Genomic DNA, 43360 nt, shown 5'->3' with positions numbered 1-43360 from the left:
TGGTGCTAGAGTATATTATGAAAGTTATAAAAAGAAAAATAAAGAATTAAGAGAGGAAAATACTTTTTTGAAAAAATCAATTAATATTCTGCAAGAGAGTATCGATCTAGCCGAAAGTTGCTTCAAAACATATTTCTTAAAAAATAAAGAGAACCTCTGGAATATATTTAAACAAAAACTGTCTGAAACATTTGGTTCTAAAAAATACGAACGTTATAATATTATTCGTCATGATACAGAGTTAAATGAAAAGCTTGCACAACACGAACGAGGTTACTTAGAGGGCGAAAGACGTGATCCACCCCCTACTTTGCTATTTGGATATGATACTAAAACAGATAATGAGTCTGATTTTCATTGTGAAGAATTGACTATTGAAAATAAAAATTTATAAAAAGGTTAGTTCTCGTATTTTTTCTACGACTAATATCAAACATAGCATGCCTTTTTATTATCCTAGAGATTGTAGACTTACACAAGGGCTCCCCAAAACGTGATATTACATAATCTTTATCATCATTCTTGATTTGAACTTCTCGCCATTTTTTAAGTATTGTAATTGTAAAATCATCTAATATTATACGCAAAAGCTATTTTGTACATTTTATCTATACTCTACTTTGGATTTACTATTTTGGTGAAAGATTGAGTAAGAGATTCTTTAACAAACTCATCTGATAAAACTGTCGCTCTTTCTTTTTGTTTTTAATTTGTCAAAAGTTTATTTGCTTCTTCTCGTATTTGGTTCTCAGTTTGTTTTGAAATAGATTGTGAACCAATCTTATAGCCAATCATAACAATAAAACTTATTACGATTAAACCTCTACTCCAACCAGAAATCGAGCCTTCACTTTGTTAAACATGACTTACTTCTTTATTAGTGAAAGCCACATCATATCAAGATTAGTTTGGAGATTTTATCACTGGAAAAATATGATTAACTACAAATTATGGTATACTAATGATAATAAATTGTTATCGGTAGGAGATGTTTTATGTATTACGGTCGCGATACTGAAATAGAAGAATTAAAACAGCATTTTAAATTTTCTAGTAATGATAAAAATAGTTTATATATTATTAATGGTTTAAGTGGTAGTGGTAAAACCGAGCTAATCAGAGAGGTTTGTCAACAAGTTTACAGCCATGATAAAGAAGCCTTTATTCTCTACATTGATGTTATAAATGATGGGTTTGAAAGTAATAAATTTTTTGAAAATCTACTAAAAGGAGCGTATGTCCCAACACAATTCAGAAGAAATCTATGCTTATCAATACCTCAAAAATATTCGTTTTCAAATTATTTAAGAAAACAAAAACTAACAAATCTAACTCTGAAACATAGTCTTAGGTTAATCAGATCGTTTATTGCGTTCGATACAACTTACAAAAAAGTAATTGATTATCCTTGGGAAGAAGTTATTACTGAAATAAAGGAGGGAATATTTGAAAATGATTTATATTTAAGATATTTCAGTCATGTTTCAAAAAAAATCCGTCTTAATATTATTATTGATAATTATCAATTTTTACCTGAAGATATAAAAATAAAATTTGAAGATGACTTTAATACACTTCAAAGCGGAATCTCTTTAACAATTATAAACCGAACAAATGATAAGTTAAAATCGATTGATAAACTAGATACATTGGACAATTATACTCCTACTGTATTAAATTTATCGTATCTTACTGAGGATGAGTGTAAATTACTAATAAGAAATAAAATTGCTTTACTTGATAATGTCAAATTGAATCAAATCTGGCAGATAACACAAGGTAATTATAAAGATATTGAATTAATTATTAACAGACTTATTGATAATCCAAATTCAGAATTATTTAATATTTCTGATATATATGACAAACTTCCAGATATTCAAAAAAATATACTTATCATATCATCAATTTTTCCTGCTGGTATGAGAAAAGATATAGTTTTTAACTACATTAAATCTATATTAGACGAAAATACTGAAGTAGCTGATTCTCTAAAATCCCTTATTGATGCAGGTTTTGTCTATATTAATGGAGATACAAATGATAAAATCAAAATTTCACACGAATCAATTGTAAATGGTATTTTAAATCACACAAATGCTTCTGATCTTCAATTAGTAACCAACAATCTAAAAATATATTTAGAGCAAACTATCCTATCTATAGGAGTTGGTGGCGAGTTAGCTTATTTAATTCACTGCTTAATAAATATATGTAATATTGAAGAGTTGCGGCAAAATGTAGAATATATCAAACAGTTACTTGAAATCGAATACAGGAAAAATTCATATTTTTACATTGTATCTTTGAGTAAGAAGATACTTCATTTAATAGAATTATTACCCGAAAAATACTTACATTATATGTTGAACTCGTACCAGTGGATTTCTGATTTTAATGGAGGTTTAGCTATTTTAAACAGTCTTCAAAAAGATAATTATTCAAAAGATTTACAGCTATACTATCCTAGATTTCAAATTCAAAAATATGAATTTGAGGAGGCGCTAAAATCGCTGGAAAAGTTAGAAAATTGCTCTGGAACATTACTCTACAAGCTAAATGCTTATGGTCATTTAGGTAAAGATCGAGAGGCAATTAAACTCCTTAATGAGAGCATGGATTCTGTAGAAAAAGACGACTTCTATTATATTATTTTACGAAATTCTGCTCATTATTTCCCAACTAAAGAAGCTACCGAAAATCTCAAACTAGCATTGGACTATTTTCAACGTAATGAATATCAAATACCTGTTGCAACAGTATATAATAATTTAGGTGTTGTTAATATCTGGGACGGAAAATATGATATAGCTTTAGAGAATCTAAATAAGGCCATAAAAATACTAAAAAAATATGATTCAAATGAAATTTTTGAACCATATTGTAATAAATCAATTATTTTTTTGATGAATAAAAATTATCAACAATCTCTGAAGTTTATAAATAAATCACTTCAAGAATGTCCTAAAGCTTTGACCTTAGATATTAGGATGCTCAAGTTAAACAAATTAATTATTGAATTGATTTCTGAAAGAATCTCTTTTACAGAATTTCAAAATTCACTAAGAAACTTTGAGGAAGAAATTCCACTCATAGACGATCCTTGGTATAAATTTCAAATAGTATACAATTTACAACAATTTGATGATATTCCTTTTGTTTGTGAAAAAACTTATATTGATGATTATCAAGACGGACTCACTAAATACTATCTGTTGATTCCTTACAAAAAATATAATTTCTGTATAGGTCTTTCTCCTAATTGGAGATATTAATTTGTTCATGGTACTTGCGAATGAGATCTAAATATATGGAATAATCATATTGTTTATATTTTAATAAATTAGCTACTAGTTTAGCTAATTTTTTAATATCATCATCAGTATAGGATAAATTTGTAATTCCGATTGTTCCTAATCTTATTCCTGAAGTCGTCATTGGTCCGTGTGTATCATTTGGAATTTGATTTCGGTTAACTAATATTTTATGTTGAAAAAGTAGATTCTCTGCATCCTTGCCACTCAAGTTTAGATTCAGTAGATTAACTAAAATTATATGAGTCTTTGAGTTTTTATAAACAACATCAACCCCTTCTTTACTTAATTGTTTTATAAACAATAAAGTATTTTTTATAACCTGTTGTGCATAATCTTGAATATCTATTGATAATAATTTGATTAAACAGATACATTTCGCAAATAATGCATTTTGTGTAGGACCTCCCTGTGTTCTAGGAAAAATTGAATTAGTTATTTTTTCTTCAAATATAGAACGATACATTAGTACTCCTCCTTGAGGCCCACGTAAACATTTATCCATTGTAAAAGTAACGAAATCCACATATGGAAAAATCGACTTATGTAGCTTTGCCATAATATATAAAACACTATGGCAAATATCCGCTAAAATAAGGGTATTGGGGCTAACCTCTTTTATAATTTCATAAATTTGTTGATAATTAAATTCATTTCCATACGATGAAGCACCAATAATAATCAATTTAGGTTTATATTTATCTAATAATTCCTTTAATTCGATATAATCAATATTTAAATCATGATCTAAATGATAATATTTTACAGTACCTTTACCTGTATAAGTGTGTGAAATATGTCCTCCGTCTTTTGGAGATAACGATAAAATATAATCGTCACTTTCTAAAACACAATTATAGACTATTTGGTTAGCCTGAGTTCCTGAATGTGGTTGCACATTAACTCTATAATCACCAGGATTTAAATCAAAAAGTTGAAGACACAATTCTTCTGAATATATTTCAATATTATCCAATGAAGTACAATGAGGAAAAAAGCGTTTTTCAACAGCTCCCTCTGTTGGCAGAGTAGCGAGAGGGAAACTTTGAATCTCTAATACTTCGGTGAATGGATAGCTAATACATGCAGCAAGATTTATTACGCTATTCTGTTCTTGGTTATATGAATCAAGAATTTTATTTAACTTCTGATAGATTTCACCTTCAAATTTATTAATTTTATACACTGACTTCTCCTATCGATAACAATTTATTATCACTATACGAAGCACTAAAATAGGTTTATAATAGCATGATTATTGATAAAGGAGATTTTTATGGATTATAAACTTATTTCTACTTACTTAGATTATTGCAAAACTCATAAGCGTTTGAGTTCACACACGATTCGCGCTTATAAGAACGATCTTATGCAATTTTATAACTCAGACTATGATAATGTCGAATCCTATATAGAACAGTTGACACGATCTAACATAAAAACGAATACATTAAGAAGAAAAATTGCTTGTTTGAAGGTGTTTTATAACTATCTAAAATACCAGAACATAATTGAAGAGAATCCCTTCAATCAATTGCGCTTTCAATTTAGAACTGAAAAAGTATTGCCTAAAACGATTCCGTATGACATTCTGAAAAGCATTTTTATATATTTAGAACGGAAAGTAATTGTATCTAAAACTGACTATCAAAAACAACACGCTGAAAGAAATCTACTAATTATTTCACTTTTACTTTCAACAGGCATCAGAATTTCTGAACTTTGCCACATTCATCTCAAAGACATTAATCTGTCCAATAAGACACTCCATATTATAGGAAAGGGTAAGAAAGAACGTATCCTATTTTTAGGAGATCAAAAAACATTCAATTTATTAGAAACATATATAAATAAAACAAGAAATGAATCCAATGATTTCTTGTTCCCAGGGAAACATTCACTTAGACCATTGTCAGAGCAAAGTGTACGTTTAGTAATAAAGAGAATCGTTGAACAAAATAACTTTTCTAGAACTATTACACCGCATATGTTTAGACATAGCTTTGCGACAATGCTTCTAGATAGTGATGTAGATATTCGATATATTCAACAAATTCTTGGACATAGTTCTATATCAATCACACAAATCTATACTCACGTATCTCATTCAAAACAAAAAGAAATACTTAGTTCTTTTAATCCCGTATCAGTAATTCATTCTGAAATCGAGTAAGAGACATTTCCAAAGTCTACAGTTCACTTCATCTTAAATTAATTTTTGTAGTTCGACTTTAGTTAATAGATTTTATACTCAACAAAAGCAAAAAACATATAACACTTCACTTTGAATCAGCATTTATAGATACTGTCAATAATTATGTGTAAACACTCAAGTAGAGTTGAAGAATGTTAATCAAATAAACTTTCAAGTGTGTCATAACATTGGCCAAACCCTTTATGGATTCGTTGACTTTGCTTGAAATTATAATCTTCAAACAAAGTAACTAGGTAACGTTCCATAGCCTCCTCGTTAGGGAAAAGAACCTTCTTTTTCGTTTGACGTTTGACTTCTTTGTTAAGAGACTCAATGAGATTTGTCGAATAAATGCTGTGTCAAATCTGGTAGGGAAACTGATAAAAAGTTAAAAGATTATCCGTATTCTCCAGACTTTCCTATACTTTGGTTCCCATTCGGCGATAAAGTCCTCTAAAGCTTGCACTGCTATTTCTAAATTTTCAGCATGATAAATCGTTTTAAATTGCTCCAGAATAACCGCTCTATCTGCTCGTTTCACTTTACTAGCTAGATTTCGACTAATATGAATTAAGCAACGTTGTTGTTTAGCTAATGGGTAAGCCTGACTTATAATCTGCTCAAGCCCCTTAAAGCCATCGGTCACTACAAGAGAAACCTGTTGGATTCCTTGGTTTTGAAGCTTGTCTAACAGGGTGGACCAAGAAGCATTGTTTTCATTTGGGGCGATCTCATATCCAAGAACAGCCTTCTGTCCTTCTGGTGTAATGCCAAGTGCGATATGAATACATTCTTTACTAACAGTTCCACGCCTTAATGGAAGATAGGTTCCGTCAAGGAAATAACACAGAGTAACTGGCTTCTAATCTTCGCTCATGAAAAGCAGCGACATTCTCCTGAGTTGCTTTTGAGATATTAGAAATTGTGGCAGGACTATAGTGATGACCATACATTCGCTTAATGATATCACTAATTTCTCGAGTCGTTACACCGGTTTGATAGCGTTGTGATAACCATCTCTTCCAAGTGGTCATCACAACGCCCATAAGCAGGGATCAAAGCTGGACTGAAGTTCCCATTACGATCTCTTGGAATGATTAACTGAACAGTCCCATATTGGGTTTCAAATTTTCGTGAATACGTTCCGTTACGACTGTTGCCTGTAAGATAACCAGCTTTATCATAAGGCTCATACCCTAAAAAGGCCGACAATTCTGCTTGAAGCAGCTCATTCAATAGCTGTTTCAAGAGAAGAACGGAAAAATTCATCAATATCTTGCTTTTGGGCTAGGAAGTTAAGTAGTTCTGTGGTAAACTGAGTCATAGGAATAAATCTCTTTCTAGTAATGTTTCGCAACTCTACTATAACGGATTTATTCCTTTTTGTGTTTACACAACTTATTTTACACTACCATATAATCTCTATCCTTTAATAAAGTATTGATAAAATAATTGTATCTATTTTTACTATCTTCACCTTTTAAACGAGACGCTCTCCTTAAATCATTAATCTCTAAGACAACCGTTCTATAGCTCATATTCATACAAATTTCAAAAAATACTGATTCAATATCTAGAATAAATTCATTTGTATTAGTTATACATTGCGTTTTATTTAAAAAGCTAGTTAATCGCTCTAAGTATTTAAAGCAAATTGGTTTAAATAAATCTAGCCAATGAATACTTACTCTGAGTTTCTCCTGAGGGTTATATTCATCATATAAGATTGTTCCTAACTCTCGCTCAATATAATCTTTTCCCCACTGCTCGTACTGAAGGAATTTTTCTTCCCAATCTTGTAGACTATCTCCAGAGGTAGTCTTTAAAAATTCATCTAACTGCTCATCATCTTCGATATTATTAAATAAACTTAACCATTTTTCAGATACTATAGACATAATGATTTCCTCCTTAATTACTAATAGATTATCAAATTTACTGTTTATTAGAATGAGTAATATGTGCAATTTTTGTAAATCATAACCACCCGTCTAACGGGTGGTTTGATCAAGGGCTATAAGCCCATAATACCAGCCAGTGCCTAAAGACGCTGGCTTTCACTTTGTTCAAGCCTTATTGCTTTTGACTCGTCACAAGCCTCTCGAAGAGGCATTCGCATTACTTACCATTATCCCTAAAGGGATTTTCATATTCTTTTACGCTTAATTTATCCAAATCGATATCATGCTTCTCTTGTTCCTGGATATATTTCTTAATTGTGGCTTCATTAAGTCCTACCGTACTTACATAATATCCTTCTACCCAGAAATGCCGATTTCCAAACTTGTACTTGAGATTGGCGTGTTTATCAAACATCATTAAGGCACTTTTTCCTTTTAAATATCCCATAAAACTAGCTACACTCATTCGTGGTGGTATACTTACTAGCATATGAACACGATCTGGCATTAAGTGACCTTCTATTATTTCAATGCCCTTATATTGGCATAGTCTATGAAAAATCTCTCCCAGACTACTCCTATATTGATTATAGATTATTTTTCGTCTATACTTAGGTGTAAATACAATGTGGTAGAACACATCCATTTTGTATGTGATAAACTGTGAGCTTTTTGCGCCATAGTCTTAACTCCTTTCGTTTTACAATTGGCTTGAACACCTTTATTGTAACTCGTTTGGAGTGTTTTTGTTATGACGGTATAACCTTCGATGCACACCCGCATAGCGGGTGGTTTATTTGTTTCGCACCTTCGGAGCGAAACGGACTTAAAGTCACATAATCATCAAAAGCGCTGAACGCAATCGTTCAACGCTTTTTTGTTTTATATCTAAATGAAGTTTTAGAGCAATAAAAATGCTATCAACACAAATAAATCAATGGAATTTCGTTCAGATATACTGCTTTCCAAAAGTAGTTTAGCCAGTTTAGGCTACCTAACTCCTCATATAGTCATGGTAGGCATTGACAGATGTACGCTTACTTAGTGAAATCAAGTACCTTACGTCCTTGAATTTCACCTTTTTCCATTTGATCAAATACTTCTACCGCTGTATCGACAGGAACGGTTTCAACAACTGGTACTACCAATCCTTGTGCACCGAAGTCAAAAGCTTCTTCTAAGTCTTTACGCGTACCTACAAGAGATCCAATAACACGGATACCATCTAGAACTGTTTTAACAATTGAGATCTCCATGTATTCAGATGGGAGCCCAACGGCAACGACCGTACCACCGGCACGTACACTATCGACAGCCTGGTTGAAAGCAACCTTAGAAACAGCTGTTACAACAGCACTGTGTGTACCACCAGTTTTCTCTTGGATATAGCCTGCTACATCTTCAACTTCTTTACCATTTACCACTAAATCAGCGCCAGATTCTTTAGCCAAATCTAGTTTATCTTGATTGATATCAACTGCTACTACTCGTGCGTTAAAAACTTTCTTAGCATATTGAATAGCCAAATTGCCTAGCCCTCCAGCACCATAAATAGCTACCCATTGACCAGGTTCAACTTTAGCTTCTTTAATGGCTTTATAGGTTGTAACTCCAGCACAAGTAATAGATGAGGCTTGAGCTGGATTGAGTCCTTCTGGAACTTTCACAGCGTAGTCAGCAGTAACCAAAGCATAGTCACTCATACCACCATCAACACTATAACCAGCATTTTTTACAGACCGACAGAGTGTTTCACGTCCAGTTGTACAATATTCACAGTGGCCACACCCTTCGAAGAACCAAGCGATTGATACGCGATCACCTTTTTTAAGTGTTTCAACTCCTTCGCCAACTTCTTCAACAATACCAATTCCTTCATGGCCTAAGATACGACCTGGAACTTGACCAAAGTCGCCATGAGCTACGTGAAGGTCTGTATGGCAAACGCCACAGTATTCAACTTTAACTAGAGCTTGACCATGACCAACTAACGCTGGTTTTTCATGGTCCACAACTTCAATACCTGTGCTTGCTTGATTAACAACAACTGCTCTCATCTTAATTACCTCCATATGATAACTTCTAACACCCTCATTATAGCACTCTTAGCAACAATGTCAACGCTTACATAAAGTGTTTCTCAGTCACTAACAAATTTCTTGAAAGCTCTGGCTAGCAATTAAAGACATACTATTTCTCCCGATGGATGTGATATGATTTAATCATTCCCAAGATATCTATACTGTCTCACAAGTGTCTTGGAATCCGGTAGGCTGACTTCAAAATGGAAATAATGATTGCGTCCGTCTCTAGCATTCTCTTTATTTAATAGAAAATAATTCTTTTGACTGATATCCATCACTCTAAGAATATCATTCGTCAAAAAGGTTAAGGGAATATCCATAGCAGAATAGCGATAAAAGTCTTCTTCAAACTTTAAATAGCTATCAGAAAAATAGTCAATTTGAAGTTTATCATCATAAATTTTTCTCTTCCTCATCTATGTTTTCAACCCCCAAACTAATTTCTAATATATCCTTTGTTCGAATACATTTATATCGCTTGCAAGATTTTATAGTAACTTGATCAAAATCCAAGTCAACCACATAACCACTAATCCTACAGCGCCTACCTTGATCCTTTATCTGGAAATTCCCCAATAATTGACCCAAATAAAGCTGGTTCAATAAAGTAAACTTCTCTAAATCATCCAAATGATTAGTTAGATTTTCTTTAGTCTTATCTTCATGTAGGGAACTTGTATGTTCTGATAAGAAAAAGCCCATCCACTTCATCATTCCCCTATCTTGATGTTCCCTAGCTGATTGAAAGGGAAGGTAACTACGGTCTATCATTTTAAGCCATCTAATCCTCCAGCAGAGTGTCCACCAATCAGCTTGCTTCGAGCAAGACTCCTAGATGCCTCCTGTAAAGCAGTTGCTTTTTGAATGGTCGTAAAGCCAAATTCCTGTCGAATACTATCTATAACTGCCTGAAGTCTTTCTTCTTTATCAATGTCATCTGGATTATCAAATAAAGAAATAATTTGAAGCCTTTCATCTACAAAATTTGCATAAGAGACACTGACACTTCGAACAGCCCCTCCTTGATATTTCTTCCTAAAAAGTTCAATGACATGTCCTATTAGTATCCTTGTATTATTAGCAGGTTCAATCTTCATATGTGCTTGTAGCGAACGCTTGCCATCTAACTTTGAAAACCCAATGCTAATGGAAACTTGACAAGCTTTCTTATGGGCTCGTCTTAACCTAATAGCTACCTGCTCTGCCATCTCTCTTAGAATCAATTCAATATCAGCTTGACGATCATAGTCTCGTGGCAAGATTTGGGAATTCCCTAAGCCATGTGACTTTGGTTTATAAGGTTTATGAACATTACTTTCATCGATACCGTTGGCATGAAAAAAGAGGTCTAAGCCCACAATACCTAACTCCTTTTTAAGAGTATCAGGATTGCTATTAGCAAGTTCTCGAATAGAGAAAATCCCTAACTTGTTTAGGCGCTTCTCCATCCGACTTCCAATCCCCCAGAAATCGGTCATATGGGGTATATTCCAAACCTTAGTCTCAACATCTTCATAGGACCAGTTGGCTCTCATAGTAGCCGTATGTTTGGCCTCATTATCAAGAGCTAACTTGGCCAATAAGGGATTGCTGTTAGACATCCCAACTGTCGAGTAAATACCTGTCTCCCTCCAAATATCTCTTTGAATACGCCCTGAAATCATATCTAACTTATCTTTTCTTGTAACTGTCCTATCGGGAATAAAGTAATTCAGTGACGACGTGAGATCAATGAAACCCTCATCAATGGAATAAGGAAGAATATCTTCAACGCTGGCATAATTCTGGAAAATGTGTTGAATCTGGATATTCTTTTTTATATAGAGGTCCATTCTAGGAGGAACGATAAAGGTAACCTTAGCCCAAGATTCGATGTAATCTACAAAATCTCTATCTGTTGGTAGTCCTTGCTTTTTGGCATTATAATAATGAAACTTACGAGAATGAATGTCAAAAGGTAAGTCATAAGAACGACTAACATTTGACTTGCCAAAAACCTGCTTAAATATGGGGGAAGAGGCCAGTATCAAGCCATTAGCATTTTCAGCCCTACTCATCACACATAAAGAGGTCTTAAGAGGGTGCAGTCCACGTTCAACACACTCCACACTTGCATAGAAAGATTTCATATCTACAAAAGCAATATCACTTTGTGGTTCTCTTAAATAATCAAAATATCCCATGCTATCCCCTTCGTTAGTTTATAAACTAACATTAGTATAAAATATAATTTCTTATATTTCAAGTATTTTCCATAAAAAATAACAACATCCCTTCTAGAATGTTGTTATCCTTCTATTTTTTCCCTTTAACTTGGTCGGTGGCAACATCTTCACCAAACCACTTGTTAGAAATCTTTTGGAATTCTCCTTTTTTATAAAGGGTTCTAAATCCTTGATTAATTTTTTTAATCAGTGTCCTATCTGCCTTACGAGCACCTACAGCAAAGCTTTCACCCTCATAACCAGCAGGCATAACGTTATACTGATCCAGAACTCCTGATTTTTCTAAGTAGTAATTAGCATATACACGGTCAATCAATAGACCATCAATACGTCCACTATCAAGATCAATCAAGGCTTGAGTAAAGGTCGAATATTGGACTGCTTTTTGGTTAGCAACGATATCCTTCAAAATCTTCGGAGAAGCATTAAAAGCATCATAACCGGAAGACCCTGCTTGGGCACCTAAGGTCTTACCTGCCATTCCTGCAACAGAATCAATTCCCGAAGATTTTTTGGTTACCAGTACTTGTTCATTGACCATATAAGGTTCCGTGAAGTCCGCAGACTGCTTACGCTCATCTGTGACCGAGTAACCATTCCAAATGAGGTCAATTGTCCCATTCTTCAGTTCTGTTTCTTTCATATCCCAGTCAATAGCCTGCCATTCGACATCGATGCCATATAATTTAAAAACTGCAGTAGCCAGGTCAATATCAAAACCAATATAGCTACCATCCTTTTCCTCATATCCCATAGGAACAAAGGTGGCATCAAAACCAATTTTGATTTTTTTTTCTTTGGTATAGTTTTGCCACTGGTCTTTCTGAGTTGCAAAATGTGAGCGCGAGCTACAAGCTGATAGCGCAAACAAAGGCAAAATGACAAGACAGCCTAGCAAAATCGTTTTTACTATTTTTTTCATAGAAAATCCTCACTATTTTGGATTGATAGTGACAATCTCATCAGCGATGTGCTGTGCAAACTGCATATCGTGAGTAATAACGATTTGCGTAATCCCAGTCTCACGATTCTGCAAAATCAATTTCTCTACTTCTTGACGCAACTCAGGGTCAAGAGCTGAAGTTGGTTCATCATAGCCGACGATTTTCGGATCGATCATCATAGCACGCGCAAATGCAACACGTTGTTTTTGTCCTCCAGAAAGAGAGTAAGGATAAGCATTTCCATGTGCTCCAAGCCCTAAACGGTCAAGTAGAGTTTGAGCTTTTTTCTGGGCATCTTCCTTAGACATTCCCATCGTCTTAATCGGCGAAAGGGTTAGATTATCTAAGACAGTCAAGTGCGGAAACAGTTGAAAATCCTGGAAGACAAAACCTAGCAAGTTACGACTTTCCATCTGATCCAAGGGAATCTCTTCATTTTCATAAATAATTTGCCCTGAATCAATAGTTTCAAGTCCTGCTAGCATACGCAAAAGAGTTGTCTTACCACCACCAGATGGTCCAACGATAGCTAGGATTTTCCCCTCTTCGACAGTTAGGTTATAGTTATCAAAAATTTTGTGTTGACCAAATTGCTTGGAAATATTTTTTAATTCTAACATAAGGTCTCCTATTTATAATAGTTGAATTTCTTTTCGATGTGTTTAGAAGCTACAGTCACTACACCTACAAGGATAAGATAGATAGCTCCAGCCACAAACATCGGTGCTAAGGTCGCATCACGGTTAGCCGCGGTACGACTTTCCAAAAGAAGGTCTCCAACCCCAAGAACATAAACCAATGATGAATCCTTAACCAAGTTAATAATCTCGTTAAAGATACTTGGCAAGACAATCTTAACCACCTGAGGAAGGATGATATAGCGGATGGTTTGGAAAGAACTAAGTTTAAGCATTTTTGCTGCTTCGTATTGTCCTTTCGGAATAGCCAAAATTCCTCCACGGAAAATCTCTGCAAAATAAGCAGCATAATTAAGCGTAAAAGCAAGAATAGCAGCCGGAAGGCGGTCAAAGACAATCCCTACACTCGGAAGAACATAATAAACGAAGATTAATTGCAAAAGGAGCGGTGTTCCACGCATAATCCAAACGTAAAGGGTTAGTAACCAATTTAAAGGTTTGAATTTAATCTGCATTAAGAAAGCAAGTACAATCCCTAATGGAATCGACAGTACGATAACAATGAAAAATACTTGAAGTGTGACTACCGCACCGTTCAAAAGGGCTGGTAATACTTCCAAAACGTATGACATATAAACTCCTATAATTATTTAGTATTGTTGAATATTATACCAAATTTTTTAAAAAAATGATATAAGATTTTGAAAATAGTAAAAAGGAGTGCGACTAGACCCACTTTTTAAATGAGTTCATAGTCACACTCCTGAGAGACTTAAATAATCGTTCCTAAGAAACAAAACATACTTAAGTCTAGTGTCTCTAAAGCTTATTTTAGATTTTCTTAACAAATTCAGATTTAAGTTTCATAGCACCAAAACCATCAATCTTACAATCAATGTTGTGGTCACCTTCAACCAAACGGATATTTTTTACCCGTGTGCCTTGTTTAATATCTTTTGGCGCGCCTTTTACTTTCAAATCTTTGATAACTGTAACAGTATCACCGTCAGCAAGACGTGTTCCATTGCTATCAAGAACCACAAGTCCTTCTTCTTCTGTAACTTCGTTTGGATCCCACTCATAGGCACATTCAGGACATACAAGCAAGATTCCATCTTCATAAACATACTCTGAGTTACATTTTGGACAATTTGGCAATGACATAATTCTCTCCTAAGATTGTGATATAGATACTATTCTACTTTAGATTTCCTAATTAAGCAAGGATGAAAACGATAAAAATAAACAACATCCCTTACACTGTAAGAGATATTGGTATTTTTATTCAACAGTAACTGATTTAGCCAAGTTACGCGGTTTATCAACGTCGAGTCCACGATGGAGTGTTGCAAAATAAGCAATCAATTGTGTCGGTACAACCATTGAAATTGGTGACAAGTAAGGGTGAACGTTATTAAGAACGATGTCATCATCTTCTTTAGCAACATTTTCCTCAGCAATAGTCAACACTTTAGCACCACGTGCTGCCACCTCTTGAATATTACCACGAGTGTGGCTAGCAAGAACAGCGTCAGACAGGAGGGAAATAACAGGTGTACCATCTTCGATAAGAGCGATTGTACCATGTTTCAACTCACCTGCTGCAAAACCTTCACATTGGATATATGAGATTTCTTTCAATTTAAGACTGGCTTCCATAGCAACATAGTAATCTTGACCACGACCAATATAGAAAGCGTTACGTGTTTCTGAAAGAAGAGCTGATACCTTCTCATCAATCACTTCTTTTTCAGAGAGCGTTGATTCGATAGATTGTGCTACAAGTGACAATTCATGTACCAAGTCGAAAGCTTTAGCTTTTTCATTACCATTAGCCTCACCGACTGCTTTAGCCAAGAAGGCAAGAGCTGCAATCTGAGCAGTGTAAGCTTTAGTAGAAGCTACGGCAATTTCTGGGCCAGCATGAAGAAGCATTGTATGGTCAGCTTCACGAGAAAGTGTAGATCCCGGAACGTTTGTCACTGTCAAACTTGGAATACCCAACTCGTTAGCTTTAACAAGAACCTGACGGCTATCTGCTGTTTCACCTGATTGACTAATAAAGACAAAGAGAGGTTTCTTGCTAAGGAGTGGCATACCATAACCCCACTCAGAAGAAATACCAAGCTCAACTGGAGTATCTGTCAACTCTTCAAGCATCTTCTTAGAGGCAAAACCGGCATGATAAGAAGTTCCTGCTGCGAGGATATAGATGCGGTCAGCTTCTTGAACAGCCTTGATAATATCAGCATCTACAGTCACTTGACCCTTGTCATCTGTGTAAGCTTGGATGAGCTTACGCATCACTGTTGGTTGCTCATCGATTTCTTTGAGCATATAGTAAGGGTATGTTCCTTTACCGATATCAGAAAGGTCAAGCTCAGCAGTATAGCTATCACGTTCTTTAACATTGCCATCATAATCTTGAATTTCGACACTATCAGCTTTCACGATAACCAACTCTTGATCGTGAATTTCCATGTATTGGTTTGTTTCACGAATCATAGCCATAGCATCAGAGCAAATCATGTTATAACCATCACCAAGACCAATTAAAAGTGGTGATTTGTTTTTAGCGACATAAATTGTTGATGCATCTTCAGAATCCATGAGAGCGAAGGCATATGATCCACGGATAATATGAAGAGCTTTTTTGAATGCTTCAAGAGTTGACAAACCATCTTCTTCAACAAATTTTCCAATCAAGTGAACTGCGATTTCAGTATCAGTTTGACCTTTGAAATGATGACCAGAAAGGTATTCTTCCTTAATTTCAAGATAGTTTTCAATAACACCGTTGTGAACCAAAACAAAACGTTCTGTTTTTGAGCGATGTGGGTGAGCATTGTCTTCCGTTGGTTTCCCATGAGTCGCCCAACGAGTATGTCCGATACCTGCAGTGCCTTCTACTCCTGCAGTTTTAGCAGTAAGTTCCGCAATACGGCCAACAGCTTTAACCAATTGACTAGATGTTTTACCAGCTACAAAGATACCGGCTGAATCATAACCACGGTATTCTAGCTTTTCAAGTCCTTGAATCAAGATATCAGTTGCATTTGTGTTACCTACAACACCAACAATTCCACACATATTTTTAATAATAACCTCAGATCAAAGAGGTCATGTCTCCTTCGTTTAAAATTGGTATAGTCAATAAGCTCTTTAAAAAGCTTAACGAGGACAGTATATTCCATATATTTAACATTGTCAAGCATAAAATTGGTATAGTCCCAAAAAGACTTTTTAATCGCTTCTTATCCTAAGGAATAATCCTTAAAGTATGCTATAATAAGGCTATGCGAATTCAACAATTACATTATCTTATCAAAATCGTCGAAACCGGCTCAATGAATGAAGCTGCAAAACAACTTTTCATTACGCAACCAAGTCTTTCAAATGCTGTTCGTGACTTGGAAAGAGAAATGGGAATTGATATCTTTATCCGTAACCCTAAGGGAATCACCTTAACCAAGGATGGAGTTGAATTTCTCTCTTATGCCCGTCAGGTAGTGGAACAAACGAATCTCTTGGAAGAACGCTACAAGAGTCACACAGAAACACGTGAATTGTTTAGTGTTTCTTCTCAACACTACGCGTTTGTCGTCAATGCCTTCGTCTCACTTCTCAAGAGAGCTGATATGACGCGTTACGAGCTCTTCTTACGTGAAACTCGTACCTACGAGATTATCGAAGACGTTAAGAACTTTCGTTCAGAAATCGGTGTTCTCTTCCTTAATGGCTATAACCGAGATGTCTTGACTAAAATGTTTGACGATAACCGACTTACCTATACTAGTCTCTTTAAAGCCAGACCTCATATCTTTGTCAGCAAGTCAAATCCTTTGGCCAAGCATAAAGTGGTCTCATTGGAAGATTTAGAGGACTTCCCTTATCTTAGTTACGATCAGGGGATTCATAATTCCTTCTATTATTCTGAAGAGATTCTCTCACAAATTCCCCATAAAAAGTCGATTGTGGTTTCAGACCGTGCAACACTTTTTAACCTATTAATTGGTTTGGATGGATACACAATTGCCACTGGTATCTTAAATAGTAATTTAAATGGTGACAATATCGTCTCTATTCCACTAGATATTGATGATGAAATTGATATTGTATACTTGAAACATGAAAAGGCTACTCTATCTAAAATGGGAGAAAAATTCTTAGATAACCTTGTTAAGGAGGTCACTTTTGATAACTAATATAAGAGCTACTTAGTCCCCACCACATAAGGTTGGAATTTTTATCGTTCAAAAAAGAGCCCTTTTGTACTGACTCCAAAAAGTTAGACAATTAATTTAAGTAAAGGATTTAGTTCAGTATTGCACAGGACTGAGTCCTTTTAGTTTTGCATCAATGCGTTTGTTGTTGTAGTAATCAATATAGTCTACAATAGCTGGTTTCAAATGCTCCATTAACTTAAACATCCTCTAATAACCATAAAACATCTCAAAAAGAAAGACTCCATCATGCCGTTGTATGGGCTGTTTCCTTTACGTGACATGGAAGGCTGAATCCCCTTACCCACTATAAAAAGCGATGAGAATACGGTGTTGATATAACTACCCCTGTTAGCTACTTGGAATATCAAACTCTGTCGCATCTGTGTAGCATTTTTCCATTGGTTTGGATGCTTCGAACTGGAGTTGAATGAGATTTTCTGCTTTCTTACCAACCTCTCCTTGATATGAATAATACTTACGTTTACAACGAATTCGAGCACTTAAACCAAGAGCCTTCATCAGACGTTGCACTTTCTTATGATTTACCATGAAACCACGATTTCTCAATTCAAGAGCCATTCGACAATAGCCATAATTTCCTTTGCGCTCAGTAAAATAGCTTGAATCACAGCTTTGATAGTTTGACTCTTATCCGTTTGATCCAGCTGTTTTAAGTGGTAATAATAGGTCGAACGAGCAAGCTTAATAATCTTTAGAAGAATCTCTAAAGCAAACTCTGTTACCAATTCTCGAACAATTTCCGTTTTTCTCTTCGCTCTTTCTCGTCCCTCAATCGGAGTTCTCTCAACTTTTTTAGAACAGCGTTCTCCGCTCTCAAGTACTCATTTTCTGCTTGAAGTCGCTCTAGTTCTGTCATCTCTTCAGGTTTCTTCTTTGGCTCACGTCCCATTTTAGGCGGTCTCCCTCTTCTTTTCTCAACAATAGTATACCCATTTTTCTTGTATTGTGCTATCCAATTGTTAAGCAAACCTTGATTTGATAGGCCATAATCCAGACAAACACTTTGTTGGGAACAACCTTCAAGCAGAACTTTATCAATCATTTCTCGTTTTAATTTAGGAGAATAATAACGATTCTTTCCCTTTTTGACGATGTTTATTCCATAACGGCCAATTAATTTCACCATATACTTTAGACCAGAAATGTTCACCCCAAATTGATTTGAAAGTCGTTTAAAGCTTGTTCCTTGCTTTCTCAGTTCATATATTTGAACTTTATCTTCATAAGTCAATTTCATAATAAAAACACCCCAAGTTAGATTTTTTCTGTCTAACTTTTGGGGTGCAGTTCATTTCGGCTCTTTTTATTTATAAGTTTTATAGCTTGCCCAAGCCTCATCTATAGATAAGGTCTCAGCATCTGTGTATGATCTTCTGTAACTATTCCAAACAAGACCGCTACTTGAACCTGTTTCCTGAGTAACCGGAGCTTGATCGTAAATAGTAAGACCATAGTATGCAATAATACTATTTAACTTAGAAGCATACAGACTATCTGTAGCATAGGTTCCTGTGAGTGCCTGAGTAGCATCCGCATAGCTACTTGTATTTGATTTCCAAGTACCAGAATAAGTAGATGACGTCATCAAAGCAGCATAATCTGCTAGGGAATCACTCAGACTTCCATATGAACGAAAGGACTCGTCAATCTCGTAAGTATTTCCTGCACCTCCATCTTCCCAAGTACGCATTGTAACAGATTTCCCATTATAAGAACCCTTAATACCAAAGAAGTTGTAATAAGGAGCTTGACTCAAACCTGACTGACCTGAATTTGATTCTAGAATTGCTTGAGCAATTAGAACAGAAGCATAGATATTGTAGTCTTGACCAATCTGTCTCGCAGTCTCACCGATACTATCAATAAAAGCTGTCGTAGTTTGATTATAGGCAGCTTCAGCTTTAGCATTGACACTATTATCATTTTTTCTGTCTGTTGTAAAAGCCAACACAAAAAAGAGTGAACAGATAAAAGCCCCCACGATAAAAACAAAATACTTCTTTAAATGACGATACATACAGCCCTCCCTTCATAAGGGATCGATTATAATATTTTAATACCATTTTATCAAAAAAACTGACACCCCGCAACCTTCTTACCTAGTTGTTGATGAGAAATAAGGCATAAGTCACCTTTACATCATATTTATAATAAGCTATAATATAGTCGAATTTTAAGGAGGTAACTTAATGAAAATAAAAGAATCTTTACCTGGAATAAGTATTTCAATACTTATATCACTCATAGCTTGCTATCTTGGAAACTTATTTCCTATTATTGGTGGACCGGTCATTGGACTTTTTATCGGACTCTTATTAGCTAGTCTACCTATAAATCAAAAAAAATTTTTAGTAGGGATGCAATTCACATCAAAAAAAGTATTACAATACGCAGTTGTTCTTCTTGGATTTGGATTAAATCTTTCTCAAGTCTTCAACGTTGGCTTAACATCTCTGCCCATTATTTTAGCTACCATTACTACGGCACTGATTACTGCTTATTTCATCCATAAGCTATTTAAATTAGATAGTGAAATCGCAACTTTAGTAGGAGTTGGATCATCTATCTGCGGTGGTTCTGCTATTGCAGCCACTGCACCTGTTATCAAGGCCAAAGATGAATCTATTGCAACAGCAATCTCTGTAATTTTCTTTTTCAACATCTTAGCAGCTCTACTCTTTCCTCACTTGGGATCCTGGTTGGGACTTAGTAATCAAGGCTTTGCCATATTTGCTGGAACAGCTGTTAACGATACTTCTTCTGTAACTGCTACCGCTAGTTCATGGGATAGCTTACATGGAACATCCATCCTAGATCAGGCAACAATTGTCAAATTAACAAGGACACTTGCTATCATTCCTATCACTCTAGGACTCTCTATTTTGCAGTCGAAAAAATATAATACACAGGAAACTTTTTCTCTGACCAAAGCAATTCCAAACTTCATCCTTTGGTTCCTGTTGGCTTCACTCGTTACAACCATAACGATGTCTATGGGTGTCCCATCCGCTATCTTCGATCCTTTAAAAGACCTTTCAAAATTCATGATTATCATGGCCATGTCAGCTATTGGTTTCCAAACAAATCTCAAAAAACTAATCACTAAAGGAGGCTCAGCACTTCTAGTGGGAGGAGTCTGTTGGTTATTAATCAGTCTCGCTTCTCTTCTCATGCAAAAGCTATTAGGACTTTGGTAAAATAAAACTCACAAACTAAACAAGTTTGTGAGTTTTATTTTATTGTATAGTTGTTTTTTACATTCAAAGATATGGGTTTGAATAACCTTATCTCCCTCATTTGTCACTCTCAGATCAATATCGTAGCTATTAGTTTCACCACTTATATCTTGAACCTTATAAATACCATCCTTCTTTACTGAAGAAGGAGATACTTGACCAGAATAATAGTTTACTTCAAGAACTGAAGTTCTCTCTAAAGATAAGGAAATTAAACTATTAAAAAAATAAAAACCATAAAAAAGACCTAGAAGGCTCAGCGAAGCAAGGCTCCAAAACAATACTTAAAAAGCCCCCAATTTCAACCTCTATTTCCTCACTTAGTCATTATTTTCCTTTAACTTAACATCGTTTTTATTAGATTATTTTACACACATTGGAGATTTTGTCAAATTATTTGATATTTAAAACATAAACTAAATTTCTTGACATATCAAAAGCCGTTAGCAATCTAACGGCAATTTTTTATATCTGAGATAACGTATTCAAGACGGCTATAAAGACCAAGCAATAAGTCATAACTTCGATTTTCGTTCTCTTTCAAAACAGTGTAGACTGTTGTACCGTAACTAAATTCAAAGAAGTCATCTAATTCTTTAAGCCAGTCATCAATAACCCCTAAATTTTGATCGATAATAGCAAATAAACTTGGTTGATACCAGATTGTCCCTTCGATATAAAGGTTTTTATCAGATAATTTAGATAGAGATACTTTTAAGTCAGCAAGCTCACGTTTAGCAATATTGGGATCAATCTTGAGATCAAAAAGCAAGCGTGCATCATGATTAAGAATATTGAGTTCTGCTTGAAGCAATTGAATATAGTGTATCGCTACTAAATACTGGTTCATAGGTCTCTCCTGATTATCTGAAAATCATAATATCATTGTACCACTAAAAGGTGAAAAAAAGTAGTAATTATTTAATAATTTTACATGATTTTCTTAGAAATACTTTTTACATTGAAAGTTTTATTTTAAAATAATTACACTAGTCATTTTTCTAATACTTTAAGAAATAAATGGCTTTTTTAAAAAATAAAAATCACTCAAAATGAGTGATTTAATAACCTTAGTGACTGACCATTTCTTGTGCAATTTCAAAGCCACTAAGTTTTCCAGGGTAGTAAGTTGGCCAGTTGTCCATTTCTTTTAGAATTTCTTCTTGACTACTATTACCAAAGAAAATATGAAAATGTGCTGCGCTTGTTGGATCTATTTGATGATCAGAAAATTGGACATACTGGTAAGGATTATCTGCTGCTTGACTATCAGTTGCTGTGAAGAGATAACGGACACCTTTTTTACCAGAAGCATAAGTCAAAATCTTATAACCATCATAACGATAAGTGTGTGTCACGCTACTTCCATCATTCTTTGTGAAAGTCATGGTCATCTTTTTACCATCAATAGCAATTTTAGAAACATCTGTTTGATAGCCCTTAGTGTAGTACTCTTTGTACTCTTGTGCAGTTTTATCCTTATTCAATAGAGATTTGTATTCAAATACTTGATCTAAAGTACCATCTTGAAGATAAGGATAGACCGATTGCCACTTACCAGACCAATCAGAAAGTTCTCTATCTTTAACATCTTTGTCATCAAAGTAACCATTTTGGACTGTTTTCTTGTCATCACTTCCTGTTTCAGGTTGGATAGTTTTACCTTCAACATCTGTTGTTAAACGAAGATTCTTTAGGTTCTCAGTCATAACACTGACATAATCTTCACCTTTTTTCAACTGCTCCTTAGTTAGTGATTCAATTGGATTTAAAACTGCTGTCTTAACTCCTACTTCGTTAGCTAAGGTTTTAGCAACGCTACTTGAAGCATTTTCCTCAAAGTAGATATAGTTAATGTCATATTCTTTGACATACTTAGAAAGGCTAGCGATACGTTTTGCAGATGGATCAGATTCAGCTGAAACACCTGAAATTGGCACTTGGGTCAAACCGTAATCTAAAGCAAGGTAGGCAAAGGCTGCGTGCTGTGTAACAAAACTCTTCTGTTTTGTATGACTCAACGCTTCCGTATACTCCTTATCCAAAGCTTGTAATTTTTTTAGATATTTTTCTGCGTTAGTCGTAAATACTGCTTTTTTATCTGGATGTTGAGCAATCAAACCATCTCTAATAGTTTTCACTAATTTTTGAGAACGTTTTGGTGAGAGCCAAACATGGGGATCGTACTCATGGTGATGTTCTTCACCACCGTGATCATGATCTTCTTCCTCTATACCAGGCAAAAGAACCATTCCTTTACTTGCCTCGATAACCTTAGTATTTTTGGTATTAATGGTTTTCTCAATCTTGGGAACCCATGTTTCCATATTCTCATTTAAGTAGACAAAAGTATCCGCTTTCTCAATATCAGCAACATTCTTAGTAGAAGGCTGAAAATCATGGGCCTCACTACCTGCAGGGATAAGATAAGACACCTTTCCCTCATCTCCAACAACCTGCTTGGTGAATTCATAAACAGGGTAGAAGCTCGTTACAACCTTCAAATCACCATTCCCCTTTGAATCGTGTTGACTAGTCGTATAATAAATACCTGCACTAGCAGCTAGAACAACTGCTGCTAATCCTGCTATGCCAAAAATGCGTTTCTTTTTCATGATATTCCTTTCAAAATACTTAACCGGTTAATAGTTTACTGGTTAAGTATATCACATTAATTTTATTTTGCAAGTCCTAAATAAAAAAATTGAAATATTTTTACGAGAAAGAATTATTTGTTATACTGGAAATATCATTTGGAAAGTAGGTTATACATGTTTCGTAAATTAACGCTATATCTTTTTTTATTGCTTTCAGCTATAGGCCTTACCTATGATACACAATCATACACTTCAGGTGCTTTATCTGGTTCGTCTTATGGGATTATTGGGCTATCCACCCTCATCGCTCTATGTTATATCGTCCCAGGAATAATTTTGATTAAGTACTTAGGTAAGAGATGGCAGGTGAAACCACTTGTTCTCATATTTGCCCTTATTGGAGGAATCTTTATAACAGGATGGATGGCTGGTTATGCTAATACCTTTTCTCATGACTGGGTAACTGCTCACCTTTCTTCAAAGAATTTCTTCTACCGCTTTGAGGATGCTATAATGGCCCCACTAGTTGAGGAGCCTCTCAAACTAGCAGCTTTTCTCTTTGCTATCTATATGGTTCCAACAGAGCGCTTCAAGGCCCTCCTACTTGTCGCTATTACCGCAGGTTTCGGATTTCAGATTAGTGAGGACTTCTCCTACATTCTTTCAGATTTACCTGATGGTTTCTCTTATACCATTTCAGGAATCCTGGGTAGAACTATCGGTGCAGTATCATCTCACTGGCTTTACACGTCCTTCCTTGCTATGGGACTAATCCTGATTTGGCGTGCTTATCAAAAGCGAATCGACCAAAAATATGGCTTCATTGGTCTACTTTATGCTTGTGGTGCCTTTATGACTCATTTTGCGTGGAACTCACCTCTTCGTAACTTAGAAAGTGACTTACCGTGGGCATCAGGCCTTCTTATCTCTCTTAACATTTTCTTTTTTATAACACTTTATCAACTTCTTTCTAAACTTGATAAAGAAAACCAATAAAAACTAAAATACGTCAAAAGCCCTTCCATTTTATGGAAAGGCTTTTTATACGACTTCAGTCACTCATAGAGAAACGATTGGTCATCAAATTACTTGCATCATCTAAGACTTTTGCCAAAAGTTTGTCTGTTTCTAACTGAATTTCGTCACTCATTTTTTGATTTTCTGCTTCAAAATCGATACTTTCATCATTAGCCAAAGCTGTATCGACACGATTAATCATGGCATGGCCAAGAGCCATAGTTGTTTCTACATAGGCATCCAAATCTGCTTCATGCTGTTGGAAATGAGGATCACAAATGGCCGCAATCAAGCGATTACTCCAATAGAAATTGCCTGTATCAACCTTATCAGTTGTTTGACGGAAATAGGCAGGTGTTGTTTCAACCTGAGTCCAAAATGGCACCATTGTCCCAAATGGCATTGATCCATAGGATAACCACTGAATTCCTGTCGTTTCTGCTGGTTTGTTAGGACGCATTTGCAAAAGTGCCGTTTGACTTGTACGATTAATACCGATCGGACGGAATTGGCGTTGACTCATAGCGTCTCCTTGAGGTCCATAAGGATCATAAGGCGTATCTTGGTAATGAAGACTCAAAACGTATTTAACATCTTCAACTGTAATTTTGCGGTATGGTTTTTGGCACCATGGAATAAAGAATGATTTTGGATCATAGTCCTTTTCTGGGTTCAAAAATTTCTGCATAGCCCAGGCGCGCGGTGTATTATAATGACGATCCTTATCTCGTTGGCTACCAAAAGCGTAACGTGGATTAAAGTGTTCGTTAGAGTAGGTTAAATCCAAATGATGCTTATTGATAAAGTCCCGGATATCTGGTGAGGCAAGATAGTCGTCTGAATTTTCAAACTCATAATGATCGATACCAAGTTGGTTTGGGTTTGTAACATAGGCATCGTCTGGAACACGTCTGGCAATCCAATGATGACCACCAATTGTTTCTAACCACCAAATTTCCTCAGTATCTGCAAAAGCAATACCATTTGACTCATATGTGCCATAAGTTTCAAGGAGCTCACCCAAGCGAAGGACGCCTTCACGCGCAGTTTTGATATAAGGCAAGACCAAAGTCAGCATATCCTCTTCTCCAAAGCCATCTTTGACAAAAGGGTCTGCACCGAGAACACGCGCATTAGTGGTGATTGTTTCTGTTGCACTCATGGCGACATTAGCTGAGTTAATACCAGCCTCTCCCCAGATACCGTCTTTACCAAGCGCGTCTGGTACAGAGGTATAACGTAAAGGATTATCTGGCAAATCAATTGAAAACTTGCTAAGCACAGACTGATAATGACGTGGTTGGTCTTCAGGGGTTACTACTAGGAACTCTTTGGGCGTAAAAACGCCTGATTGAGAATCTTCAGTACGTGCAATCATGGTAGAGCCATCATATGAGGCTTTCTTACCTACTAAAATCGTTGTACAAGCCATAAAAGCTTCCTTTCTACTTACAAATCGTCTGCTATCTTATTTATTTTTCTGAGACGATGGTTGACACCACTCTTGGTTAGAGGAGGTTCTATACTATCTGCGATTTGCTGGATAGAGTAATCTGGATTAGCAATACGGAGTTGGGCAATTTGACGCAGTTCAACTGGTAAAACTTCCAAGCCAACCGTATCCATAATCTTGATAATATTATTAATTGTTTTCATGCTAGCACTAATCGTTCTAGCAATATTAGCTGTTTCCGCATTATTAGCACGATTGAGGTCATTTCTCGTCTCCCTCATAATTTTGACCTCTTCAAAAATCTCCTTAGAAGTCATGGCACCAATAACGATGAGAAAATCCATAATATCCTCAGCTTTTTGAAGATAGGTTACAAAACCATTTTTATGGCTCAAAACCTTAGCATCAAGCATAAATTTTTTCATGAGAGAGGCTAGATCTTCTGCGTGGTCCTGATAGACAGAGAAGATTTCCAATTGATAACGGCCTTTCTCAGGATCGCGTACCGTTCCAGTTGCCAAAAAAGCCCCCCGTAAATAGGACCTTCCAGCCTCGTCATCTTCCATTATTGACGTTTCAATGCCTGTTTCAAAGCCGAAGAAAGAATCTGCTAATTGTAAATCAGACAAAATGTCATTGACACTCTCAGCAACAAAGACAGTGTAAACACGATTTTTCTTGAGATTAGTCTTGTTATAATGTCTCAATTCAGAATCGCAATGGTAGCGATTTTCTATCAACTGGTAGATATGACGAGCAATTTTTGCATTCTCTGTCGAAATAGAGAGAGTCAGTCCTTGATTCGTTAAACCAACGGAACCAGACATCTTAATCAATGCTGACAATTCCGCTATATCTTTACTCGAGGCTGCAATTATCTCCTCTTTAACCTTAATCGTGAAACTCATGACTTCTTCCTCACTAAATGCATAAGCTCTTCCACTACCAAATCGCCATGGTGGAAGGCACCTCCGTTCTCAAGTCGCAGAAAATTAGAAGAAACAATTGTTTTTGCTTCACGACGTAAGCCCTCAAAATCATGCTCAACCTGAACAAGGTATTCATCAAATTCATTACTAGCCATGTATTCCTGAGGAACCTTTTCGATGTTAACCAAAACATTATCAATAACATCAGAGCCAAGATGACGATTGAGAACGGCCACATGGTCAGCATCTGAAAATTGCTCCGTTTCTCCATACTGAGTCATAATATTACAAATGTAAGTGACATCAGCCTTGGTCTCTAAAAGCGCTTGACGAATCTCTGGTATAACCAGATTTGGCAAAATCGATGTATAAAGGGAGCCAGGGCCTAGTACAATCATATCACTATTCATAATGGCATCAACAACCTTACGACTTGCCTTCGGCACCTCTTCATTGTAGGTGTTAGTCACATAGACACGCTCAATCATGCCGTCGTATTGAGAAATGCTACTCTCGCCTGCCACCTCATGCCCATCTTGAAAAACGGCATGAAGGGTTAGAGCAGTCTCGCTGGCAGGATAAATTTTACCTGTAACATGGAAAAACTTCGTTAAAAGCTGCATAGCATTATAGGTAGACCCTTGCATTTCTGAAATTCCAGCGATAATCAGGTTTCCAAGTGGGTGACCAGCTAAAGCTCCATCAGTTTGATCAAAACGGTATTGGAAAACGCGTTCATAAAGTTTAGGCATATCACTCATAGCAACCAAAACATTGCGCAAATCCCCTGGAGGAGTTAGTTTCATAATATCACGCAAATCGCCTGAAGAACCGCCATCATCAGCCACAGTTACAACAGCAGTGATATCAACATCTTTATGACGCAAACTACGAAGAATAACTGGAATACCAGTTCCCCCACCTATTACTGTAATTCTTGGTTTTTTCATGAACGATTCACCGTCTCCTTACGTCTATCCTTATCACGATGTGTTTCATTTACCGTCCAATCATTTTTCAAATCTTGAGCTAGACGATGCGCAAAAGCTACACTACGGTGTTGACCACCTGTACATCCAACAGCAATGGTAAGAACAGATTTACCTTCTTTTTGATAGCCTGGAAGAATTGGTTTAATGAGATGACTTAAATTCTTGTAAAAATCCTCTGATTCCTTATGAGTCATAACAAAATCATAAACTTCTCTGTCCAAGCCAGTGAGGTTACGAAGAGTATGATCATAATATGGATTTGGCAAGAAACGGACATCAAATACCAAATCTGCATCCAATGGCAACCCATATTTAAATCCAAAACTCAAAACTTCAATCCGGAAAGAAGATTGGTCTTGCTTAGATGAAAATTGTTCAGAAATTGCCTTACGAAGCTGACGTGGAGTTAGTTCAGTTGTATCCACCACGTTTTGACTCAAACTCTTAAGTGGCGATAAAAGTTCACGCTCTAGCTTAATTCCATCCAAAACACGTCCATCTGCCGCTAGTGGATGACTACGACGTGTCTCTTTATAACGTGAAACTAATTCCCCATCAGTAGCATCTAAGAAAAGAATTTTGAAATTGAGTTCCTCATTGCTTTCCAACTGATCTAAAATATCGTTAATTTCGTCAAAGAACACACGACTACGCATGTCTACAACAAGAGCAATCTTATCTGTCTCTTCACTGTGTTTCAACAGCTCAATAACCTTTGGCACCAGTGAAGGTGGAATATTATCAATGGTAAAATAACCAATGTCCTCAAATGATTGAATTGCTACAGTCTTACCTGCACCACTCATCCCTGTAACAACAACTAAATTAATTATCTTTGTCTTCATGAGTCTCCCTTTCTAGTCTCATTTCTTTCAAAACACGAATATCATCTGATATCTTCTCAACTTGTTGACTAACTGCCATTAGCATTTCTGTCTGCAATTTTTGGATAGTAAGCAAATCTGATTGGTCTTGTTGCACCAAGTGATCAATCTTTTCATGTAAAAGTCGGATTTCTTCCTTTGATTGTTTATTGACGTGATAGTCATTTCGTGCTTGCAATCGATCATAATCCGATGCTCGATTCTGACTCATCATAATCAGAGGTGCCTGAACTGCAGCCAGTGTAGATAAGGCGAGATTCAACAGAATAAATGGGTACTTGTCAAAGGCAATACCAAAGGGTTGAACGACATTCATCCCCATCCAAATCCCCATAAAAGCAATGAATGACAAGATAAAAGTCCAAGATCCACCAAATCTGGCCACTTCATCAGCCACCTTTTGGCCAAAAGTAATTCGACTATCCAATTGTTCCTGGATATCCTGGTCTTCGTATAGCAAACTCTTGGTCACATCATGAACTGTTTCACGCACATGCTCATTTTTCTCATTAGCATTTGAGATAACCTCGTCGAGAAAAACTAACCTATAATCCAAAAGACTGATATTACTTATAAAATCATGCCCTTTTAAATCAGGGTAGTCTTTTCTTAGAAGAACCTGTAAACGACTATTCAGTCGTTCGAAATAAGAACCATCTGTCTCGTCGAACCACTCTTTAGAGATATAATCTTGAACTCTTTTTACCTGCATAGTTTCGCCTTCTTTCTAGGCTTTATTATACCACATTGAAGACTCAAACGTTCAATCAATAAAGTAAAAGAATCCAAGACTAATCTCGGGCTTCTCCTAATACAACACACGAAATTAAACGTAAACTTTTTCTCATTGTTTTCATCCCCTTGAATATACAATATAAGAGCACAATAAAAACTCATAAGATTTTCTAGTAAAATAGAATTGAACGAACTAGTTACGAAAGGAAATCTTATGAGCTACCATCATTTTGTTAAGCCACTTCATCGTCATCCGTCTAGTATTAGTCGTGAGTGGAAGCGACATCTAAAAGAAGGAAGCTATTCTCCAGGTCATGCACAGAAAGCCTACTATATTGCTAAATCACACTGTGGGCGAAAACGTATGCTTGAAAGAGATCACAATTTAAGCAATACCGTCAAACATTTATTTCTCGATTACCAATGGTCTCCTGAAGAAATAGAAGGTCATTTGAGATTAGAGTATGGGAAAACTGTTATTAGTTATCAAACAATCTATAGAGCCATTTACAGAGGGTATTTTGATGATAACTCACTATCTCATGTAAAAAAATTGAAGTCTATTTTCCTGATCCCTATGCTCCATGGCAACGAGGGACTAATGAGAATACGAATGGACTACTAAGAGAATATTTTCCAAAGGGTAGTAATCTAACATTGGTTGATGTGCAGACTATTCATCTGTGGGAGAACAAACTTAATAATAAGCCACGAAAATGTCATAACTGGAAAACACCTTATGAAGTATTCTGTGGGGAAAGTACGTACTTAATTTGACAATTCAAGCCCTTTTTAAAATAAATATACCTTTTTACAAGAGACCGCTTACACTGCGTTTTACAACCTAATTGTGAGAAATAAAGTTTCTATTGTCAAACTATTTTAATGATAGAAGTTTCTAACATATGACCAATATAATGTCAAAAATATTTTTACTTCCGATACCACTTAATCTATTTTTGGACAAGAAAAAAGTCCATTATTCTTATAAGGACTTTCATCATTGGGTTAACGATTATCAATATTTTCAGGATAAAGATCATGATTAAAAAGACGTTGCTCGGCCATATTTTCATATTTTGATTTTGGACGACCATAGTTGTAATAGGGGTCAATTGAAATACCACCACGAGGAGTAAATTTCCCCCAAACCTCAAGGTAACGAGGATTCAAAAGCTCCACTAAATCTTTACCAATGGTATTAATACAGTTTTCGTGGAAATCACCATGGTTACGATAGCTAAAGAGATAAAGCTTTAGAGATTTAGACTCCACACAAAGCTGGTCTGGAATATAAGAGATATAGATGCTAGCGAAATCTGGTTGCCCAGTAATAGGACAAAGTGACGTAAATTCTGGACAGTTGAATTTGATAAAATAATCATTATCAACATGACGATTATCAAAAGATTCCAAAACTTGTGGAGAGTATTCAAAAATATAAGGTGTCTCCTTATTACCAAGGAGAGTGAGGTTTTTCATTTCTTCTTGTTGTGACATTTTTCTTCCTTTATTGTTAATTTTTCTAGACCTTTATATGGTCAATTTTTAATCTAAATTTCTAATGTTAATTATTAAAAAAGTAAAAATACTATCAATTCTAAGCTTATAGAATGTGAAGATTAGACTCCGCGCTCATTATCATAGAGTAGGGTATGAAGCTGAGGGAGAACACGTACATTGCCCCATGAGTCATCAGTAGCTACTGTTTCCCAGAGTTCCTTGAGGCGATTTAATTGATGTTGGACAATATTTCCTTCTGCTTTCGGTTCAGGATTACCAGCTGAGAGAAACATAACATCTGGTTGATAACGCTCTTGAATCATCTTAGCAAAAGCCAAATCAGCATCATCAAAGACAGGAACCTTAAAAGTAAGCTTATCAGGATCCAGCTGGGAAACAATAAAATCAAGTGTCTCCATATTGACTTCCATCTTAGATGAAGGTGGTTTAGGACTTAAGGTTACTTGGTCAATATCCCTTAACCACTCCTGCCAACGAGAGCCTTGTGTTTCAACGGCCAGAGTTATGCCTCTAGCCTTGAGTTTTGAAACGAGTTCTGCCATATTTGCTGCTAAAAGAGCTGGATTCCCTCCAGACAGAGTAACATAATCGTAAGTCCCTAGTGCATCTAAAGCTTCAATAACTTCATCAGCTGTCATTCGGGTTGGCTTTTCTGACCCGTCCCAAGTGAAGGCAGAATCACACCAATCACAATGGTAATCACATCCCGCTGTCCTTACAAACATGGTCTTTTGACCGATAGCTCGGCCTTCCCCTTGAAAGGTCGGTCCAAAAATTTCAAGGACTGGTAGTTTAAGTACTCGTTCTCTAGTCATCTAACCACTCCCGTCTAAACTCCGCAAAAGCTGTCGGTGTCTCATATAGCCGTACATACTCCAAACGAAGCCCACGCTCCTCCGGAAGATATTCACTAGTCGTCTGGAAAATCCAGAAAACCATATTTTCCGCAGTTGTGTTCATATAAGGCAATGTCTCATTGAGATAACGGTGATCTAACTGAGGTTCCAAATGGTCCTTATAAATGCGCTTAAGGTCACCAAAATCATAAGTCATACCACGCTCATCCAAGTAACCACTTACTGCAATCTGAAGGTGATAAGTATGGCCATGAAGGGACTTACATTTTCCCTCATAATTAAAGAGATGATGGGCAGCATCAAAAGTAAACTCTTTAGAAACCATTGTACGGTGAGGATTATAAACCAAAGACTCACCTGTTTCTTTTTTGATTTCTTTCGGTGCAAAAAACATTAAGCATCTCCTCTTTCTGCAAGATATTTTTCAAGACCTTTTTGACGCAAGTGACAGGCAGGGCAATCACCACATCCTATCCCTATAATACCGTTATAGCAAGTCAGCGTTTTTTCACGAACGTAGTCAAAAGCTCCTAGTTGGTCAGCCAAAGCCCAAGTCTCAGCCTTATCTAACCACATGAGTGGGGTTTGGATAACAAAATCATAGGCCATGGCAAGATTAAGTGTGACATTAAGGGATTTGACAAAAACATCACGACAGTCTGGATAACCAGAAAAGTCTGTCTCACAAACACCCGTAACAATATCAGTGATACCACGTTGCTTGGCTAGAACAGCTGCAAAAGAAAGGAAAAGATGATTACGCCCGTCTACAAAGGTATTTGGTACTTCACCTTCTTCAGCCTCAATCTCAATATCAGATGTTAAGGCATTTTCAGTGATTTGACCAAGCAAAGACATATCCAAAACATGATGTTTAAGCCCTTGTTCTTGCGCAATCTCTTTAGCTACTTCAATTTCCAAGCTATGACGTTGTCCGTATGCAAAAGTAACTAATTCAACTGTTTCATAATGTTTTAGAGCCCAAAAAAGGCAAGTTGTAGAATCTTGACCGCCACTAAAGACGACCAAAGCTGATTGACGTTTCATAATATTCCTCTTTATTCGTGATGTCTGAGACACATAAAAAGGCCCCTTGGGGGAGCCAAAAAACGCCATTACTGGTTTTTTTTAGCGATGGTGTCTCCCAAACATCGAAAATTATTTATCTTCAATAGTTTATCATAGTTAAGATAAAAAGAAAAGAGCCAAGGCTCTCTTCCTTAATCAATCTCAGCAATAACTTCGATTTCAATTTTAACATCTTTCGGTAAGCGTGCTACTTCTACCGCAGAACGTGCAGGAAAGTCAGCATTAAATGCAGTTGCATAAACCTCGTTAAATGGAACAAAATCATTGATATCGCTGAGGAAACAAGTTGTTTTCACAACATGGTCAAAGTCTGTTCCAGCTTCTGCCAAAATAGCGCCAACATTTTTAAGGACTTGTTCTGTTTGTTCTTGAATCGTTTCACCAATGATTTCACCTGTTTCTGGTGACAATGGTACTTGGCCAGATGCAAACAAAAGATTTCCTACGATTTTACCTTGAACATAAGGTCCAATTGCAGCTGGTGCTTTATCAGTATGAATAGTTTTTGCCATGATAATTCTCCTTCGACTAGTATGTTGTTATTATAGCAAAATATTCTGAAAATTGAAACAGGTATTTTCAAAAAGAAAAGAATTATCTCCAAACTAATCCTTCTCTTATTATTTCATATACTTTTTGACATAGTCATAGTAGTCTGGTTTTTCCTTTTTATTGAGTGCAAAGAGCATTTGCCCTTTCAGAGGCTCTTTGTCATCATTAGGTTGTAAAAAGAGGGCTGTTTCTTTTGATTTTGTGGGGAAAAATACAGTATAACTCGTTTCTTTTCCCTGCTCTTTTACTTTAAGCGAATAATAGGTAAAGTCAGCTTTAGACTTTGGACCATCCACTGTATAGTTATAATCCTGCTCACCAATCTTGACCTTATCTTTCTTGAAGACAATCGTATAATCCTTCTTTAAGGCATCTTGTGCCTGCCATTCACCCTCCAGTGAGGGAGCAGACTTGCTACAAGCTACCATCGAAACCATACAAAGTAAGGCCAAAAGACCAAGTAACCATCTTTTCATACTTTTGCACTCCTAAAGAATTTTACTTATGGTTTGATACGGTGCAACATACGTGGGAATGGAATAGCTTCACGGATGTGTTTTGTTCCAGCTACGAAAGTAACCATACGTTCAATACCGATACCAAAACCACCGTGTGGTACCGAACCATATTTACGAAGGTCAAGGTAGAATTCGTATTCTGAACGGTCCATTCCGAGTTCATCCATTTTAGCTACAAGAGCATCGTAGTCATCTTCACGCATTGAACCACCGATGATTTCACCATAACCTTCTGGAGCCAAAAGGTCTGCACAAAGAACGCGCTCAGGATTACCAGGAACTGGTTTCATGTAGAAGGCCTTGAAGCTTGCTGGATAATTAACAACGAATGTTGGAACACCAAAATAGTTTGAAATCCAAGTTTCGTGTGGTGAACCGAAGTCATCCCCATGTTCGAGGTGCTCATAATCTGTATCTTCATCATTTTCATGTGCTTGAAGAAGATCAATTGCCTCATCATAAGATACACGCTTGAATGGCTCAGCAATGTATTTCTTAAGAAGATCTACGTCACGTTCAAGAATTTCAAGAGCTTGTGGCGCACGATCAATAACACCTTGAATAAGCGCTTTAACATATGCTTCTTGCAAGTCAAGAGACTCATCATGTGACAAGAACGAATACTCAGCATCCATCATCCAGAACTCAGTCAAGTGACGACGTGTTTTTGATTTTTCGGCACGGAAAACAGGACCAAAGTCAAAGACACGACCAAGAGCCATGGCACCAGCTTCAAGGTAAAGCTGACCAGATTGGCTTAGGTAAGCAGGTGTACCAAAGTAATCCGTTTCAAATAATTCTGTTGAATCTTCAGCTGCATTTCCCGACAAAATTGGACTATCAAATTTGATGAAACCATTTTTATCAAAGAATTCGTAAGTTGCGTAAATAATCGCATTACGAATTTGTTGAACAGCCATTTGTTTACGTGAACGCAACCAAAGGTGACGATTATCCATCAAGAAGTCAGTTCCGTGTTCTTTTGGTGTGATTGGGTAATCATGTGATTCACCGATGACTTCTACTGCTGTCACATCCAACTCGTAACCAAATTTTGAACGTTCGTCTTCTTTGACCACACCAGTCACATAAACTGATGTTTCTTGACTAAGGCGTTTAACAGTATCAAATTTTTCAGTACCTTCTTCTTCACCGTATTTTTCGATGAAGTTAGGTTTGAAAGCTACCGCTTGGAAGAAGGCAGTTCCATCACGCAATTGAAGAAAGGCCAATTTCCCTTTACCTGATTTGTTAGCTACCCATGCACCGATAGTGATTTCTTCGCCCACGTGTTTAGGCACATCAATAATTGAAACTAATTGTTTAGACATGTAATTACTTCTCTTTTCTTTTGATTTATATTAAAATTTATTTTTCCATAAATGCTTTGATACGACGAACAGCCTCTTTCAGAGTATCTAAATCTGTAGCATAGCTAAAACGAATATTTTCAGGAGCACCAAATCCCGCACCTGTCACTAAAGCCACCTCTGCCTCTTCAAGGATGGCATTGGTAAAATCATTGACATCTGTATAGCCTTTGATTTCCATAGCTTTTTTAACATTAGGGAAAAGGTAAAAGGCACCTTGAGGTTTGATAACTTCAAATCCAGGTACTTCAGCCAAGAGTGGATATATCGTATTCAAACGTTCTTCAAAGGCTTGACGCATCTCTTCAATAGAAGACTGATCACCAGTTAAAGCTTCAATAGCAGCGTATTGAGAAACTGCTGTAAGATTTGATGTTGTTTGGCTAATAATCTTCGCCATTCCTGAAATAATTTCTGGATCTCCTACAGCAAATCCCACGCGCCAACCTGTCATAGAATAGGTCTTGGAAACACCATTAATCACAATTGTTTGCTTACGAATAGCATCTGACAAGCTTGAAATTGGTGTGAAAGTATTGCCATTATAGACCAATCGGCCATAAATGTCATCAGCTAAAATCAAAATATCGTGCTCAACTGCCCAGTCGCCAATTGATTGCAATTCTTCTTTGCTGTAAATCATTCCTGTTGGATTTGATGGAGAATTAAGCAAGACAACTTTAGTTTTTTCAGTACGGGCTGCTTCAAGTTGTTCAACCGTTGCTTTAAAGTGATTAGCTTCAGTTGTTTGGAAAGTGACCGGAATACCTTCAACCATTTTAACTTGGTCTACGTAAGAAACCCAGCAAGGTGTTGGAATAATGACTTCATCACCAGGATTGATGACCGTAGCAAAGAAAGCATACAAGATAAACTTAGCACCAGTGCCGACAACAATCTCATTTGGTTTCACAGTATAGCCGTAGAAATTTTCCATATAAGTGCTAATCGCATCCTTAAGTTCTGGAAGTCCAGAAGCTACGGTATAGAAACTTGCCTTACCATTTTCGATAGAGGCAATGGCAGCATCTTGAATGTTCTTAGGTGTTACAAAATCTGGTTCACCGAGTGTCAAACTCAAGATATCACGTCCTTGAGCTTTAAGAGCTTTAGCACGCGCACTGGCAGCTAAAGTAACACTTTCTTCCATTTGTAATACACGATTTGATAATTTTGTCATTTCATTATAGTCCTTCCACTTTAATAACCTGACCTGAGATAAAATCAACCAGATAATACTGGGTTCCTGACTTCACTTCCCAAATAGGAGTTTTGCCATATTTTCCTAGGTGGACATAGGATATATCCTTAGCACCATAGGCTTTAGCTGCTTTTTTAGCCACTGACTTACTTATACCATCAGATTGCTTGTAGATATCAACCTCACCTGAATCATGACTCACGATAATAGCCAGTTTCTCACCTTGACCAGACTTTCCAAGAAGTCCGTAGTAGGTTGCCTGACCGTTGTAGATATTAAATTCAGAAACAGTATGAAGATCAGCTTTGGTCTTAGCTATGGCAATCACTTGCTTCTCAGCATCGACATAGGGCTTTACCGCAACAACTAGCATTGCTGTAATAGACACAATTACAGTCACAACAAGTACAATCATTCCAAAAATAAGCTGTTGCTTTTTTGTCCACGGTTGTCGTTGTTTACGCATAATGCCTCCTAAAAAAGTTTCTGAATTTATTATATCAGAAAAAGAGAAATCTTTACATAGCTATATCACTAGTAATAACTATCTTTTTATGACTCAGGAAATGTATAGAAACTCTGTCGTCTTAGAAAATCTTTGCCTAAGAAATTAGCAGTCTTTTTCTAAGAATTCTTGAATGTCCTCTTTCAGCAGCTTAAATGGGGCATGTTTTAGGATGATTTCTTGTGACACTTCCTTTATGAACAGTTTTCCATAGCTCTTAACTAGGGGGCGATTATCCATTAGTAAAATAGCTGATCGCTGTTCTGGTCTTCTTTGGGCACGTCCAATGGCCTGTTTGAAACGTAAAACCGTCATCGGGAGACTGTAACTATCAAAAGTACTTCTTCCTTGCTTAGATAACAAAGACTCTATTTTTTGATAGAAAGGATCTTTAGGATTGTCAAAAGGAAGACGTGTGATAACCTCGATAACCTTATCTTGTTGAGCAAAATCAGCACCCTCCCAGAACGACCCCATACCAAGTAAGAGATTAGTCTCACCTTTATCGAAACGTTTTTTGACATTAAAAGCTGTCCCATTTTTCTCTTGAGTCAAGTGATGAACTTTCCTATGATCTAACAAATCAGAAACAGCTATCATACTCTTTCGAGATGTAAATAATACTAAAATAGGATATCCCATTGCAGATAGTTTCTGGAGTCGCTTTGCAATTGCTTCTCCATATTCTTCTTCAGAAGAAACGCCAATCATAGGCATGGTTTGATCAATCCAGATAGCTTGATTTGGTAAAGTATCCATTGGAAGGCTTACTTTACGTACCTGACTTATTCCTAATAAATCAGCCACATCGACGTCTGGACCAATATCAATTGTTGCTGAAACGATTAACACTTTTTGAGCACTTGGGAGATAACTAGATAATTTCAATATCTCCTGACGTGAAGCCTTTAAATAAGTAACGCGATGTTCCTGATAATAGTCTGTTTCAAGCCAAAAATGACTGTAAAGCGGTGTGTTCAATGGTGACAGCATCTCCATCACATCACTCTCACCTTCAAGTTCAGAAATGGTTTGAAGCAAACGATTTAATTGCTGTCGATTATACTGCTTCTGAGGGAATTGTTGATGCTCTTGAATTAAATGGCTCACTTCAAACTGCAAATTTTCAAGCAAACGCTGTTGCAACAAAGTCTGACTACCACTATCAAGAATACGATGAATATGTTGCAAAAGAGTCGTAAGATTGACTTGATGACGTGAAAACTGTTCCAAAGCCAGAACCATCTTTTGTCCTTCATCAATCACAAGAGTCTTTCCTCGAACAAAATCATGGTCATCTTCCATACGTGTCAATAGATAAGCATGATTGGTTACAACCACTCTAGCTTCTTGACCTTTTTGATAAGACTGCTTCCAAAAATCGTAGCCTGCAAAAAGACTATCTGCCTTTAGCTTACCATCATGTTTGATTTCATCAAAATAAGCCATGTAGCGTTGTTTCTGTTTAATTTCGTCAAGATCACCAGTTTCGGTTTCAGTCAACCAAACTAAAAGTTGCATTTTATAACGATTAATCAAACGGTTACTATCCTGACGTAACAAGGTATGGTAAAAAGCATCCAATTTGATATAGTTCGTTGGTCCTTTAAGACTATGAAAGTTAATATTAAAGACTTCTGCTAAGGCCTTAGCCTCCTTACTCATAATCTGATTTTGAAGGAGCTTGGTCGGAACAGCTACTACTACTTTATCAACATTGGCTTGTGCTAACAAGGGGAGCAGATAGCCATAGGTTTTCCCGATTCCAGTTTGAGCTTGAATCATTGAAATATCAGTATTGTCAAGTTCCCTCCTCACTGTCTTCGCAAATTCCTCTTGTTTAGATCTTGATTCCAAACCTAATAGAGCAATATTAGTTTCAAAATCTTGAGAAAGCTTACGTTCCGACATGTAAGTCAAGGGTCTACGAAGAACGATACCAGATTCCTCAAGCATGACATATTCCTTTGAAAGACTGTTAGTTTTACCTTTTATAGCATCACGAATAACCAATTCAGACTCAAAAAGCAAATTATCAGAAAATGTTAAGAGCATGTTAATAGTCTGTCTAGGTAAGCTAGCAATCTTATCCATTAAATGAAACAAAAGCTGTCCTGTAGCTCTCGCATCTTCAATTGCTGTATGAGCTTGTGCTAAGTCAAGATTTAAGACTTGTGATAAATAAGAAAGTTTATATTGTTCTAGCGTCGGATAAAAGACCTGAGCCAATTCGACAGTATCCACACGAGGTGTCCTTAGTTCGAAACCCTCCATAAAAAGTGCCTCTGCAAGCAAGTTGGCATCAAATTTTACATTATGGGCAACAAAAATACAATCCTCAATCAGTTCAAAAACGGTTCTAGCAATTTCTGAGAAATCTGGGGCTTGAGCCAACTGCTGATCGGTAATCCCTGTTAAATGAATAATGTGATCATCGAGTTCTTGGTGTGGGTTAACATCACTCGCAAATTCGTCAATCACCTGACCATTTTGCATGATGACAATTCCCACCTGTATAATACTAGCCGTTGACGAAGCGGAGGTTGCTTCCAAGTCAACAATGGCATATTTATTCGTGTTTTTTTCACTCATAGTGACCTTATTATAGCATATCCAAGACACCAAAAAAAGATAAAACCATCATTCTGATATTGGAAAAAGCCTGAATTTCGTGCTAAACTAGAGCTATGAAAATAAGACGAATTTTAAATCCTGTTGCCCAGGAAAACACCTATATTTTAGAAAATGAATCAGCCAGCTTAGTCATTGATCCAGGAAGCAACACTTCAAGTATCTTAGCTGAACTCGAGGCAATTGCTAAACCTGTTGTGGCTATCCTCTTGACCCACACGCACTACGATCACATTATGAGCGTCGAAGCTGTCCGTCAAGCTTATAACCACCCGCCTGTCTATGTCGCAGAAACTGAGAAAGACTGGTTAATGAATCCTGTTCATAATTTGTCTGGTCTTCCACGTCATGATGATATGGAAGATGTTATTGTCAATCCTGCTGACTACTACTTTGATTTTATCAAGGACTATAACATTGGCAACTTCCAGTTTAAAGTTGTTCCAACTCCTGGACATTCTATCGGTGGAGTCTCCTTTATCTTTGAAAAAGAAGAAACTGTTTTTTCTGGTGATGCCCTTTTTAAAGAAACAGTTGGGCGATGGGACCTTCCTACAGGTAATCACGACCAGTTACTTTCTAGCATTCAAGAGCAACTCTTCACTCTTCCTAACCACTATCGCGTTTTCCCAGGCCACGGATGGGACACAACTATCGGTCACGAAAAAGTCTTTAACCCACATTTTTCATAAAAAGAAAAGCTCATCACTGCTGTTCTCATTTCGGCAAAGTTGGGCTTTTTGAGTACAGAAAAGAAGGCCCAAGGGCCTTCTCATCAGAAACTCTTTTGAGTTCCTATTTAGATTTGATATAGTTAACACCATCTGCTTTAGGTGCAACGGCCTTACCGAAGAATGCAGCTAAAACAATAATTGTCAAAATATATGGTGCAATTTGCAAATAGACGTTTGGAACATGTGAAATTCCAGGAAGTTGTTTTCCGATAATTGCCAATGATTGTGACAAACCGAAGAACAAACTTGAAAGCATAGCACCAACTGGATTCCAACGACCAAAAATCATAGCAGCCAAAGCGATGAAACCAGGACCAGCAATAGTGGTAACGGCAAAGTTATTTGAAATCGATTGGGCGTAAACCGCACCACCAACACCACCAAGAAAACCAGAAATCATAACACCGTAGTAACGCATGCGATAAACGTTAATCCCAAGTGTATCTGCAGCCTGTGGGTGCTCACCTACTGAGCGAAGACGCAAACCAAAGCGAGTCTTGAAGATAACCCACCATGACACAACTGAAACCAAAATAGCTACATATGCAATCAAGGAAACGTTCGTAAAGAAGACTTTACCCAAGATTGGAATATGGCTCAAAATTGGAAATGATACAGTTTTAAAGTTATGGCTAATAGCTGGTGTTTGACCGGCACCAAAGATAACACGTGTCAGAAAGACTGCTAAAGATGGAGCAATCAAGTTCAATACCGTACCAGAAACAACATGGTCCGCACGGAAATTAATGGTCGCAACCGCGTGGAGCAATGAGTAAACAAGACCAATAAGACCTGCTACAATCGCGGCAATCCAAGGAGTTGCATCACCAAAGCTATCTGCAAAATTCAAGTTAAAGATAACACCTGCGAAGGCTCCAATAACCATGATTCCTTCAAGACCGACATTTACGATACCACCTCGTTCAGAGAAAGTACCACCGATACTTGTGAAAATCAATGGTGCTGAGTATTTCACCATAGAGGCAACAATCAAGGCTAAAATTGTAATGAAGTCCATATTAGTTTTGTCCTCCTTTAGCTTTCACTGACTTATGACGAGGGAGAACCCAATATCTAATAATGTAGTTAGCACCAACAAAGAAGATAATCAGAGCAGATACAACGTCGATAACCTCAGAAGGCACACCAATCATACCACTCTTACCTACAGACAAGACACCATAAAGAAGGGCAGCAAACGGAATACCAATAGGTGAATTAGTAGCCAAAAGAGCAACCGCCATACCGTTCCAACCAATTGCCAATGAAGAGTTTTGAACAAATGCATTTTGGAAGGTACCAAGTCCTTCTACTGTTCCTCCAAGTCCACAAAGGGCACCTGAAATAATCATAGACATGATAATAACACGTTTTGATGACATCCCTGCATATTCAGACGCATGAGGGTTAAGACCTACAGATGTAATTTCAAAACCAGTTGTTGTTTTCTTGAGCATGAACCAAACAAGGAAAACTGCTGCAAGAGCAAGGAAGAAACCAATATTAAAACGTGAGCCACCAGTTAAAGATGATAAGAATTCTGTTTGATAGCTTGCAGAGGCTGCGACCTTATTAGATGCTTCTGATGAACGCAACATGTCGGCTGTAAAACCAAATCGAACAATATTATTTGCTACATACAAAATGATGTAGTTCATCATGATGGTAACAATGACCTCACTAGTTCCCAAATAAGCACGAAGAATACCCGGAATTGCACCAGCGATACCACCAGCTACAAGACCGATGATTACTGTACAGAAAACTGAAACCACTTTTGGTAGTTCTGGAAACGCTAATGCAAACCACACAGCAGAGGTCCAACCAGCTAAGGCCTGCCCTGGCAAACCAACGTTGAAAAATCCTGCCTTAGATGCTACAGAAAATCCGAGTGCGATAAGAATCAACGGACTCATGGCACGTAGAATTTCACCAATATTTTTCAAAGAACCAAAGGCCGTTTGGAAAAGATCGTAGTAGGCCCAGAATGGGTCGTAACCAAAGATTAACATCAAAACAGCACCGACCAACATTCCCAAGAGAACAGCAATTAAAGGAACTGCCCAATTTTGTGTTTTTTTAGACATTTGCTTCCTCCTTATTCAATTGTCCACCAGCCATAAGGATACCAAGATCTTGCTTATTGGTTTCAGCAGGATCTAAGATACCTTGAATTGCACCATCATAGATAACAGCAATTTGATCTGACATATCAAGAATTTCATCCAATTCAAAACTGACAACAATGACAGCCTTACCTTTATCACGTTCAGCGATAATACGTTTACGGATGTACTCAATGGCACCAACATCAAGACCACGAGTTGGCTGACTGACAATAAGAAGATCTGGATTACGGTCAATTTCACGGGCGATAACTGCTTTTTGTTGGTTACCACCTGACAAATCACCACCGGCGATTAATTCTCCAGCACCACGAACGTCAAATTCGTTCATCAATTCACGAGCCTTTGCATTGATGATATTATAATTCAAAATACCGTTCTTAGAATTAGGCTCCTTATAATAGGTCTGAAGAGCAATATTTTCAGCAACTGTCATCTCAAGAATCATACCATCACGATGGCGATCTTCTGGAATATGACCGACACTCATCTCAGTAATCTGACGTGTGGTCTTATGAATGATAGACTCACCCTTAATAGTGATGTCACCAGATTTAATTTTACGAAGTCCCGTAATCGCTTGGACAAGTTCTGTCTGTCCATTTCCGTCAATACCAGCGATACCAATTATCTCACCAGCACGCACATCTAACGATAAGTTTTTAACAGCTGGAACACCTCGATTCTCATTAACTACCAAATTTTTAATAGAAAGAACCACTTCTTTAGGATTTGAAGGAATTTTATCTGTCTTAAAGGAAACATGACGACCAACCATCATTTCAGCCAAATCGGCATTTGTAGAGCCTTCAATAGTCACTGTATCAATTGACTTACCACGTCTAATAACCGTAACACGATCA

The 43360-nt window shown here is 36.8% G+C and carries 41 protein-coding genes and 6 pseudogenes (1 of these 47 only partly in view); 9 read left to right on the top strand and 38 right to left on the bottom strand.

The window, feature by feature from the left end; all coding sequences use genetic code 11:
* A pseudogene (locus RDY04_RS01765) lies at window positions 1-394 on the top strand (hypothetical protein); the annotation flags it as partial.
* A 43-nt stretch (window positions 395-437) separates the two neighbouring features.
* Here RDY04_RS01765 and RDY04_RS01760 read toward each other — a convergent pair.
* Both RDY04_RS01760 and RDY04_RS01755 read right to left on the bottom strand, forming a co-directional pair.
* Window positions 438-584, bottom strand: a pseudogene (locus RDY04_RS01760) (site-specific integrase); the annotation flags it as partial.
* Between the two features lie 46 nt (window positions 585-630).
* A pseudogene (locus RDY04_RS01755) lies at window positions 631-863 on the bottom strand (peptidylprolyl isomerase); the annotation flags it as partial.
* Window positions 864-995: 132 nt separating this feature from the next.
* On the opposite strand from RDY04_RS01755, the gene RDY04_RS01750 reads away from it, so the two are divergent.
* The gene (locus RDY04_RS01750) at window positions 996-3275 is read left to right on the top strand and encodes a tetratricopeptide repeat protein (protein WP_308000818.1); all 2280 of its coding nucleotides are present in this window, start codon (window positions 996-998) and stop codon (window positions 3273-3275) included.
* Here the strand turns inward: RDY04_RS01750 and RDY04_RS01745 are convergent.
* Entirely contained in the window at window positions 3259-4500 is a 1242-nt protein-coding gene (locus tag RDY04_RS01745) for an aminotransferase class I/II-fold pyridoxal phosphate-dependent enzyme (RefSeq protein WP_050088028.1), read from the bottom strand. The genes RDY04_RS01750 and RDY04_RS01745 overlap by 17 nt on opposite strands.
* A 90-nt stretch (window positions 4501-4590) precedes the next feature.
* Between RDY04_RS01745 and RDY04_RS01740 the strand changes: the two genes are divergently transcribed.
* Window positions 4591-5487 carry a tyrosine-type recombinase/integrase gene (locus RDY04_RS01740; RefSeq protein WP_295494193.1) on the top strand — a complete coding sequence of 299 codons (897 nt, stop codon included), beginning with the start codon at window positions 4591-4593 and terminating at the stop codon, window positions 5485-5487.
* Between the two features lie 176 nt (window positions 5488-5663).
* Here the strand turns inward: RDY04_RS01740 and RDY04_RS01735 are convergent.
* The 12 genes and pseudogenes from RDY04_RS01735 to glmS all read right to left on the bottom strand — a co-directional run bounded on the left by RDY04_RS01735 (window position 5664) and on the right by glmS (window position 16390).
* Window positions 5664-6832: pseudogene (locus RDY04_RS01735) on the bottom strand (IS256 family transposase).
* A 79-nt stretch (window positions 6833-6911) separates the two neighbouring features.
* Complete coding sequence (locus RDY04_RS01730) at window positions 6912-7406, bottom strand: hypothetical protein (protein ID WP_295494195.1); 495 nt, start codon at window positions 7404-7406, stop codon at window positions 6912-6914.
* Window positions 7407-7626: 220 nt separating this feature from the next.
* A pseudogene (gene tnpA, locus RDY04_RS01725) lies at window positions 7627-8090 on the bottom strand (IS200/IS605 family transposase).
* Window positions 8091-8446: 356 nt separating this feature from the next.
* Window positions 8447-9466 (bottom strand): alcohol dehydrogenase AdhP, encoded by a 1020-nt coding sequence (gene adhP / locus RDY04_RS01720; protein ID WP_303953515.1) that lies wholly within the window; start codon window positions 9464-9466, stop codon window positions 8447-8449.
* Between the two features lie 161 nt (window positions 9467-9627).
* Window positions 9628-9909: a DUF5960 family protein gene (locus tag RDY04_RS01715; protein WP_303953519.1), complete on the bottom strand. Its 282-nt coding sequence runs from the start codon at window positions 9907-9909 to the stop codon at window positions 9628-9630.
* Complete coding sequence (locus RDY04_RS01710) at window positions 9887-10264, bottom strand: hypothetical protein (RefSeq protein WP_303953522.1); 378 nt, start codon at window positions 10262-10264, stop codon at window positions 9887-9889. The genes RDY04_RS01715 and RDY04_RS01710 overlap by 23 nt, the downstream gene beginning before the upstream one ends.
* Window positions 10261-11676, bottom strand: a complete 1416-nt coding sequence (locus RDY04_RS01705; protein WP_303953525.1) for a Y-family DNA polymerase — start codon at window positions 11674-11676, stop codon at window positions 10261-10263. Before RDY04_RS01705 ends, RDY04_RS01710 begins: the two co-directional genes overlap by 4 nt.
* A gap of 112 nt (window positions 11677-11788) precedes the next feature.
* The gene (locus tag RDY04_RS01700) at window positions 11789-12640 is read right to left on the bottom strand and encodes an amino acid ABC transporter substrate-binding protein (protein WP_303953529.1); all 852 of its coding nucleotides are present in this window, start codon (window positions 12638-12640) and stop codon (window positions 11789-11791) included.
* A 12-nt stretch (window positions 12641-12652) separates the two neighbouring features.
* Window positions 12653-13282, bottom strand: a complete 630-nt coding sequence (locus RDY04_RS01695; protein ID WP_087009873.1) for an amino acid ABC transporter ATP-binding protein — start codon at window positions 13280-13282, stop codon at window positions 12653-12655.
* A gap of 8 nt (window positions 13283-13290) precedes the next feature.
* On the bottom strand, window positions 13291-13932 hold the full coding sequence (locus RDY04_RS01690; protein WP_003092913.1) for an amino acid ABC transporter permease: 642 nt from the start codon (window positions 13930-13932) through the stop codon (window positions 13291-13293).
* Between the two features lie 199 nt (window positions 13933-14131).
* Complete coding sequence (locus RDY04_RS01685; RefSeq protein ID WP_295494156.1) at window positions 14132-14464, bottom strand: zinc ribbon domain-containing protein YjdM; 333 nt, start codon at window positions 14462-14464, stop codon at window positions 14132-14134.
* Window positions 14465-14581: 117 nt separating this feature from the next.
* On the bottom strand, window positions 14582-16390 hold the full coding sequence (glmS, locus tag RDY04_RS01680) for a glutamine--fructose-6-phosphate transaminase (isomerizing) (RefSeq protein ID WP_303953539.1): 1809 nt from the start codon (window positions 16388-16390) through the stop codon (window positions 14582-14584).
* Between the two features lie 206 nt (window positions 16391-16596).
* Here glmS and RDY04_RS01675 point away from each other — a divergent pair, with 206 nt between their 5' ends.
* Entirely contained in the window at window positions 16597-17505 is a 909-nt protein-coding gene (locus tag RDY04_RS01675) for a LysR family transcriptional regulator (protein WP_303953541.1), read from the top strand.
* Window positions 17506-17619: 114 nt separating this feature from the next.
* Here RDY04_RS01675 and RDY04_RS01670 read toward each other — a convergent pair.
* Both RDY04_RS01670 and RDY04_RS01665 read right to left on the bottom strand, forming a co-directional pair.
* Window positions 17620-18784, bottom strand: a pseudogene (locus RDY04_RS01670) (IS3 family transposase).
* Window positions 18785-18850: 66 nt separating this feature from the next.
* Window positions 18851-19564: a glucosaminidase domain-containing protein gene (locus RDY04_RS01665; protein WP_295494162.1), complete on the bottom strand. Its 714-nt coding sequence runs from the start codon at window positions 19562-19564 to the stop codon at window positions 18851-18853.
* A gap of 172 nt (window positions 19565-19736) precedes the next feature.
* Here RDY04_RS01665 and RDY04_RS01660 point away from each other — a divergent pair, with 172 nt between their 5' ends.
* Window positions 19737-20744 carry a YeiH family protein gene (locus RDY04_RS01660; protein ID WP_303953200.1) on the top strand — a complete coding sequence of 336 codons (1008 nt, stop codon included), beginning with the start codon at window positions 19737-19739 and terminating at the stop codon, window positions 20742-20744.
* 8 nt (window positions 20745-20752) lie between these two features.
* Here RDY04_RS01660 and RDY04_RS09535 read toward each other — a convergent pair whose 3' ends face one another.
* From RDY04_RS09535 to RDY04_RS01650, 3 genes are all read right to left on the bottom strand, one after another.
* Entirely contained in the window at window positions 20753-21064 is a 312-nt protein-coding gene (locus RDY04_RS09535; protein ID WP_374110358.1) for a hypothetical protein, read from the bottom strand.
* Between the two features lie 170 nt (window positions 21065-21234).
* Window positions 21235-21633, bottom strand: coding sequence for a hypothetical protein (locus RDY04_RS01655; RefSeq protein WP_303953198.1), 399 nt, complete (start codon window positions 21631-21633; stop codon window positions 21235-21237).
* Window positions 21634-21853: 220 nt separating this feature from the next.
* Entirely contained in the window at window positions 21854-23398 is a 1545-nt protein-coding gene (locus RDY04_RS01650; protein ID WP_303953195.1) for a zinc ABC transporter substrate-binding protein AdcA, read from the bottom strand.
* A gap of 156 nt (window positions 23399-23554) precedes the next feature.
* Here RDY04_RS01650 and RDY04_RS01645 point away from each other — a divergent pair, with 156 nt between their 5' ends.
* Window positions 23555-24376, top strand: a complete 822-nt coding sequence (locus RDY04_RS01645) for a PrsW family glutamic-type intramembrane protease (RefSeq protein WP_303953193.1) — start codon at window positions 23555-23557, stop codon at window positions 24374-24376.
* A 55-nt stretch (window positions 24377-24431) separates the two neighbouring features.
* On the opposite strand, the gene RDY04_RS01640 is transcribed toward RDY04_RS01645, so the two are convergent.
* The 5 genes from RDY04_RS01640 to RDY04_RS01620 are packed head-to-tail and all read right to left on the bottom strand — an operon-like array spanning window position 24432 to window position 29367.
* Window positions 24432-25829, bottom strand: a complete 1398-nt coding sequence (locus RDY04_RS01640; RefSeq protein WP_303953190.1) for a C69 family dipeptidase — start codon at window positions 25827-25829, stop codon at window positions 24432-24434.
* A 17-nt stretch (window positions 25830-25846) separates the two neighbouring features.
* Complete coding sequence (whiA, locus tag RDY04_RS01635; protein WP_303953187.1) at window positions 25847-26758, bottom strand: DNA-binding protein WhiA; 912 nt, start codon at window positions 26756-26758, stop codon at window positions 25847-25849.
* Entirely contained in the window at window positions 26755-27729 is a 975-nt protein-coding gene (locus RDY04_RS01630; RefSeq protein ID WP_303267317.1) for a YvcK family protein, read from the bottom strand. The genes whiA and RDY04_RS01630 overlap by 4 nt, the downstream gene beginning before the upstream one ends.
* Window positions 27726-28616: an RNase adapter RapZ gene (rapZ, locus tag RDY04_RS01625; RefSeq protein WP_295494177.1), complete on the bottom strand. Its 891-nt coding sequence runs from the start codon at window positions 28614-28616 to the stop codon at window positions 27726-27728. The genes RDY04_RS01630 and rapZ overlap by 4 nt, the downstream gene beginning before the upstream one ends.
* On the bottom strand, window positions 28597-29367 hold the full coding sequence (locus tag RDY04_RS01620) for a DUF1003 domain-containing protein (protein WP_295494179.1): 771 nt from the start codon (window positions 29365-29367) through the stop codon (window positions 28597-28599). Before RDY04_RS01620 ends, rapZ begins: the two co-directional genes overlap by 20 nt.
* A gap of 237 nt (window positions 29368-29604) precedes the next feature.
* Here RDY04_RS01620 and RDY04_RS01615 point away from each other — a divergent pair, with 237 nt between their 5' ends.
* Both RDY04_RS01615 and RDY04_RS01610 read left to right on the top strand, forming a co-directional pair.
* Window positions 29605-30015 (top strand): hypothetical protein, encoded by a 411-nt coding sequence (locus tag RDY04_RS01615; RefSeq protein WP_303953180.1) that lies wholly within the window; start codon window positions 29605-29607, stop codon window positions 30013-30015.
* Window positions 29928-30167 carry an IS30 family transposase gene (locus tag RDY04_RS01610; RefSeq protein ID WP_308000819.1) on the top strand — a complete coding sequence of 80 codons (240 nt, stop codon included), beginning with the start codon at window positions 29928-29930 and terminating at the stop codon, window positions 30165-30167. Before RDY04_RS01615 ends, RDY04_RS01610 begins: the two co-directional genes overlap by 88 nt.
* 231 nt (window positions 30168-30398) lie before the next feature.
* On the opposite strand, the gene queF is transcribed toward RDY04_RS01610, so the two are convergent.
* From queF to RDY04_RS01560, 10 genes are all read right to left on the bottom strand, one after another.
* Complete coding sequence (queF, locus tag RDY04_RS01605) at window positions 30399-30890, bottom strand: preQ(1) synthase (protein WP_303953177.1); 492 nt, start codon at window positions 30888-30890, stop codon at window positions 30399-30401.
* A 122-nt stretch (window positions 30891-31012) separates the two neighbouring features.
* The gene (gene queE, locus RDY04_RS01600) at window positions 31013-31729 is read right to left on the bottom strand and encodes a 7-carboxy-7-deazaguanine synthase QueE (protein ID WP_303953174.1); all 717 of its coding nucleotides are present in this window, start codon (window positions 31727-31729) and stop codon (window positions 31013-31015) included.
* The gene (queD, locus tag RDY04_RS01595) at window positions 31722-32165 is read right to left on the bottom strand and encodes a 6-carboxytetrahydropterin synthase QueD (RefSeq protein ID WP_303953171.1); all 444 of its coding nucleotides are present in this window, start codon (window positions 32163-32165) and stop codon (window positions 31722-31724) included. Before queD ends, queE begins: the two co-directional genes overlap by 8 nt.
* The gene (queC, locus tag RDY04_RS01590; protein WP_303953167.1) at window positions 32165-32818 is read right to left on the bottom strand and encodes a 7-cyano-7-deazaguanine synthase QueC; all 654 of its coding nucleotides are present in this window, start codon (window positions 32816-32818) and stop codon (window positions 32165-32167) included. Before queC ends, queD begins: the two co-directional genes overlap by 1 nt.
* Window positions 32819-32991: 173 nt before the next feature.
* Window positions 32992-33372, bottom strand: coding sequence for a RidA family protein (locus RDY04_RS01585; RefSeq protein ID WP_303953164.1), 381 nt, complete (start codon window positions 33370-33372; stop codon window positions 32992-32994).
* A gap of 108 nt (window positions 33373-33480) precedes the next feature.
* Window positions 33481-33888, bottom strand: coding sequence for a hypothetical protein (locus RDY04_RS01580; protein ID WP_303953161.1), 408 nt, complete (start codon window positions 33886-33888; stop codon window positions 33481-33483).
* Between the two features lie 26 nt (window positions 33889-33914).
* Window positions 33915-35261, bottom strand: a complete 1347-nt coding sequence (gene asnS, locus RDY04_RS01575) for an asparagine--tRNA ligase (RefSeq protein WP_002891115.1) — start codon at window positions 35259-35261, stop codon at window positions 33915-33917.
* 37 nt (window positions 35262-35298) lie between these two features.
* Window positions 35299-36480 carry a pyridoxal phosphate-dependent aminotransferase gene (locus tag RDY04_RS01570; RefSeq protein ID WP_303953158.1) on the bottom strand — a complete coding sequence of 394 codons (1182 nt, stop codon included), beginning with the start codon at window positions 36478-36480 and terminating at the stop codon, window positions 35299-35301.
* Between the two features lie 4 nt (window positions 36481-36484).
* Window positions 36485-36967, bottom strand: coding sequence for a DUF5590 domain-containing protein (locus RDY04_RS01565; RefSeq protein WP_303953155.1), 483 nt, complete (start codon window positions 36965-36967; stop codon window positions 36485-36487).
* Window positions 36968-37111: 144 nt separating this feature from the next.
* Window positions 37112-39598 (bottom strand): bifunctional DnaQ family exonuclease/ATP-dependent helicase, encoded by a 2487-nt coding sequence (locus RDY04_RS01560; RefSeq protein ID WP_303953152.1) that lies wholly within the window; start codon window positions 39596-39598, stop codon window positions 37112-37114.
* A gap of 95 nt (window positions 39599-39693) precedes the next feature.
* On the opposite strand from RDY04_RS01560, the gene RDY04_RS01555 reads away from it, so the two are divergent.
* The gene (locus RDY04_RS01555) at window positions 39694-40329 is read left to right on the top strand and encodes an MBL fold metallo-hydrolase (protein ID WP_303953149.1); all 636 of its coding nucleotides are present in this window, start codon (window positions 39694-39696) and stop codon (window positions 40327-40329) included.
* 103 nt (window positions 40330-40432) lie between these two features.
* Here RDY04_RS01555 and RDY04_RS01550 read toward each other — a convergent pair whose 3' ends face one another.
* The 3 genes in view from RDY04_RS01550 to RDY04_RS01540 are tightly spaced (at most 1 nt apart) and all read right to left on the bottom strand, a layout consistent with a single transcriptional unit that may run on beyond the window.
* On the bottom strand, window positions 40433-41389 hold the full coding sequence (locus tag RDY04_RS01550) for an ABC transporter permease (protein WP_303953146.1): 957 nt from the start codon (window positions 41387-41389) through the stop codon (window positions 40433-40435).
* A gap of 1 nt (window position 41390) precedes the next feature.
* Window positions 41391-42458, bottom strand: a complete 1068-nt coding sequence (locus RDY04_RS01545) for an ABC transporter permease (protein ID WP_295493998.1) — start codon at window positions 42456-42458, stop codon at window positions 41391-41393.
* On the bottom strand, window positions 42451-43360 hold the 3' portion of the coding sequence (locus RDY04_RS01540; RefSeq protein ID WP_003093565.1) for an ABC transporter ATP-binding protein. It continues 629 nt past the right edge of the window; 910 of the gene's 1539 nt are visible here — the last part of the coding sequence; its start codon lies off the right edge, out of view — the gene reads right to left on this strand; it ends in the stop codon at window positions 42451-42453. Before RDY04_RS01540 ends, RDY04_RS01545 begins: the two co-directional genes overlap by 8 nt.

Source organism: uncultured Streptococcus sp. (genome assembly GCF_902463925.1).
Taxonomy (GTDB): Bacteria; Bacillota; Bacilli; order Lactobacillales; family Streptococcaceae; genus Streptococcus.
This window is presented reverse-complemented; position numbering and strand designations above follow the sequence as displayed.

Bases quoted from the DNA above. Each gene is read 5' to 3' on its own strand.
- RDY04_RS01750 (WP_308000818.1), top strand. From the start codon at position 996: ATGTATTACGGTCGCGATACTGAAATAGAAGAATTAAAACAGCATTTT.
- RDY04_RS01740 (WP_295494193.1), top strand. From the start codon at position 4,591: ATGGATTATAAACTTATTTCTACTTACTTAGATTATTGCAAAACTCAT.
- RDY04_RS01730 (WP_295494195.1), bottom strand. From the start codon at position 7,406: ATGTCTATAGTATCTGAAAAATGGTTAAGTTTATTTAATAATATCGAA.
- adhP (WP_303953515.1), bottom strand. From the start codon at position 9,466: ATGAGAGCAGTTGTTGTTAATCAAGCAAGCACAGGTATTGAAGTTGTG.
- RDY04_RS01715 (WP_303953519.1), bottom strand. From the start codon at position 9,909: ATGAGGAAGAGAAAAATTTATGATGATAAACTTCAAATTGACTATTTT.
- RDY04_RS01710 (WP_303953522.1), bottom strand. From the start codon at position 10,264: ATGATAGACCGTAGTTACCTTCCCTTTCAATCAGCTAGGGAACATCAA.
- RDY04_RS01705 (WP_303953525.1), bottom strand. From the start codon at position 11,676: ATGGGATATTTTGATTATTTAAGAGAACCACAAAGTGATATTGCTTTT.
- RDY04_RS01700 (WP_303953529.1), bottom strand. From the start codon at position 12,640: ATGAAAAAAATAGTAAAAACGATTTTGCTAGGCTGTCTTGTCATTTTG.
- RDY04_RS01695 (WP_087009873.1), bottom strand. From the start codon at position 13,282: ATGTTAGAATTAAAAAATATTTCCAAGCAATTTGGTCAACACAAAATT.
- RDY04_RS01690 (WP_003092913.1), bottom strand. From the start codon at position 13,932: ATGTCATACGTTTTGGAAGTATTACCAGCCCTTTTGAACGGTGCGGTA.
- RDY04_RS01685 (WP_295494156.1), bottom strand. From the start codon at position 14,464: ATGTCATTGCCAAATTGTCCAAAATGTAACTCAGAGTATGTTTATGAA.
- glmS (WP_303953539.1), bottom strand. From the start codon at position 16,390: ATGTGTGGAATTGTTGGTGTTGTAGGTAACACAAATGCAACTGATATC.
- RDY04_RS01675 (WP_303953541.1), top strand. From the start codon at position 16,597: ATGCGAATTCAACAATTACATTATCTTATCAAAATCGTCGAAACCGGC.
- RDY04_RS01665 (WP_295494162.1), bottom strand. From the start codon at position 19,564: ATGTATCGTCATTTAAAGAAGTATTTTGTTTTTATCGTGGGGGCTTTT.
- RDY04_RS01660 (WP_303953200.1), top strand. From the start codon at position 19,737: ATGAAAATAAAAGAATCTTTACCTGGAATAAGTATTTCAATACTTATA.
- RDY04_RS01655 (WP_303953198.1), bottom strand. From the start codon at position 21,633: ATGAACCAGTATTTAGTAGCGATACACTATATTCAATTGCTTCAAGCA.
- RDY04_RS01650 (WP_303953195.1), bottom strand. From the start codon at position 23,398: ATGAAAAAGAAACGCATTTTTGGCATAGCAGGATTAGCAGCAGTTGTT.
- RDY04_RS01645 (WP_303953193.1), top strand. From the start codon at position 23,555: ATGTTTCGTAAATTAACGCTATATCTTTTTTTATTGCTTTCAGCTATA.
- RDY04_RS01640 (WP_303953190.1), bottom strand. From the start codon at position 25,829: ATGGCTTGTACAACGATTTTAGTAGGTAAGAAAGCCTCATATGATGGC.
- whiA (WP_303953187.1), bottom strand. From the start codon at position 26,758: ATGAGTTTCACGATTAAGGTTAAAGAGGAGATAATTGCAGCCTCGAGT.
- RDY04_RS01630 (WP_303267317.1), bottom strand. From the start codon at position 27,729: ATGAAAAAACCAAGAATTACAGTAATAGGTGGGGGAACTGGTATTCCA.
- rapZ (WP_295494177.1), bottom strand. From the start codon at position 28,616: ATGAAGACAAAGATAATTAATTTAGTTGTTGTTACAGGGATGAGTGGT.
- RDY04_RS01620 (WP_295494179.1), bottom strand. From the start codon at position 29,367: ATGCAGGTAAAAAGAGTTCAAGATTATATCTCTAAAGAGTGGTTCGAC.
- RDY04_RS01615 (WP_303953180.1), top strand. From the start codon at position 29,605: ATGAGCTACCATCATTTTGTTAAGCCACTTCATCGTCATCCGTCTAGT.
- queF (WP_303953177.1), bottom strand. From the start codon at position 30,890: ATGTCACAACAAGAAGAAATGAAAAACCTCACTCTCCTTGGTAATAAG.
- queE (WP_303953174.1), bottom strand. From the start codon at position 31,729: ATGACTAGAGAACGAGTACTTAAACTACCAGTCCTTGAAATTTTTGGA.
- queD (WP_303953171.1), bottom strand. From the start codon at position 32,165: ATGTTTTTTGCACCGAAAGAAATCAAAAAAGAAACAGGTGAGTCTTTG.
- queC (WP_303953167.1), bottom strand. From the start codon at position 32,818: ATGAAACGTCAATCAGCTTTGGTCGTCTTTAGTGGCGGTCAAGATTCT.
- RDY04_RS01585 (WP_303953164.1), bottom strand. From the start codon at position 33,372: ATGGCAAAAACTATTCATACTGATAAAGCACCAGCTGCAATTGGACCT.
- RDY04_RS01580 (WP_303953161.1), bottom strand. From the start codon at position 33,888: ATGAAAAGATGGTTACTTGGTCTTTTGGCCTTACTTTGTATGGTTTCG.
- asnS (WP_002891115.1), bottom strand. From the start codon at position 35,261: ATGTCTAAACAATTAGTTTCAATTATTGATGTGCCTAAACACGTGGGC.
- RDY04_RS01570 (WP_303953158.1), bottom strand. From the start codon at position 36,480: ATGACAAAATTATCAAATCGTGTATTACAAATGGAAGAAAGTGTTACT.
- RDY04_RS01565 (WP_303953155.1), bottom strand. From the start codon at position 36,967: ATGCGTAAACAACGACAACCGTGGACAAAAAAGCAACAGCTTATTTTT.
- RDY04_RS01560 (WP_303953152.1), bottom strand. From the start codon at position 39,598: ATGAGTGAAAAAAACACGAATAAATATGCCATTGTTGACTTGGAAGCA.
- RDY04_RS01555 (WP_303953149.1), top strand. From the start codon at position 39,694: ATGAAAATAAGACGAATTTTAAATCCTGTTGCCCAGGAAAACACCTAT.
- RDY04_RS01550 (WP_303953146.1), bottom strand. From the start codon at position 41,389: ATGGACTTCATTACAATTTTAGCCTTGATTGTTGCCTCTATGGTGAAA.
- RDY04_RS01545 (WP_295493998.1), bottom strand. From the start codon at position 42,458: ATGTCTAAAAAAACACAAAATTGGGCAGTTCCTTTAATTGCTGTTCTC.